The organism is Curtobacterium sp. PhB115 (genome assembly GCF_003752025.1).
Taxonomy (GTDB): Bacteria; Actinomycetota; Actinomycetes; order Actinomycetales; family Microbacteriaceae; genus Curtobacterium.
The window spans coordinates 608,177-663,123 of record NZ_RJKR01000006.1 but is presented as its reverse complement, the minus strand read 5'-3'; the positions used below and the strand labels follow the sequence as shown (position 1 = coordinate 663,123).

Here is a 54,947-nt window from a genome sequence, read left to right as displayed (position 1 = left end):
CCGCGACGACGAGGCGGACGCGAGCTGAGCCTCCAGGCCGACGCGAACCAGCCACCCACGCTGCGGGTCAGCGCGCTCCTGCTGGTCCGTGACCGACGTGTCCTGATGGTGCGTGCGCGAGCACGCGACGTGCTCTACCTGCCCGGCGGCAAGGCGGAGCCGCACGAGACCGACGTCGAAGCGGTCATCCGCGAAGCGCACGAAGAGACCGGGTTGCTCCTGACCGCCGCCGACGTCGACGAGTTCGGCGTCGTCACCGAACCCGCCCACGGGCAGGCTCCGGGGACGATGGTCGCGATGACACTGTTCCTGGTCCGGCCAGGAGGCGCGTTGGACTCCGCCACGCCCGTCGCCTCCGCAGAGGTCGACGAGGTCGAGTGGGTCACCTCAGCAGACGCCGACCGGTTCCCGCCCGCGGGCGTGGAGACGCTCCGCCGCCTGGTGGCGGCGGAGCTCGTCGACTGACGCGTCAGGCCTGGTCGCGGTCGGTGTAGTGCCCGACCTCACCGTCCTGGGTGGGCTCGGCCTCGCCGGGGATGTCCGACTCGACGTACTCGCCGTCGGGTCCACCGGAGTCCGGGCGGGCCTCGCCGGGGATGTCGCTCGAGACGAACTCGCCCACCGGCTCGGCCGTCGCCACGTGCTCGTCGCCCGGGATGTCGCTGTCCGTGAAGGCTCCGGCGCGGGGCTCGACCCCGTCCGCCCGGCCCTCGTCGCCGCGTGCCTGTTCGTGCTTGCCCGTCATGTCCGACCTCCGCTGCTCGGGTTGCTTGCCGCTTGCTTGCCTCGGAGTGTGCTCGCGGTCCCTGGATGCCGACCGAACCACCTGAGCCGGGTGGTGGTTGCCTGTGCACCATGCACCGCAGCAGCCGATCCAGAATCCTGCTCGCCGTCACGGGGCTCGTCGCACTCGGGGCGTTGGCGGGCTGTGCGTCCAGCGGGGAACCCTCCGCCACCGAGACGGTGACCGCACCCGCGCCGGCACCGTCGTCGTCGTCTTCCGCGTCGTCGTCATCGTCGGCGGCCTCGGCGTCGCCGTCGTCGGGGTCGTCGTCGGGGTCCGGGTCGTCGTCCGGCTCAGGGTCGTCCGGCTCGGGGTCGGGGTCGACCGCCGTGGGCCGGTGTGCCGCGTCGTCGCTCGCCGCTGGTGAAGAACCCGGCAGCGGGGGCGCCGCCGGCAGCACGATCTTCCACATCACGCTGAAGAACACCGGCTCGAAGACGTGCACCCTGCAGGGGTGGCCCGGGGTGTCCTTCGTCGGGAACGGCAACGGGACCCAGATCGGTGCCGCGGCCACGCAGGAGAAGTCGTCGCCGCACCCGACCGTGACCCTCCGCCCCGGCCAGATCGCCGTCGCACCGCTCAAGGTCGTCCGCGCCGAGAACTACTCGAAGGCCGACTGCGACCCGGTGACCCCTGACGGGTACCGCATCTACCCGCCCGGATCGAAGCAGTCGCTCTTCATCAAGGACGAGGGCAACACGGCGTGCCGGTCGACCGACGCCGCACTGCTGTCCGTGCAGGCGCTCGTGCCGCAGGGACAGGCGACGTCGTAGCGGGTCGCCTTCGTCGGCGTCGCGGTGAGGCGGGTCAGGACTCGGGGTCGTCCATGAACTCGCGGACCTCCTGGGCGCACCGGCAGGCGTCGGCGAACCGTGCCGCCCAGGTGAGTGCCTCGTCGCGGCTCTGCACGTCGACGATCGAGAACCCGCCGATGAACGTGTCCTTGCCGGGGCGGACCGCCGGGTCGTGGACGGTGCCGTCACGGTCGACGACGGCGCCGCCGGCCGCCTCGAGCAAGCCACCGCCGAACACCCACACCCCGTCGGCCTGCGCCTGTCGGACCACGGCCTGGGAAGCCTCGGTGACGGCGGGCAGCTCGGCCATCGGGAAGACCATCGTGCCTTCGTCGAACGAGATCAGGTAGCGCGTCATCGCTCGATCCAACACCGCCTCGTAGTCTGTGGACCGCCATGGACACCGTCAGCACCGCCGACCTCGTGCACGCCGCCGAGCGCCTCCTCGACCGACCGCTCCGGCTCGTCCGTCCACTCACGGGCGGACAGCACGCGCGAACCGTCCTGGTGTCCGACGGGGACCGGCAGCTCGTCCTCCGCCGGTTCCCACCGGACGACGACGCCGTCTCGCGAGAGCTCGCGGTCCTGCCCCGGCTCGACCCGCTCGGCCCGATCGCGCCGCGGCTCGTCGCCGACGGTGAGACCCCGGCTGGTCCCCTGATCGTCACCACCGCGCTGCCGGGTGGCCCGCCGGCACCGGACCTCGACCCGATCGTGCTCGCCGAGCAGATGGGACCGGCCCTCGCCTCGATCCACCGGCTCGACCCGACCGGACTGCCGGACGAGGACCGCGCACCGACCTCGGACGTCGGCGACCTGGCTGCCGCAGCGCAGAGCGCATGGCAGGGGGCCGACCTGGCGCGCGTCCTGACCCACGGGGACTTCTGGAGCGGCAACACCGTCTGGCAGGGCGATCGGCTGGCGGGGGTCGTCGACTGGTCCGGTGCGATGTCGGCTCCTCGCGGTGTCGACGTCGCGTGGTGCCGGCAGGACCTCGTGCTGCTCGGGTCGGTCACGGCCGCCGAACGGTTCACCTCCGCGTACGAGCGAGCCGCCGGAGTCCGTCTGCCCGACGTCCGCGCCTGGGACCTCGTCGCGGCGGCACGTGCGGACCCGTACGTCGAGACCTGGGCGCCGAACTACGACGGCATCGGGCGGCCGGACGTCACGAGCGTCGTGATCCGGCAGCGGTTCGATGCGTGGGTGCAGAGGCTGCTCGGCTAGAGCGCACGGTCGGCCGGTCGGCCGGTCGGTCGGTCGGTCGGTCGGTCGGCTCGGCGCGCCGCTCGCGCCGCTCGGTCAGCGGCGGGCCGGGACGTGCACGGCCTCGAGCACCTCGGTGCCCATCGTCCGCAGCGCCTCGACGACCGCGAGCCGGTGCTGCAAACCAGCGTCGTCGAACGTGACGGTCACGGCGTAGCTCACCGACGACCCCGGACCGCGCAGGATCCCGGCCTCGGCGCGGACCCCCGTGGCGGACCCCGTGACGGCGACGACCTGCAACCCGTGGTCGAGCGCGCGGTGGGCCAGCGGGTCGAGCCCGAACGAGCCAGCGACGAGGGTCAGGTCACTCGCCAGCGACAGCCACCCGAGCACCCGGTTCGACACGGCCTCGTCGACGACCTCGCCCAGGGCCAGGCCACGCATCACCCACGCGAGTTCCCCGGTGGGCGCAACGGAAGCGTCGGGGGCGTCGTCCGGACCACGGCGGTCCCGGACCCGGTCGATCAGTGCGGTGCGTTCGATGCCGAGTGACTCGGCGCGCCCGCGGACGGCGTCGATGCCGACGGTCGAGAGCAGTGCGTTCATCGCCCAGGCGTCCCCCGTGGCACCGACGAGCGTCGCCAGGTCGGGCACCTGCATCGTGGGCTCCTGCAGGAACTGCCACAGCCCGGCGCCGGTCGCGGTGTCCCGTGCCATCCGCTGGAGCCGGTCGCCGTGCAGCCTGCCGTCCTCCAGGCGGGCCGCGACCTCGATCAGCAGGAGCACCCGGCCGAGACTCGCGACGGGCTGCACGAGGGTGTCGTCGACCGCGAGCAGCGATCGCCCGGTCGAGGTGTCGATCACCGACGCGCTGACCCCGGCACCGTCGACGGCGAGCGAGCCGAGCGCCTCGATCGTCGCGCCGAACCGGTCGTCCGCGCCGCCGCGGTGGCGTCCGCGGGTGCGACCGCCTCCACTCGCTCGGTCGTCCGGTCGTCGACGGCGCGACGACCGAGCCGCGTCCGGCTCAGCCATCACCAGATCGCGACGCGCTCGGCGGGGTCGAGGTACATCGCGTCCTGCTCGGTCACGCCGAAGGTGTCGTAGTAGCCGTCGATGTTGCGGACGACCTGGTTGCACCGGAACTCGGTCGGCGAGTGCGGGTCGATGCTCAGCAGACGTGCGGCCTCTTCCGGACGGATCGCCATGCGCCAGGCCTGGGCCCAGCTCAGGAAGAAGCGCTCGGCGCCGGTGAGTCCGTCGACGACCGGGGGCTCCTGGCCGTCGAGCGACAGCAGGTACGCCTTCCACGCGATCGACAGGCCACCGAGGTCACCGATGTTCTCGCCGATGGTCAGCGCGCCGTTCACGTGGCCGTCGGGGACCTCGGTGGGGACGAGCGCGTCGTACTGGGCGATGAGGGCCTTCGTGCGCTCCTCGAACGCGGTGCGGTCGGCCTCGGTCCACCAGTTCTCGAGCCGACCGTCGCCGTCGTACTGCGAGCCCTGGTCGTCGAAGCCGTGGCCGATCTCGTGGCCGATGACCGCGCCGATCGCACCGTAGTTGGCTGCGGCGTCACGGTCGGCGTCGAAGAACGGGAACTGCAGGATGGCCGCGGGGAACACGATCTCGTTGAAGCCCGGGTTGTAGTACGCGTTGATCGTCTGCGGCGTCATGAACCACTCGTCGCGGTCGATCGGCTTGCCGATCTTGCCGAGCTCCCGGTCGACCTGGAACGAGGCGACGGCGCGGACGTTCGCGATGAGGTCGTCGGCCGCGATCGGGAGCGCCGAGTAGTCGCGCCACTTCACCGGGTAGCCGATCTTCGGCGTGAACTTGTCGAGCTTGTCGAGCGCACGGGCACGGGTCTCGTCGGTCATCCAGTCGAGCGCGGTGATGCTCTGCCGGTACGCCTCGACCAGGTTGGCGACGAGGTCGTCCATCGTCGCCTTGGAGGTCTCGTCGAAGTGCTCCTGCACGTAGATGCGCCCGACGGCCTCGCCCATCGCGCCCTCGACCAGGGAGACGCCGCGCTTCCACCGCTCGCGCTGCTTGGGCGCTCCGGTCAGTGCCGTGCCGTAGAAGGAGAAGTTCGTGGCCGAGAACGCGCTCGTCAGGTAGGCGGCGGAACCACGGATGACCTGCCAGCGCAGCCAGTCCTTCCAGACCTCGAGCGGCTGGTCGCGGAGGAGCTCCGCCAGGCCCGTGATGAACGAGGGCTCGCGGACCACGACGGTCTCGAACGCTCCGGCCGGGGCGTCGATGGCCTGCCACCACGTCTGCAGGTCGATGCCCTCGGCGAGCGCCGCGACCTCGGCCCACGGCAGCTTGTTGTAGGTCTTCTGGCTGTCACGGGTGGTGACGTTGTCCCAGTGCTTCGACGCGATCGCGGTCTCGAGCGCGATGACGTGCTCGGTGCGGTCCCCGCCGTCCTCGAACCCGGCCAGCGGGAACATCGCGGCGACGAACTCGCGGTACTTCGTCCGGATGTCGGCGAAGCGCTCCTCGCGGTAGTACGACTCGTCGGGGAGTCCCAGTCCGGACTGCTCGAGGAACACCACGTACGACTCGGGGTCGCCCGGGTCGTTGTCGACGAAGAGCTGGATGAAGCTCGGCAGCCCGAGGCGCTCGAAGCGTCCGACGGCGGCGATGACCTCGGGGACGGACTCGATGGCGGTGATCTCGGCGAGCAGCGGCTCGATCGGCGCGGTGGCGAGTTCCTCGAGCCGGGCCTCGTCGGTGAAGGCGGTGAAGAGGTCACCGACCTTGCGGGCCTCGGTGCCGGGCTCGGCGAGCTGGGAGCGCTCGATGATGTCGCGCACGGCGACCTCGGCCGCCTCGGCCAGCACGGTGAAGGAGCCGTACCGCGCCTTGTCGTCGGGGATCGGCGTCGCGTCGATCCACGTGCCGTTCACGTGCCGGTACAGGTCGTCCTGCGGGCGCACAGTGGGGTCGAGTTCGTCAGTGTGGATGCCGGAGGGACGTGCGACGTCGGTCATGCGGTCCACGATAGCCACCGCCACCCTGATCCAGCGTGTCAGTGGCGGCGGGCACCACGACGGCGGAGAAACTGGGCGACCGAGAGACCGGCGGCACCCACGGCGACCAGCGCGCCGGCCACCGAGACGGGGACGCTGGGGTCGGTGCCGGTGTACGCCAGGCGGTTCGTCGAACCCTCGGTGACCCGCCCGGCAGCGGCGCCCTGCGCGGTCGGGTGGACGCCGGTCGACACCCCGGTGCCGGCCCCGGAGCCGCCGCCGTCGCCGCCGCTGCCGGATCCCCCGCCATCGCCGGGGTGCGGCCCAGGCCCGACGGGCTGCTTCGGCAGGACGAGGCGGAGCGCTCCCTGTTCGACACCGTCGACGCGCTGGCGTGCCACCACGACGTCGTCGGGGAGCACGGCACGCGGAAGCGTCAGCTCCCACGTCCGGCCGATGGACGTCTGGACCGGCGTGCCGTCGGAGTCCGCGATCGGCTTGCCGTCCTCGGTCTCGAGGGAGACCACCCCGCCGACCTCGCCGCCCCCGGAGAGCCGGACGTGTCCGTCCGGGAGTTCCTCGACCGTGCCGGTGAGGGCGATCGGCACGGTGATGCGGGCCTCCGTCGTGCCCAGGGAGGTCGAGCCGTCGTACGTGTCCACCGTGACCGTCCAGAAGCGAGCGCCCGCGGGGATCGGGAGCTCGGCGGACCACGTCGTGTCCGCGGCCGCGGTCGCCGTGACGGGTCTGCCGTCGGCACCGAGCACCGGACCGTCGTCATCCGAGAACCGGAGCGTCGTGCCCGCCGGGGCCTTCCCCGCCAACGACACCCGCTCGGTCTCGCGGGACGCGGTCGTCGAGGTGACGACCGCCGCCCCGGAGAGCGCGTAGACCTCGTCCACGCCGCCGTTGTGCGTGCCGTCGAAGTACTGCCAGGCCTCGACGTGGTGCGACCCGAACGCGAGGTCGCGGAGGGTGAACGACCAGGACCCGTCGGCGTCGACGTCGGTCTCACCGAGCACCGTCCCGTTGTCCTTGATGACGAAGTGCGCCCCGGGGTACCCGGCACCGTCGAGGTCGATCGTGCGGGCGATGCCGTCGACCGTCGCGAGCATCCCCGGTGGCAGGAGGTCCAGCAGCTCCACCGGGAGGTCGATGACCTGTCCGGTCACCTGCGAGGTGACACGCAGGACCCGCTCGCCGCGGCCGACCCGTACCGCGGCCGTCCAGGTCCCCTCGGAGTCGGCTTCGGTCCAGACCTGTTCGACGCCGTCCCCCGCGATGCCGATGCTGCCGCCGACCGGCCCGGTGCCGCGCACGGTGACGATCCCCCGGCCGTGGTCGATCGAACGGACGTCCGCGGTGAAGTCACTGGTCGGAGTGGTGCGGGGAGCGGACGACGAAGCGGCGGACGCGGTGCCCGGCGAGGCGGCGGCGGCCGATGCCACCGCGACGGGCGACATGGCGACCGCGACGACGGCTGCTGCCGAGAGCGCACGACGTGCGGTGGTGACGCGGCGGGATGGCTGGTGCATGGGTCTCCTCCGGTGGAACTCCACACACCATATACCGGTTGTCCACAGGAGCGCGAGTGGCGCCGTCACGGGGTCCACGGTGCCGGTACGGTCGTCGCATGGGACTTCCGTGGACGCTGCACGGGGACGGCCGCACCGTCTCCTCGACGACGATCGTGGCACCGGACGAACGGCTCACCTGGGGGCGGACGATCGGCCTCGGCGTGCAGCACGTGGTCGCGATGTTCGGCGCCACGTTCCTCGTGCCGCTCCTGACCGGCTTCCCGCCGTCGACGACCCTGCTCTTCAGCGGCATCGGCACGATCCTGTTCCTGCTCATCACGGGCAACCGCCTGCCCAGCTACCTCGGCTCGTCGTTCGCGTTCATCGCCCCCATCGGAGCCGCGACGAAGATCGGCGGCATCCCGCTCGCCCTGTCCGGCATCATCGTGGTCGGCGCGCTCCTGGCGATCGTCGGACTCGTCGTGCACCTGGCGGGCGCCCGGTGGATCGACCGGCTGATGCCACCGGTGGTGTCCGGCGCGATCGTGGCGCTGATCGGGTTCAACCTGGCGCCGGCTGCCCGCGACAACTTCACGGCGGCGCCGGTCGTCGCGGTGATCACCCTCGCGGCGATCATCCTGGTCACCGTCCTGTTCAAGGGACTGATCGGTCGGTTGTCGATCGTCATCGGCGTCCTGATCGGGTACGTCGCGGCGCTCATCGGCGGGCAGATCGACTTCTCGAAGGTGCACGATGCGGCCTGGGTCGGTCTGCCGGAGTTCACCGCACCCGCCTTCGACCCGGGACAGCTCGCGATCTACCTGGCGTTCGTCCCGGTCGTCCTGGCGCTCATCGCCGAGAACGTCGGACACGTCAAGGGCGTCGGCCAGCTCACCGGCCGTGACCTCACGCCGCTCACCGGCCGGGCGCTCTTCGCCGACGGCATCTCCACCGTCCTGGCAGGTGTCGGCGGGGGTTCCGCGACCACGACGTACGGCGAGAACATCGGCGTGATGGCCGCCACCCGCGTCTTCTCCACCGCGGCGTACTGGGTCGCCGCGATCGCAGCCGTCCTGCTCGGCCTGTCGCCGAAGATCGGCGCCGTCATCTCCTCGGTGCCGGCCGGCGTGCTCGGCGGCGCGACCACCGCCCTCTACGGCCTGATCGGGGTCATCGGCATCCGGATCTGGGTCGAGAACCGGGTGGACTTCTCGAAGCCGAAGAACCAGCTGACCGCCGGCATCGCACTCATCATCGGCATCGCGGACTTCACCTTCTCGTTCGGGCAGGCGAGCTTCGGCGGCATCATCGTCGGCACCGTCGCAGCGATCGTCGTCTACCACGTGATGGACGTCATCGGGCGGGCGCGCGGCACCGACGAAGCGACCCCCGTGGCCTCCGATAAGGCGCACGCCGCCGCCGGTGGCGTCCCCGCGGAGCCACGCGCGGACTGACGCGGGTGGTCGGCCGGACGCGGCCAGCGGCTCGACGACGTGGGACCACCGGACTGGAGGCGCGGGGCGACGCCGCCACGGGCCTCCAGTCCGTCCTGTCGTCACCTCGACCGCCCGACCGGACCCCGTCAGGTCCGCATCGCCGCCAGAATGGGCCGGTGCCCCGACCGACGCCAGCTGCCGTGACCGCCGAGCGGCGCGCCGTCGACCGCGACATCGTCCGGCTCGCCGTCCCAGCACTCGGCGCACTCGTCGTCGAACCGCTGTTCCTGCTCACCGACACCGCGCTCGTCGGCCACCTCGGGGCGACACCCCTCGCTGCCGTCGGACTCGCGAGCGCCGTGCTGCAGACCGTGACCGGGCTCCTCGTCTTCCTGGCGTACTCGACGACGCCCGCCGTCGCCCGCGCACTCGGCGGCGGCGACCGTCGGGGCGCCGTGCACGCCGGCATCGACGGGATGTGGCTCGCACTCGTACTGGGTGTGGTCCTCGCCCTCGTCGGCTGGCCCCTCGCCGCGCCACTCGTGTCGCTGTTCGGAGCCTCGGCCGAGGTGTCCGCAGCGGCCACCGCGTACCTGACCATCTCGCTGATCGGGCTGCCCGGGATCCTCGTCGTGACCGCCTCGACCGGGCTGCTTCGTGGGTTGCAGGACACGAAGACGCCGCTGGTCGTCGCGACCGTCGGGTTCGTCGCGAACGGTCTGCTCAACGCCGCCCTGATCTACGGCGCCGGGTGGGGTGTCGAGGGGTCCGCCGCCGGCACCGTGATCGTGCAGTGGGCGATGGCGATCGTCTACGTGCGGATCGCGGTCCGGGCTGCGCGCGACTCTGGCGCGCCGCTGCGGCCCGGTGCGTCCGGCGTGGTCCGGGCCCTGCGGTCCGGGGCGTGGCTGTTCCTGCGGACCGCGTCGTTGCGCATCGCGATGCTCGCGACCGTCGGGGCCGCTGCGGGGCTCGGCACGACCGGACTCGCGACGACGCAGGTCGGGCTGACGGTGTTCTCCACCCTGGCGTTCGCGTTGGACGCCCTGGCGATCGCCGGGCAGGCCCTGGTCGGGCACGGGCTCGGGGCGCGGGACCCGGCCCGGGTACGGCTGGTGACGCGGCGGCTCGTGCTGCTCGGGATCATCGGTGGGGCGCTGCTCGGCGTGGTGACCCTGGCTGTCAATGGCGTGCTCGGGCCGGTGTTCTCCGACTCGTCCGCCGTGCGCTCGGCGCTGCCCGGCGTGCTGGTGCTCATCGCCGTCGGGATGCCCGTCGCCGGGTACGTCTTCGTGCTCGACGGGGTGCTGATCGGGGCCGGCGATGCGCGGTACCTGGCGATCGCTGGCGGCGTGAACCTGGTCGTGTACCTGCCGCTGCTGTGGTGGGCGGGTGGGACGCTCGCGGGGCTGTGGGCGGCGTTCACCCTCGGGTACATCGGGGTGCGCGCGGTGACGCTCGGGGTGCGGGCGCACCGGCGTGGATGGGTGGAACAGGCGTTGGCGCGGTGAGCGCCTCTTCTGTTCGGCCTGCTTCTGGTGTGTCGTCTTCCGTGGCGTCGTCGGCGGTGCTCGCCACGGTCGGGATCGGGGTGCAGGGCGTCGCGAAGTTGCTCGTGACCGTCGTCGTCGGGCGGGTGTTCGGCACCGAGACCCTCGGGCAGACCACGGCGCTGCTGTCCCTGTCGGTGTTCGTCGCCCTGCTCTGGCCGAACGCCGCGGGCAACACGGCCTCGCGGTACCTGGCGATCGCGCTGCGGGGTCGGCAGCCGGACGCCGCGGTGAACCAGGTGCTCGGCCTGTCGATGCTGGTGTCGACCGTCGTGCTCGCCGCGGTCACCGTGCCGGTCGCACTCGCCTGGGGCAACGGGCCCGGGATGGTGCTCGGCGGTGTCGGAGTCGTCGTCGGGTACGGGCTCTACTGCTACGCCCGGGGAGCGCAGCTCGGCTACGGCCGGGCGCCGCGGGTCGCGCTCTGGGACTCGGTGACGAGCGTGCTGGCGCTCGGGTTGCTCGTCGTGGCGTGCGTCGCGCGGCTCGAGGCGTTCGTGCTGCTGCCGCTGGCCATCGGGTACACGGTGTTCGCGATCGCGTGCTGGCCGCGGGGGAACGGTTTCGGGTCTGCTGCTCGCGATCCCGCCGCCGGGGTGCTCGGGTTCGCGACGTGGAACGTCCTGGCGGTGGTGACCTCGAACGGGTTGCTGCAGTTGACGATGATCTCGGCGCAGGTGACGTCGTCCGCGCACGAGGCCGGCGTCTACGCTGCCGCGTTCACCCTGGCGACGCCGGCGTCGATGCTCGGGCAGGCATTGGGGCAGGTGCTCGTGCCGGCGTTCGCGCACCGGACCGACGGTGGGTCGTTGCGGTCGCGCGGGGCGATGGTGCTCGTCGTCGGGTTCGCTGCGGCCTCCGCCGTGGTGTTCGGCCTCGTCGCGTTGCTCGCCGGGTGGTTCCTGCCGATCGTCTACCCCACCGAGGGCGCTGCTGCAGTCGCTGACCTGCGGTACCTGATGGTCGGGGTGTGGGTGTTCACGGTCGGGCTCGTGCCTGCGGCGCTGCTGCTCGCATCGGGGCGGTCACGGCAGGTGGCGTTGGCCTCGGTCGCCGGGTTCGTCGTCGGTGCTGGGCTCATGGCGGTGCTCGGGCCGGTGGCCGGCGTCGCGGGTGGGACGACGGGGTTCTTGGTGGGGAGTGCTGTCAACCTCGTGGCGGTGGTGGGGCTCGGGGTGCGGCGGCGCTGATTCCTCCGCACGTGGTGGGCGTCCGTGGAACGCCTCGTTTGACGTCCCGTCATTCGGAATCGTTTCGGACCACCTATCCGAGAACGCCCCCATCAGGAAGCACGGGGCTCGAGGGAGGAGCTGGACCGCTGCGCACGAAGTCGCGGTCGTCGACCGGCTATCGGACGCGTTCCGTGGCGGACGAACCATTACGACGCGCGACAGCTAGGTTGCTGGTATGAGTCGACCGAATGCGCTATGGCTGGTGTTCCTGTTGCTCGGGCTCGTGTTCGGGGCAGTCTCAGTCGTGCTCCTCGCGAGCAGCACCCCTGGCGTGTTCGGGTGGATCACTCTCGGCTGCGCCCTGGTCATCCTGGTGAGCGCCGCAGTCGGGTACCGACGTTCTCGCCTTCGACCCTGATCGTTAGCCGATCGGCTATTGGGATTCTTCCGCTTGCGGGTTCCGCCTCGGGCCCATCTGGGTCACGACGCCGAGGAACTCGGTGGGTTCGTCGTCGTCCACGAATTCGATCGCGACACGAGGGTGCACGGGGACGCTTCCGAAGGTGCCCACATCAGTCCTGAACCAGACAACCGGCACAGGATGCAGGCCTTCGCGCACCGCCTCGATCGCGGCGGCCACGAGGTCAGGCCACGCTGCTTCTTGACTCGGCGAGACACCGAGGGAGGCCCCTCCCCTGATCCGTAAGACTCGCATCGCTCGATCTTCCTCTAACGAGCACGCTCGTTACCAAGGTCAAGCGCCCGTCTCCATGGAGGATCGGCAAGCGAGAATCAGTCCGCCGTCGCTCTCGTTCGCTCGGTTCCCCCTGGCGCACTCTCGGTCGAGCAGCTGGCGAATGTAGCACCTGCGTTGCGTGGAGTTCACACCCACAGTGGGCCGTCGTTCTGCTCGTCCTTCACACCGTGGAGTGTCCGGTCGAGCTGTGCGCGTGACTCAACGCGCCCCGGGCGCGCTGTGTTGGTGATCATCCTCGTGGGAGTCCTGCAACGTAGGCGGTCAGGACGGCGACGGGGTCAAGCGGTGCGACCGCGGCCGTGCGGTACAGCAGCAACGCGTCGATGAGGCCGACGAGATCCGCCGCAGCGTGCTCAGGGGCGGCAACTCGGAGCGCGCCCAGGAGCGATCGAGCTGCTTCGTTCAACCGGGCACGCACCGGGTCGGCCCCGGTGAGCGGAGCGCGGAGTTCCTCGTCGTCCCGGAGCTCGAGCAGCAGCGCGAGGCGAGCCGCCTGCGCTTCGGCTCGTGCTGCGAGCTGTTCGAGGAACGCGGCCGCGATGTGCACGACAGCAGCGTCGTCGAGGTCGTCGGGGATCTGCAGCGCGCCGAGCTCGGCGGAGAGTTGCGCTGTGACACGGGCGACCACGAGCGCTGTGAGCTCACGGCGCGTGCGGGCGTAGTACGACGTCGACCCCGCGGCCAGCCCGGCCTCGGCGTCGACCGCGCGATGCGTGAGCGCACGGGTCCCTCCGCGCGCTGTGAGTCTGATTCCCGCATCTGCGAGCAGTTCCCGCCGATCCATGTCTGTCCCTTCGGCCTCTACTATCGTAGTGTTCTCTACGAACGTAGAGGATGGGTGGGCTCATGCGGGTAGTAGTTGTCGGCGGCGGGATCTCCGGTGTCGCGATCAGCCGGGCGGTGGAAGCGCGAGGATGTTCGGTCACGCGGCTGTCACGGTCGACGGGTTTTGACGTGTTGCGCGACGACGCGACCACTGCGCTTGCCGGCGCGGACGTGATCGTCGAGGCGACTGGACGGTTCACGACGAGCCGGAAAGCGGCGACGCAGTTCTTCACGGGCTCGACCCGTGCGATCGGCAGGGCGGCCGGTGCGGTCGGAGCGCACCACGTGCTGCTCTCCATCGTCAACTGCATGCGTCCCGAGGTGCAGGGGTACGGCTACTTCGCTGGTAAGACCGCCCAGGAAGCAGTCGCGCGTTCAGTCAGCCCGCACCTCACGATCGTGCGCTCCACGCAGTGGTTCGAGTTCGCACGACAGAACCTCGATCGGATGCGCTTCGGACCCGTCGCGCTGGTCCCGGGGATGACAATCGCCCCGGTCGCACTCGATGCCGTGGCAACGGTCATCGCCGACGTCGCCGTCGGCGAACGCTCCGCGCGAGAGATCGAGGTCGCGGGACCCGACACCACGACATTGTGGACCATGACGAAGGCGCTTCCGGGCCCCGGCGTGACCCCGGTGCCCCTGCCGATCCCGGGCCGGATGGGGCGGGCGTTCCGCGGTGGCACCCTCCTGCCTGCACGCGAAACCGAGGTCGTCGGCCCACGCTTCCAAGACTGGATCACCGGGAAGTGAATCTCGACGACGGACCGTCCGGTGAAGCATCCTTCTGCGGACATGGCCGTCGGGCGACTCGACGAAGGATCAGGTGAAGATGCCCTGATGCGCGAGCCCCAAGAGCATCGCACCACCCGCAATCACTCCCCCTACCGTGGCGAGCACATTCGAGAGCCGATTCGTTGGCTCTGTTGAGCCTTGAAGCTTCCGATAGAAGGCGTATCCGATGGCTGCCATCAGGAACGCGGCTCCGATCGCGAAGACGACGACCACCTGAACGGGAACCATCATGAGGACTACTTACGCCGTCGCCGGATCGACAGTGCAGCGCCCACGATCAGGATCACGACCACCGCAGCAATCCAGATCTGCGGCGGCAGACCATTCGATGCGCCCGGCGGGTTCACGACGGCCAGCGCGGGTTCCATGTTCCCAGCCTAGAGAACGCCCGATGTCTCGGTAGTCGATCGGCTACCGGATGCTGTGTGCGAGGGTCGAAAGTCTGGGCACGTCACATGGCGTCGCGGTACTCGCGGGTCAGACGGGCCGGCCAATCGGTGTAGTTGACAAGAGCATCGTCACCGTGTGTGAGTTGGTCGATAGAGCCGACCAGGGCGAAGTGTCGGAGGTCGTTGGCGGCGATTACTTCTCTCAGAGACCGGACGTAGTCGCCGGCGTTGATCGTTTCGTACGGACGGACGGCATCGTTGATACCGACTTCGAACGGACCGTAGCTCGGCTCGACGGGCGCTCCGAGCCCTAGCACGTTGTGTCGGTGCCCAAGCAGCTGCAGGGCAGCACGCAGCGCAGCCGTTGCAGCTGGATCCGTCGCGGCCAGAGCTTGTCTCAACAGCGGGCCGAGTTCCGCCGCAACGTTGAGTTCACGGAACGCGGCGCCGAACCACTTTTCGTAGGGCCAGTAGCGTCGCTCTTGCAGGAATGCCAGCTCCATGATCAAGCGGCACAGTCGGGCGGTCAGCAGACGCTCGCCGAGCACATCTCCAGTTTCAATGCACCGTCCGCGCATCGACTCGGCTTTTCCGATGAGATGCCATCCTGAGCACATCGTCCATGCCCACACGTCATCGGGGTACCAGCTCAATCGTGCGCGGATCCGGGTCAGCTCACCAGCCTCATCGTGGAAGACCTCGCCTGCGGTCACTTGGAGAAGCCGTTGCTGCGACAAGCCGAGCCACGTCGCTGCGTCCATCGCGTCACGAGGATCGATCCCGAGCGCCGCTACGGTCCAGTCGGAAAGCGTCGTCACCTCAACGTGGTGCGCGACCGTTCCGGTTGCAAGTGAGAACCAGGCCGTGTCCAATCCGTTGAAGCGCGGCGGAAGCTCCCGCATCCGCTCACGCACCCCATCGATGTGTTCAGAAGCGACGAAGATCTGGACGCGCGGACCCCACTCGTGGTCTCTTGACCGCTCCGTGTCGAAGCCCAACACTTCGGAGCCTTCCCCAAGCAGACAAGCCGCGTGGGGAGCTCGCACCAACGGGGCCACCGCGTCGGTGTAGAACGCTCTTGCCAGGGCCAGGCCCGACACGGGACTATCGCGCATACGACCAGAGACTAGTGCGGCGGTCGCAATCTGGCGACCACACCGATCGCTGCTCGTCCGCAAGTCGATGGGCTACCGGACTGTGCTGCTACGGTCACCGCTCGTTGGCGGCTCGGCGGATCCAGGTGCGGAACTCGACGGCGAAGTGCTCGAGGTGCTGCTCGATCACCGCCGGGGCGCAGGTCGCCGGCAGGGTGACGGACAGACGTGCGGTGAAGCCGTCCTGCTCCTCGTCGAAGGAGTTCGCGATCGAGCCGATCACCGTCCCGTCCGCCAACAGCATGTGCGACCGGCGACCGGCAGGCGCTTCTGCGGCGGGCAGCTCCTGCTCGACGACGGCACTGTCGTCCCAGGGGCGCATGAAGAACGAGCAGACGTACTCGTCGAGGGTCTCGACGATGTTCACGTTGCGCCCCGGCTCGGCGTGGATCCCGTAGTGCTCCGGGTGTCCGGCGAGCATGACGTCCTCGCGGGCGAACGCGGCGCCGAGCCACGCACCGAACTGCGCGGCACTGATTCCCCGTGCACGGAGCGTGGTCGTGCCGGTTGCCTGCTCGCCGCCGGAGCGTCCGAGGTGGGCGCGGAGGAACGCGTCACCCGCAGCGATCTCGTCCTCGAGCAGCTCGAGCAGCTGGACCCGGCCGAGCTTCCGTTTCAGGAGCGCGAGCGCCCGGCGGGCGGAGAACAGCTCGAACCCGTCGATGGTCGAGTCGGTGTCCTCGCCGGCCAGGCGGACGGTCGCGCCGGTCACCGTGCGGCCCGGACGGGGAGCTGGAGGTACGAGGCCTGGTCGCCGCCGGTGTGCACGACGTGCCGCCCGGTGTTCGCGCCGACGTACTCGCGGATCGCCGGCATGAGCGTGCCGAGCAGGTTGCGGGAGCTCACGATGAACCGCAGCTGCTCGCCCGAGTGGAAGCGCAGGCCGACCGGGAACAGGTCGATCTCGATCTCGGCGACCTGCCCCGCAGCGAGCTTCTCGACGCGGTCGAACGAGTGCGCGGGGACGTCGTCGGTCGACAGCGCCTCGTCGAGGTGCCGGGCGGACACGCGGAGGCGTCCGTCGGAGCCCTTGTAGCGCAGGATCGTCGCGCCGTGGTCGGTGAGGTCGTGCGCCATCGCCGACTGGTTCGGCACGGTGAACGCCTGCAGCGGCGTTCCCCAGCGGTCGAGCTTCTGGACGAGGACGAACAGGTCCATGTCGTCGGCGCCCCGGGCCTCGACGAACAGGTGCGCCTTCGGGTACCCGACCAGGACGGTCTCCTCGTCGAAGCGGGTCAGGAACGAGACGGCGTCCGGGTTCGCGTCGACGGCGTAGGACGCTTCTGCAGGTGCCTCGGGCGCGGCCGTGGTCAGCGTTCGCGTCCGGGCGTCGAGGTAGTACTTCGTCGAAGCGGCGTCCTGCGGCGGGAACGACTCAGCCGGCACGGCGACCTCGTCTCCGCCCTGCAGGTCGAGGACCGAGTACCGGACGGTCGGAGTGGTCTCCCACCCGTTGTCGGCGCCCTTGAGGAAGTGGTCGAAGAACCGGCGGAGGTCCTCGACGTTCGCCGGGTCGTAGTAGTCCGGCCACTCCTGGGTGTTGTGGATCCGGAGCCACTTCTCGTCGCTGGCGATCCGACGCCAGGCGCGGAAGGTCCCGGCGGTGTGCAGGGTGTTCGAGTAGCTCGCGACGACGTACGCCGGCACCTCGATCTGCGAGAAGTCAGGGATCTTCTGCTCCCACAGGTCGGTCATCAGCGGGTGGGCGTCGACCTCGGCGAGGATGTCCTCCTTCTGGCCCTTCCCGAAGAAGCTGCCGTCCTGCAGCTGCTGCGCGAACCCGGTGTCGGGCATGCCGCCGCGCTTCACGAGGTCGCGGTAGACGTCGCTGACGCCCTCCCACGGGTTGATCGCGACGAGGTGCGGGGGCTGCTCGGCGGCGGTGAACCACTGCGACACGGCGAGGTAGCTCGTGCCGCTCATGCCGACCTTGCCGTCGCACCACTCTTGCTCGGCCAGCCACTCGATGACGTCGTACGCGTCGCGGCCCTCCTGCCGGTCCCAGAGCACGCTGTCGCCCTCGGAGTCGACCACGCCGCGGATGTCGACGTTGCAGATCGCGTAGCCGTGCTCGACCCAGTACGCCGGGTCCGGTGCCTCGAACTTCTCGAGTCCGGACACCGTGCTGTTCGGCAGCCCGACGAGCCCGAACACCCCCATCACGCTGAGCGACGTGCCCTGCGCCTTGCCGTACGGGCTCCATGCCACGATCACCGGCACCGGCTCGGTACCGACCGGGCGGAACACGTCGACGTGGATGGTCGTGCCGTCGCGCAGCTGCATCGCGACGTCCTTGTCGAACACCGTGTCGACGGGCAGCGGCTTGAACTGCGGCGCGATCCGGAACCCGGCCTCGAGGGTTCGGGTGCCGGGCTCGAAGGGGGTGAGCACACCCGTGCGCGGCGCGGGCAGCGGGGTGGAGGGGACGGTCATCCTCTGGTCGGTCATCGTGTTCTCCTTCGTGCGGGAGTCCTCCGTGGGCTCGTCGTCGAGGCGAGCGTACGTCCGATCCGGCAATAACTCAACGTGTGTTGAGAAACCCGTCAGCGGAGTAGATTGCGGGCATGGACGGAACGACGGAAGCAGCGACGACCTCCCGCGTGGGTCGCCGTCCCGGGGCGGCCAGCACCCGCACGACGGTCCTCGCGGCGGCGAGTGCGCGGTTCGCCAGCGACGGTTTCGCCGGCACGACGATCCGAGCCGTGGCGGCGGACGCCGGCGTCGACCCTTCGCAGGTGATGCAGTTCTTCGGGTCGAAGGCCGACCTGTTCGCAGCGGTGATGGCCGTGTCCCCGTCCGCGCTCCGGCGCTTCGACACGGCCTTCGAGGGTCCGGACGAGCATCTCGGCGAGCGTGTCGTCCGGGCGTTCCTACAGGCCTGGGAAGGCGCCCCGGAGGAGTCGGAACCGCTGATGGCGATGCTCCGAGGTGCGATGGTCAACGAGGACGCGACGGCGCAGCTGCGGGACTTCATCCAGGCCCGCCTCGTACACGGAGCCTCCGGCGCCGATCACGAGGACCGTGCGCTCCGGGCTGGGCTCGCCGCGGCCATGCTCGTCGGGATCATCACGAGCCGGCAGGTCTTCGGGGTCCCTGCCGTGCTCGCAGCCGACCACGACACCGTCGTCGCGATCGCCGGACCCGCGATCCAGAGCGTCCTCGCCGGAGTCAGTCGAGCAGACGCCGAGCGTTCCGGGTCGTGAGTTCCCGCCAACTCGTCGCGTCGTGCGGCGGCTCGGCATCGTCGAGCGCGGCGATCTGCGCGTCCACGCCCTGCGTCGGCGTCCAGCACGAGTCGCTGCCGTAGAGCAGCCGGTCCGTCCCGGCGACCTCGGCGAGGACTGGCACGTCGAGTGGGAACGGCGTGCCTGCCGTGTCGAACCAGAGCCGCCGCATCGCGTCCTTCCAGGGCATCGTGCCGGCGGTGGCGCCGAACAACTGCTGGAACAGGGCGATCCGGTCGGAGAGGACCGGCAGGGTCGCGCCCGAGTGCGGCACGATGACGCGCAGGTCCGGGTACCGGTCGAGGACGCCGGCGAACACCAGGTCGACGATGCTCCTGGTGCTGTCGAACATGAACTCCAGCATCGGGCGAGGACGCCCGAGGGCGGTGTGCTCCCACCCGACGGGCGAGGTCGGGTGCACGAAGACGGCCGCGCCGCGGGCGTCGAGCTCGGCCCAGAGCGGCTCCAACGCGGGATCTCCCAGGTACTGGCCGTGCGCGTTGGACTCGAGGACGACGCCGACCGCACCCGGTCCCTGCAACGTGCGCCGGGCCTCCAGGACCGCACTGTCGACATCCGGCACCGGGAGGGACGCGAAGTACGAGAACCGGTCCGGGTGCGCGGCCGCGATCGCGGCGGCTTCGTCGTTGAGTGTCCGCGCGAGCTCCGCGGCTCGGTCGTCGTCCCCGAAGTGCACTCCGGGCGACGAGATGGACAAGACCGCTCGGGCGATCCCGCGGCGGTCCATGTCACCGAGCTGGCCGGCGAGCGACCAGCTCGGCCAGGCGGGCATGCCGTCCGGCTGTTCGTACCCGGCTGCTCGGGCCGCTGCGACGTAGTCCGCGGTGACGAAGTGTGCGTGGACGTCGATCAGTTCGGACATCGATGGCTCCTCGTTGCGTGTAGTGAACGATTCTGTATCGTAGACCGCATGACCACGACCATTCGCAACGTCCGCACCAGCTCCGGCGGGGTGACCACAACCGAGGCTGTCGACGTCGAGTTCGACGAACACATCACCACGGTCCGTCCCGCGGGGACCGTCGCTCCAGCCGGCGGTCCGGTCGTCGACGGAACGGGGCAGTTCCTCGTCCCGGGCCTGATCGACACGCACGTCCACCTGGGCTCCCCGGCGGCGCTGTCGTCCGCAGTCCGAGCCGGCGTCACGACGATGGTCGACCTCGGGACACACCCGGACTCCCTCGTCGACGAGCAGCGACGAGCACCGGGGGCACCGGGGCTCCTCAGCGCGGGCTCGGCCGCCTCGGCGCCGGGCAGCACCCAGATCGCTCGGATGGGCTTCCCGGACGCGAGCGGCGTGAGCAGCGCAGCCGATGCCGAGCGGTACCTGGACTGGCGGGCCGCGAACGGGTCGGACCTGGTGAAGATCATCATCGAGGACCCCGACGCCACCGACGTCCCCGCGCTCGACGTCGCAACGATCACGGCCCTGGTCGACGGTGCACGCCGCCGGGGGCTCCGGACCGTGGCCCACGTCGTGACCGCCGCGTCGTTCGTCCGCGGGCTCGACACCGGGGTCGACATCCTCACGCACGCACCGCTCGACCGGCCGCTGCCGGGCGAGACCGTCCGTCGGATGGTCGACCAGGGCACCATCGCGTCACCGACCCTCGTCATGATGCGCGCGATGGCCCGCGCGCGGCTCGGGGACCGTGCCGACGCCGCATTCGAGAACGCCGTCGAGAGTGTGCGCCGGATGCACACCGCCGGTGTGCCAGTCGTCGCCGGCACGGACGCGAACGAGACCCCGTTCGCGCCGGTTCGCCACGGCGAGGCCCTCCACGAGGAGATGCTCCTCTTGCGGGACACCGGGATGACGAACGGCGCGGTACTGACCGCTGCCACGGACGGGGCAGCGGCGGCATTCGGTCTGCACGACCGCGGGCGTGTGGAAGTGGGGCTGCGTGCGGACCTCCTGCTCACGACCGGCGATCCCCTCGTCGACCCAGCCGTCCTCGCTCAGCCGGGCGCTGTGTGGGTCGGTGGGACACTCATCTCGTGAACGCTCCCGTCCGGCGGCGCGGTGCTGACCTCGAGCACGCGATCTTCGCCGCCACACTCGAACAGCTGGCTGACCACGGCATGGCGGGCCTCACCTTCGAGAACGTCGCCGCGGCAGCCGGTGCGGGCAAGGCCTCGCTCTACCGGCGCTGGACCGATCCGGAGCAGCTCGTCCTCGCTGCCCTCGCCTGGACCGAAGACACCGCGGAGCGGAGCGATCACCCCGGGGGGACCCGACTCCAGCCGGTCGGTGACCTCCGCGACGAACTCATCGCGTTCCTGTCCGATCTCGCGGACGGGCTCACCACCCCCGTCGGACGGGTCCTCGCACCGCTTCTCTTGGAGCGAGAGCGACGACCCGAGATGTGGCAGCGCATCGTCGCACTGCTCATCGAGCCGCGCCAACGCCTCGTGACCGAAGCATTCGGACGCGCCGCGGCCCGTGGCGAGATCCCCTCGAGCGCTGTCAGCCCATCACGCGTCAGCGCTGGCGCCGCACTCGTGCTCGCCCGTCACCTCACCACTGGCCCGCTGTCCCGCGACGACATCGTCGAGGTCGTCGATGACGTCGTACTTCCCGCCCTGTCGCGGTGATCGTCGCGAAGTTGCGCTGACCGACTCGTAGGGGTGTGGCGGAATCCGGGGGTGGGATCAGCGCACAGCCGGCGGCGGCCCCGTCGTGTCCCCCACCCGCAACTCCGAGCTGAACGACGCCGGCTGCGGCTCCGCCCCCTCGAGCATCGCCAGGGCGGCACGAGCGGCGGCCTGGCCTTTCTGCACGAACGGCTGCACGAGCGTGGTGAGGTGCCGGATCGGGGTTCGGTGCAGCAGGCTGTCGTCCACCGTGATGCCGTCGAACCCGACGACACTGACGTCCTCCGGTACCCGGAGTCCAGCGTCGAGCGCAGCCGAGATCACCCCGACGGCGATCAGGTCACTCTGGGCGATGACCGCGGTGGGCCGGGGCCCGTCCGGGGCGAAGAGTGCGACGCCGGCCAGCCGCCCCTCTTCCACCGAGCTCCCGGCGGTCTCGACAGCGACCGCGGACGGGTAGACCTCGCGCACACCGCGCAGGCGCTCCAGCGTGGTGAAGGCGATCCCCGAGGCGTAGCGGGCTTCGTCGATCGGCCCGCGCCGGCGCTCCGCGTCGAGCGGCAGCGTCACGACCGTGACGGACGAGTGACCGAGGTCCTGCAGGTACGAGGCAGCCCGCCGCGAGGCATCGCGGTTGTCGAGCTGCACGGGGACAGCACCTTCGATCTCGTCGGCCTCGATCGCGACGACGGGGATCTGCCGACGCCGCAGCACCGCGACGGCCGGGTCGATCCGGACGTTGCACCCGACGAGGACGACGGCGTCCATCGGGGCATCGACGAGGGGCCCGGCACCCTGCTCGTCGTCGAGCGGACTGCGGACCAGCAGCAGAGAAGCACCGGCAGCACCGGCGACCTCGGCGATGCCGTCGAGCGTCAGGACGTTGACCGGGTCGCGGAACGCGTCGCTCAGTCGCTCGTCCATCACGACGCCGATGACGCCGGAGCGCCCTCGGCGGAGCGAGCGGGCGCGAGGATCAGGGCCGCCGTACCCGAGCTCGGCGGCGGCGGCCAGCACGCGGGCCTTGGCGTCCTCGGACACCGGGCCGCTGCCGCTGAACGCGAGTGACGCGGTCGACGGCGCGACACCGGCAGCGCGTGCGACCGCGACGAGCGTCGGGCGCGATCGCCGAGCGTCGCCGCCGCGGGGAGGCGACGCGCCGGGGGTTGTTGCCGGTTCGTCCATCGCCCGTTAGCGTAGCCGGAACAAGCGGTCGAATCGATTCGACCGAACGCACGACACGCAACCGGGCGCAGCACGACCGGCGCCGCCACACCACCAGCACCGCAGCACGATGGGACCCCCATGACGACGACGTCCACCCGCACCCGACCGACCACCCGGGCGTGGATCATCGCGGTGTTCGTCGTGTTCACCCTGTCCGGCCTCGACATCGCGACGTGGCTCGGCCGGATCCCGAGCGTCCGCGACTCCCTCGGAGCGAGCACCTTCGAGATGGGCCTGCTCGTGCTCGGCATGGCCGTCGGCTCCATCGGTGGCCTGACCTTCGCCGGCCACATCGTCGCCAAGCTCGGCGCGCGACGCGGAGTCCAGGTCGCCGCTGCCTGCCTGGCCGTCGGCATGGTCTTCGCCGGCATCGCGGTCACGCTCGACTGGGGCTTCGCCGCCATCTGGATCGCGCTCATCGCGTTCGGCTTCGGCAACGGCCTGTGCGACGTGTCGATGAACGTCTCGGGCGCTGCCGCCGAGAAGGCCGGCGGGCGCACGATCATGCCGCTCTTCCACGCCGCGTTCAGCCTCGGCACCCTCGCGGGTGCCGGACTCGGGGCGCTGGCCGAGAAGCTCGAGATCCCGGTCTCGTGGCACTTCATCGTGCTCGTCGTGATCACGAGCGCTGCCATGCTCGTCGCCGTCGCGAAGTTCCAGGACGAGCACCACTTCGAGCAGCCGGTCTCCACGGACACCAGCCCGGTCGCGACGCCGCTCACGCGCTGGCAGGTCTGGGCGCAGCCCTCCACGATCCTCATCGGCGTGATCGTGCTCGGCATGGCTCTGGCCGAGGGCTCTGCGAACGACTGGCTGCCGCTCGCGATGATCGACGGGCACGGACTCGACAACGCCGCCGGTGCCGCCGTGCTCACGGTGTTCCTCGCCGCGATGACCGTCGGCCGCGTCGCCGGCAGCCCCCTCATCGACAAGTTCGGGCGCGTCCCGATCCTGCGCATCAGCGCCGCCGTCGCGGTGGTCGGCCTCGGCATGCTCATCTTCATCGACAACGTGCCGCTCGCGATCGTCGGCGTCGTGCTCTGGGGCCTCGGTGCCAGCCTCGGCTTCCCGATGGGCATGTCGGCCGCTGCGGACGACCCCCGCACCGCTGCCGCGAAGGTCAGCGCCGTCGCGACCATCGGGTACGTGGCGTTCCTGGCCGGGCCGCCGCTCATCGGGTTCCTCGGCGAGCACGTCGGACTGCTCGGTGCGCTCCTGGTCGTCTTCGTGTTCATCATCGCGGCGGGACTGGCGTCGGGTGCTGCCCGCGAGACCGGCGCCGCCGCCAGGCCGACCCGCAAGGGCGGCGACGGACACGGCGGAGGCGAGCCGCGCCTCCAGGCCGACAGCGCCGACAGCGCCGACAGCGCTGGCAACCCAGCCGACGCCGCCAACGCAGACAGCGCAACCAGCGCAGCCAGCGCGACGAGCGCGCCGTCCGGGCGGCGACCCGACGCCCGTTAGGCTTCCCGGGTGCGTCTCGTCATCGCCCGCTGCTCCGTCGACTACGCCGGACGCCTCTCAGCCCACCTGCCGCTCGCGACCCGTCTGCTCATGCTCAAGGCGGACGGCTCGCTGCTCGTGCACTCCGACGGCGGCAGCTACAAGCCGCTGAACTGGATGAGCCCGCCGTGCTCGATCGAGATCACCGAGCCGGACGACGAGCAGTCGAGCGCCGGCATCACGCAGGTGTGGACGGTCACGCAGAAGAAGACGCAGGACAAGCTCATCGTCTCCCTGTACGAGGTCGTGGCGGACGAGACCCATGACCTCGGCGTCGACCCCGGTCTGGTGAAGGACGGGGTCGAAGCCCACTTGCAGCAGCTCCTCGCGGAGCAGATCGAGCTGCTCGGCGACGGTCACACCCTGGTCCGCCGTGAGTACATGACCGCCATCGGCCCGGTCGACATCCTGGCGCGTGACGACGCCGGAGCGAGTGTCGCGGTCGAGATGAAGCGCAACGCCAACATCGACGCCGTCGAGCAGCTCACCCGCTACCTCGAGCTCATGAACCGCGATCCGCACCTTCGGCCGGTGCAGGGTGTGCTGGCGGCGCAGACGGTGGCACCGCAGGCGCGCACCCTCGCCGAGGACCGCGGGATCCGCGTCCTCGTGCTCGACTACGACGCGATGCGCGGCATCGAGGGCGGGCACACCCGCCTGTTCTGAGCGCGGTTGCATCACGCGTCTCCCGCAGGCCCAGCCTGGAGGCCCGCCACGCGTCCGCCCCGTCACCCACGTCACCGGGGTGGTCGCGTCGACCGCCCCCGGTAGGGTGGGCAGGACATGACCAGCCCGTTCTCCGCCATCCTGTTCGATCTCGACGGCACCATCAGCGACTCCGCGCCGGGCATCCTCGAGAGCCTGACGCACACCTTCCGCACCGTCGGGGTCCCGGTGCCGGACCACGACACCCTGATGTCGTTCGTCGGGCCGCCGATCCTGGACACGTTCCGGATCGCGATGGGCATGGACGAGGCGCAGGCCGAGCACACCCTCGCCGTGTACCGCGAGCACTACTTCTCGCACGGAGCCCTCGACTCGACGATGTTCCCGGGCATCGACGTCGTGCTCCGCACCCTGCACCAGGCCGGCCTGCCGATCTCCACGGCGACGAGCAAGCCGGAGACTCCGGCGACCTACATCCTCGAGCACTACGGGCTCACCGGGGACATCGACATCATCACCGGTGCCAGCGACGACGAGGTGCGGTCGAGCAAGGCCGACGTCGTCGAGGAAGCACTGCGCCGCCTCGACGCCCGAGGCTTCGACATCAGCCGCCCCGTGCTGATCGGCGACCGCGTGCACGACGTCGAGGGCGCGACGGTGCACGGCGTGCCGGTGGTCTTCGCCGAGTGGGGCTACGGCTCCCCCGCCGAGGCCGAGGGCACCATCGCGAGCGCGGCCACCCCGCTCGACCTGCTCCCGATCCTGCTGCCGTGACGGACGCGACCGGCGGCTCTGGCGGCTCTGTCGGGTCCGGCGGCGGCGGCGCGGCGCGGCAGGGGCTGCGCGCTGCCGCGTGGGTGCTGCCCGCCGCCATCGTCCTCATCGCACTGAACTTCCGCGGCCCGATCGTCGCGACGGCCCCGGTCATCGGGGACATCCGGGGCGACCTCGGCCTGACCGCGACGATCGCCGGACTGCTGACGACGATCCCCGTGCTCTGCTTCGCCCTCGCGACGCCGTTCGCCAGCTGGGTGATCGCGAAGGCCGACCCCGAGCGAGCCGTGTCCCTGTCGCTCGTCATCGTGCTCGCCGGCACCGTGGTGCGCTCGATGCCGTCGTCCGCCGCGCTGCTCATCGGCACCGCCGTGATCGGCATCGGGATCACGATCGGCAACGTGGTGATCCCCGTCGTCATCCGGCGGGACACCTCGCCGGAGCGCGTCGGCCTGGTCACCGGCGTCTACACGTCGGCGCTCAACGTCGGGTCGATGATCACCTCGCTCGCGACCGCTCCGATCGCGGCACTGTGGGGCTGGCCGGTGGCGATCGCGATCTGGGCGGTGTTCGCGGTCATCGCCGGGTTCGCGTGGACGTACGCCGTCGGTGCGCGGGCTGCGTGGCGCCGACCCGGTGCGGGGGCCGAGCCGCTCCCGGTCACCGGGCCCATCGACCAGGTGCTCGACACCGGTGCGCTCCGGACGATCCGCGCCGAGCGGGCAGCCGCGGCCGCTGCGGCCACCGCCGCCGAGCCGGTCCGGCCGGCGAAGCGACTCATCACGTGGGGTCTCACGCTGGCGTTCGGCGGCCAGGCCTTCTCGTACTACGCCCTCACCGCGTGGATCCCGACGCTGCTGCACGACGAGATCGGGTTCTCGAAGGCGTCCTCCGGGGCGAGCTCGTCGGTGTTCCAGATCCTGGCCGTGGTCGGTGCGCTCGGCGTCCCGCTGCTGGCGGCGAAGTGGCGGCCGCGCGCGATCATCGCGCTCGTCGCGTTCCTCTGGCTGGCGATGCCGCTCGGGTTGCTGTTCGCCCCGCAGCTCTGGTTGCTGTGGTCGGTGCTCGGCGGCGCGGCCCAGGGAGGCGGCATCACGGTGATCTTCATCGTGATCGTCCGGATCGTCTCGAGCGACGCCGATGCCCGCCGCATGTCCGCGTTCGTGCAGGGCGGCGGGTACCTGATCGGGTCGGCCGGGCCGCTCGTCGCCGGTGCGCTGCACGGTGCGACCGGAGGGTGGACGGCACCGTTGCTCGTCGTGCTCGTGTCGGTGCTGACGCTCGGGGTCGTCGGGACGACCGCCGCGCGGCGCGTGTCCTGAGCGGGCGGGGTCGGGCGGGTCGCGCGCTGCGTCGCGCTGCACTGCGCTGCGCTGCGCTTGGTGAGCAGAAATGGTCGGGTCGCCGCACCCGACCCGACCTTTTCTGCTCACGAAGTCCCGCGAACGACCCGGCGCGCGCCCCCGCGAACGACCCCGCGCGACCCGGCGCCCGCGCCCGCGCTACCGCGCCCCGAGCACCTCGCGCAGGGACATCGGCGCCCGCCCGGTGACCCGCTCGACGTCACCCGAGACGTGCGCCAGCGCACCCTCGGCGATCGCCGTGTACGTGCTCACCCAGGCGTCTGCCTGCCACGGCTCGGGGTTCCACCGCGCCCGTGAGGCGTACGCCTCGTCCAGGGTCTCCGGGTGGTACGACACCGGGCGGCCACGGACCTCGGACACGATCGCAGCCGCCTCGGCGAGCGTGATCGCCACCGGTCCGGTCAGCTCGTACGTGCGGTCGAGGTGTGCCTCGGGGTGCTCGAGCACCGTCGTCGCCACCCGTGCCACGTCTGCCCGGGCCACCGCCGCCATCGCCCCGTCGCCGGCCGGACCGCGGATGACGCCGTCCTCGCCCACCAGGTCCTCGACGAAGTCCAGGTAGAAGCTGTCGCGCAGGAACGTGTGGCCCATGTCGGTCGCGCGGATCGCCTGCTCGGTCGCCCAGTGGTCTCGCCCGAGCGTGAAGGTGGCGTCCTCCGCCGCACCGAGGAACGACGTGTAGACGACGTGCCGCACCCCGGCAGTCGCTGCGGCGCCGACGAACGCCCGGTGCTGGTCGAGGCGGTCCTCGGCCTCGGCCGCGGACACCATGAGGAGCAGGTCGACGCCCTCGAGCGCCGCGCGGCTCGCGTCGACGTCGTCGAACGTTGCCACGGCGACCTCGGCGCCCGGCAGCTCCGGTGCACGTGCGGCGTCGCGGACGATCATCCGGAACGGCACGCCGTCCGCGGCGAGCGCGCGTGCGACGGCACCCCCGATGTTCCCGGTCGCGCCGGTGATGGCGATGGTCATGGTCGCTCCTTCGGTCGTGTCACGTCGGTCTGCTGGTCACGTCCGTACGGTCCTGGAGGCACGCATCACCGTGGGCGCGACCCTCGCCGCGTTCACGCCGTCGACCTCCACCGCCCACGCGCGCGCTGCGTCGTGGTCGCGTCCGTGGCGCATGTGCCGACCGACGAGTCGGTCCACCCGGACCCCGTCGTCGACCGCGCAGAACCAGGTCTCGGTGAACAGTGCGCCGAGCGATGCCCACGGTTCGGTGTCGTCGAGGAGGTAGTTGCCCTCGGACACCACGAGCCGGACGGTGGGCGGCACGGCGATGCTGCCGGCGACCGGTTCGTCGATCCGGCGGTCGAAGTCCGGCGCCCAGACGGTGCCGCGGGCGTCGACGAGCCGGCGCACGAGCGCGACGTAGCCGTCGGCGTCGAAGGTGTCGACGGCGCCCTTGCGGTCGTGGCGGCCGAGGGCGTCGAGTGCGGCGTTCGACAGGTGGAAACCGTCCATCGGCACCTGGACCGCCGTGCCGGCACCGAGTCGCTCGTCGACGGCGGCGACCACGCGGCGGGCCAGGGTCGACTTGCCGGCACCGGGAGCGCCCGCGATGCCGAGCACCGCCCGCGTTCCGATCGAGGCCAGCTCGACCGCACGCTCGACGGCCTCGTCGACGCTGCTGTCCGGGTGGCTCACGGCCCCATCCTGGCAGAGCGCGCCGACACCGGACCGGGGTGGTTCACTGGCGGCATGGTCGATGCGACGAAGGCGTTCAGCGGGTTCTCGGTGCGGGACGTCCCGGAGGCGAAGGCGTTCTACGAGGGGGTCCTCGGGCTCCCGGTCACCGAGGACCACGGCATGCTCTTCCTGCAGGTCGGCGAGGGCCCCGGCGTGCTGGTCTACCCGAAGGGTCCCGCGCACGAGCCGGCCGCGTTCACGGTCCTGAACTTCCCGGTGCCCGACGTCGACGCCGCGGTGGACGACCTCGCCGCGAAGGGTGTCTCGTTCCTGCACTACGAGGGCATGACCGACGAGAAGGGCGTGAACCGCAAGGGCGGTCCGCTCATCGCGTGGTTCACCGACCCGTCCGGCAACGTGCTGAGCGTCCTCGAGCAGTAGCGGCTCAGCGGGAGAGCGCGCCCGCCCACGCGAGCGCGATCGGCACCAGCAGGCCGTGGCGGTGGTGCGGGAGCTCGGCGATCGGCAGCCAGCGCGACTCGTCGGTCGAGCCGTCGATCTCGTCCCGCAGTGCCCCGCCGACGACGGTCGCCCGGAACACCACCTGCACGGCCTTCATCGGTCGGCCGTTGGCGTGGATGCGGCGCTCGGCGGGCACGACGTGGTGCCGGACCCCGAGCAGGGCACCGACCTCGGCCTCGTACCCGGTCTCCTCGCGGACCTCGCGGACGACGGCCTGCTCGACGGTCTCGTCGAACTCGACACCGCCACCCGGCAGCGTCCACGTGCCGGCGTCGGGGAACCGGAGCTTCGCCAGGAGCACCCGGTCACCGTCCGTGATCACGCCGTAGGCGGCGAGCCGGGTGTCGTAGTCGGTGTACTCCATCAGCCGACCATGCCAGGTGCCCGAGCGGACGGACGCGAGCCGCGCCGTGACCCGCACGGGAGTCAGCGGGACGGTGTGGCCCGTCAGCAGTTCAGACGGAGGCCCCGACGGCGGCCCAACCGGCCCGCATCCGCGCGATCGCACGGTCGAACCCACCGAGGGCGTCGGTGTCCGAACGGAGCATGGCCTGCACCTGGAGTCCCTCCCAGAGCCCGACGAGCTGCTCCGCGGCGTGCCGGGGCGAGGCGCCTCGGGGTTCCCGACCGGCGACGACGTCCCGGACGAGCGCGAGCGTGATGTCCTCGAACGAGTGCGTGTACTGCGCGCGGAACCAGCCGGCGGCCGGGTGGCCCGGGTTCGACGCGGCGCTGAGCAGGGCGACACGGAGCCGGACGAGCGCGGGCTCGTCGAGTCCGGCCTCGAGGCGAGCTCGGAGGTACGCGACCGCCCCCTCGCGCTCGGCGACGACCCAGAGCGCGCGACGGCTGCCGTTGTTCCAGCGGTCCATCACGGCGACGACGAGCAGTTCCCACATCGGGTAGGCGCGGTGCACCTCGTCCACGGTGACACCGGCGTGCTCGGCGACCTCGTCGGGCCCGACGCTGTGGAAGTCGGCCACCTGGTACGCGCGGATCGCACCGGACACGATGCGTGCGCGGAGATCGGCGTCGGACGTGGACATGCAGTCGATTGTCCGGGCCGGACGGCCCCCACGCGACCCGCCAGTTCAGGGGTCGCCCGTCCGGTGGGCGGGTCGTGCCGGTCGAACGTCGGTGCCGGTCAGACGTCAGTGCCGGTCAGACGTCAGTGCCGGTCGAACGTCAGTGTCTCGTCGTCCGGAGCCCGCACCACACCGGTGCGCGCGAACTCCGCCCAGATCGCGCGGAAGGCCCGGCCGCGGCGCTCGACCTCCGGCCAGTCGCGCTCGGGGACGAACCGGGTCCCCGCCCAGGCCTCGCGGCCGCCGAGCAGCAGGGGCAGGTCGCTCATGTGCACGGCTCCGGTCGGCGCGGTCGTCACGCCACGGACGAGTCGGTACGACGTGGCTCGTCCGCCGGCCCGACGGTGCCGGGCGGTGAAGCGCCGGACGTCACGGCCGTAGATGACGTCGGAGAGCGGACGGACCACCCACCACCGGAGCGCCGGGCGCAGGACCCGCGAGCGCGCGACCCGCGACAGGCCGGGGATCAGGGGCACGTACATCCCGGTCTCGTCGGTGCCGGAGCCGATCAGGACGTCGATGTCGGGGGCGACCCGGCTCCAGGCCGCGTCGAGGTCACGCTCGGCGGGCAACGGCGCGAATCCGTACTGCGTCCCGAACGGCATCCCGCCGGCCAGGCCGAAGGGTGCGGCCGCGCGGGTCCCGAGGGCCTGTCGCTCGAGCAGGTCGTCGAGCGGGGTGTCCGCGTGCACGGCCCCGACGGCGCGGATCATCGCCCGGTTCATCCGGGAGCGCCCGCGCGAGAGCCCGAGCGGCGCGCTCTGGATGATCGCCCGCCGGAACAACCCAGCCGCCCCCTCGCTGATCATCAGGTGGGCAGCGGCGTCACCGCCGGCGGACTGGCCGAACACGGTGACGAGGTCGGGATCGCCGCCGAACGCGCGGATGTTCGCGCGCACCCAGCGGAGCGCCTCCACCAGGTCGAGCAGTCCGAGGTTCGCCGGGATCGTCGCACCGTCGCCCAGGAACCCGAGGATCCCGAGTCGGAAGGTCACCGACACCACGATGACGCGCTGCTCGGTCACCAGGTCGCGGGCGTCGTAGATCGGCAGGTCTCCCCCGCCGATCACGTACGAGCCGCCGTGGATCCAGACCATGACGGGCAGCTGCTCGTCGGGCCGGACGTCGGCCGGCAGCGTGATCGAGAGCCGCTGGCAGTGCTCGTCGACGTCGATGTCCTCGACCGGGCGCAGGAGCTGGTCGACGAACTGGGCGTGCGGCTGGGGTGCGACGGGCGCCGGGGTCGACGCGTGCAGGTCGGTCGTGAAGGGCGGCATCGGCTCCGGCGGCGCGAAGCGGTCGGCACGTGCGTACGGGATCCCGTAGGCGCGCACCACGTCGCCGTCGACGGTCCCGACGATGCGTCCGACAGGAGTGTCGAAGGGGGCAGGCGTGGCGTCGAGCATGTCCCTCACGCTATCCGCGCTCGACCGGACGCAACGACCCGGACGCGGCGAACGCGGCCACGAAGAGCACCGCGATCAGCCAGAGTGCACTGAGCGCGCCCACCTGCTCGGCGATCGCACCGATCACGGGCGGACCGGCGAAGTTCGCGAAGTACCCGATCGAGGCGACGACGCTCACCCGTGCGGCCGGGTTCGGGCCACTCTGCGCCGCCGCCGACATGCCGAGCGGGAAGCCCATCGAGACGCCGACCGCCCAGAGCACGACGCCGATGAGCGTGAGCCACCACGACGAACCGACGATGAACAGGACGGCTCCGACGATGCCGAGCGCGGTCGTCCAGCGGATCGTGCTGACCCGTCCGAGCCGGTCGACGACGGGTCCGGCGAAGACCCGGGTGGCGGCCTCGGAGACGGCGAACACGGTGAAGAACAACGCACCGACCGTCGCGGTCTGCCCGTGGCCGTCGGTGGCGGCGAGCGCGAGCCAGTTGTTCGCCGAGCCCTCTCCGAGCTCGACCCCGAGCATCACGACGCCGATGAGCAGCAGCCGCACGTCCGTCCAGCCGCGCGCCCACTGCCGCAGGCGCTGGCGGGGCGTGAGCGACGTGTCCTGCGCCTCGGCGCGGGTGCCGTCCGGGACGGCGCGCATCGCGACGACGCCGACCACGAGGATGACGACGGCTTCTCCGATCAGCTGGGCTGAGGGGGTGATGCCCAGCCATGCGCAGAGGGCGGCGATCCCGGCACCGAGTGCCGCGCCTCCCGACCAGGCGGCGTGCATCAACGGGAGCAGCGTGCGACCGGCGAGCACCTCGATCGCCGTGCCCTCGACGTTCGCCATCACGTCGAGGCAACCGATACCGGCTCCGGCGACGACGAAGCCGACGCTCGCGAGCGGCACGGAGTGCAGCGCGGCGGCGATGCCGATGACGGCCAGGGATGCCGGCACCAGGACCGCGACGGCGGTCAACGCGCGGCGTCCGCCGAGGCGACGGAGCAGCGGAGCGGCGCTGAGCAGCCCGCCGATCGAGCCGACGGTGACGCCGCCGAGCATGAGTCCGATCGTGCCCACGTCGACGCCGAGTTCGACGCGGAGCTCCGGGAGCCGGGGACCCCAGCCAGCGAGGCTGACCCCGCCGATGGCGAACGCGATGATGATCGCGGTCCGCCACCGGACGAGCTGACTGCGGTCGACGTCGACCCCGGGGGTGTGCATCCGGCTATCGAACCCGCTTGATGGGGATCACCACAAGTGCGCCGACGATAGCGATGGCTCCGGCCGCCCAGCACATGAGCGTGTAGTTGTCCGCGGCGTCGCCCGATCCGATCTTCAGGAAGAAGAGCGCGACGGCCGGCGCGAGCGACTGCGGCGGCGCGTTCGCGATGTTGATCACACCGAGGTCCTTGCCGGGCCGGTCCGCGTTCGGCAGCACGTCGACGACCAGCGCGGTGTCGATCGCCGAGTAGATCCCGTACGCGAAGCCCATGATGACCTCGGCCACGTAGAAGCCGTTGACCGTGTCGGCGTGTGCGAGGACCACGAGCCCGACCGCGAAGAGCGCCGTCGAGCCGCCGACGAACACCTTGCGGCGACCGATCCTGTCCGAGGCCCAGCCGGAGAGCGCCGCGCTGACCAGGAGCGCGATCGTGTAGAGCAGCACACCGAACGCGACGGCCGCGGTGGCATCCTTCGCGTCCTCGATCCCGAGGTGCTTCTCCATGTAGAGCAGCCGGTAGGTGGTGAACATGAACGTCGCGAAGATGATGAGGAAGCGCGACCACCAGGCGAACGCGAAGTCCGGGTTCTTGACCGGGTTCGTCCAGAACGACGAGATGAGGTTCAGGAACGTGAACTTCTTGAGGGTGTAGGTCGGCAGGTCGTCGCGGGCGACGAGGGCGTAGACGACGACCAGGATGATCGCGAGGATGCCGGGCGCGATGAACAGCACGGGCAGGTTCGCGACGAAGAACACCGACAAGTAGGTGCCGGCGAGCACGGCGATGTTCTGCGCGAGCGCGATGATGCTCGACGAGCGGCCGCGCTGGAGCTGCGGGACGTTGTCGGCGAAGCTGGCGAGCAGGGTCGCGAGCGTGGCGTTCGCGGCGAGCTGGGCGAGGAGCCAGGCGAGCGTCAGGTTGAGGACGTCCGGCGAGTACGCGATCCAGGCCAGCGCGATGGCGAAGACCACGACGCCGCCGAGGAGCCACGGGCGGCGACGGCCCCAGCGCGTGCGGGTGCGGTCCGAGAGGGCGCCCGCGAGCGGGTTCATGATGAGCGCACCGAACGCGCCGATCGGCAGCACGGAGCCGATGACGTTCGCGGCGTCGTCGCCCACCAGGGCCTGCGCCTTGAGCTGCATGCTCACGTAGACGGGCGCCATGAGTGCGACGAAGAGGCCGAACTGCCCGAGGAACAGGGCGATCTGGTAGCCGACGCCCACCTTCACCGTGCTGACGGGCTGGGTGATGCCCTCTTCCGGGTTGAGCAGTGCGGGACTGCCGGGTTCGGGTGTGCTCATGACGCCTCCTTGAGTCGATGCTGTGCCGTTCAAAACCTTGTACAGCACGGTTTTGACTCGCTGAGCATACATCGACAGGTGTCGTTCATTCATGACGTGCGCCATTCGTGACGCGCGCAACGCGGGGGAGCAAAAACTACACACCGGGTGGTTTTTGGGGTAGCGTCGTACCCGATCTCGCCGCGGAGCATCGCTCCTCGACGGACCGCGACACCCAGACAGGATCGAAGGAGCCTCTGCAATGCCCACCACTTCTGTGCAGCTGTACTCGCTGCGCGACGCCATCGCCGAAGACCTCGACAAGGCCATCGCCCGTGTCGCCGAGATCGGTTACGAGAACGTCGAGCCCTACGCGTTCGTCGAGCGCGCCACGGACCTCGAGCGTGCCTTCGCCGCAACCGGCCTGAAGGCCCCGTCGGGTCACGTCGCCGTGATCGACGCCGAGGACACCGCGCCGATCTGGGACGCCGCCGAGCGCCTCGGGATCACCACCGTCATCGACCCCTTCATCCCGACGGACCGCTGGCAGACCGCCGACGACGTCGCGAAGATCGCCGAGCGCGTCAACGCCCTGACCGCCGAGGCATCCGCCCGCGGCCTGAAGTTCGGCTACCACAACCACCAGTGGGAGTTCACGAACAAGGTCGACGGCCGCACCGTCTACGACCTCTTCGTGTCGCAGCTCTCGCCGGAGACCGTCCTCGAGGTCGACACCTTCTGGGCGACCGTCGGTGGCGCCGACGCCCCGGCCGTGCTGAAGGCCCTCGGCGACCGCGTCGTCGCGATCCACGTCAAGGACGGCAAGGTCGACGGTGACATCCGCACCGCGCTGCCCTCGTCCGAGAGCGCGCTCATCGTCCCCGAGGCACTCCAGCGTGCGTTCGAGAACCAGACCCCGGCCGGCCAGGGCGACGTCGACGTGGCGGGCATCCTCGCCGCGGCGCCGCAGGCCATCCGCGTCGTCGAGTTCGACGCGTACAAGGGCGACGTCTTCGAGGGCATCACCGAGTCGCTCGCATGGCTGAAGGACAACGACAAGTGAGCCGCATCGGCGTCGGCATCATCGGTGCGGGGAACATCTCGGACCAGTACCTGACCAACCTCACCCAGTTCGCGGACGTCGAGGTCCTGATGGTCGCCGACCTCATCCTCGAGCGCGCCGCGTCCCAGGCCGAGAAGTACGGCGTCCCGGCGTCCGGCACGGTCGAGGAGCTCCTGGCCCGTGACGACATCCAGATCGTGGTGAACATCACGATCCCCGCCGAGCACGCCAAGGTCGGGCAGCAGATCATCGCTGCCGGCAAGCACACCTGGAGCGAGAAGCCCGTCGCGACGAACGCCTCGGACGCGCAGGAGCTGCTCGCAGCCGCTGCCGCCGCCGGTGTCCGCTACGCCTGCGCCCCCGACACCGTCCTCGGTGCCGGCATCCAGACCGCCATCCGCGCCATCGCCCGCGGCGACATCGGCACGCCGCTCACCGCGACGACGATGTTCCACGTGCCCGGACCGGACCAGTGGCACCCGGACCCCGAGTTCCTGTACGCCCAGGGCGCCGGTCCGCTGTTCGACATCGGCCCGTACTACGTCACGACCCTGCTGCACGCGTTCGGTTCCGCCTCGCGCGTGCAGGCCGTGTCGTCGAAGTCCCGCGAGACCCGCGTGATCGGCTCCGGCCCCCGCGCCGGCACCGAGTTCGCCGTCGAGGTGCCCACGCACCACGCCGCGCTCATCTCGTTCGAGGGCGGCCAGTCGGCCCAGACGACCCTGTCGTTCCAGCACGCGCTGCCCCGCAACGGCTTCGTCGAGATCAACGGCTCCGAGGGCACCATCGTGCTGCCGGACCCGAACGTCTTCGACGGCGACAGCACGCTGTGGACGCTCGGCAAGGACGAGCCGACCACGCTCGAGCACAAGGGCTCCACCTGGGGCCGTGGCACGGGTGTCGTCGAGATGGCCCGCGCCATCGCCGAGGGCCGCCCCGAGCGCGCCTCCGGCGCCGTCGCGTCGCACGCGCTCGACGTCATGCTCGGCATCCGCGACGCAGCCGAGTCGGGTCAGGCCGTCGAGATCGCCTCGCGCATCACGAAGCCCGAGCCGCTGCCCGAGGACTTCGACCCCGCGGCCGCGGTCCTCGCCGCTGGCGTGAACGCCTAGTCAGCACGCACCACGAAGGGGCCGGTTCCGTCAGGAACCGGCCCCTTCTGCACGCCCAGCGCACGCATCGTCGGACTGGAGGCACGCCTCGCGTCCGGCCGTCGGCTCACGTCGTGATCAGCAGTGCGTACTCATCGTGATGGTCGAGTACGTGTCAGTCACGTACTCGCGACCGCCCTCCGTGTACCGGATCGAGATCGTTCCGAGTGACCCACCCCGCTCACTCGTCCGACGGACGCCCACCACCAAGCCGACCGCCTTGCCCGAGGGAACCGTTGCTCCGACCGCCTCGCGCTTGCCCGGCCACTTCCCCGGGAGCGGCCACTCCGAGGTGGCGACGCCGCCACCAGGGCGATCCACCAGGATCGCCCCGATGATCCGGAGCCCATCAGACTTGCTGGGCTCAACCGCATCGATGGTGATGGGCGCTCCCGAAGCACGCTCGAGGTCGATCCCCACACCGAACTGACGGAGCACGACGTCCCCGCAGTAGGCCAATCCCTTGTCATCGAACTGCAGTGAGCCACTCGAGGCCGAGGTGCACCCCACGAGACACGCTACGAGAGCGAGCCCGACGGTGCACGCGAGCGGCCTACCTCGTGACGGCGCGTTCCGGTGCCGCACCCCAGTTGCCCTTCGTGCCACAGATCTGTTTCGTCTTCCCAGACTTGTTGAGGTACGACATCGATGCCGACTTGGTCCAGCCGGTCTTGGCCGTGAGCGTCACGCCGAGCGGGCCGAGGAAGTTGACCGCCTGCTCCCACGTGTTCGACGACGTGGTGTCAGTGGTGATCGTCGTGTTGTTGGCAAACGGAGTGCATCGGGTGGCAGCGGGGACGGGAGCAGCTGCAACGCAGACTTCCCCGCCGCCGACGCCGCGGCTGGGCTGAACGTCACCGACGCGAGCACCAGTCCAACGCCGGCGGCCATGGCCAGGTACTTCTTCATGTGTTCCCCTCTTTGGAGTGGTCCTCAGCGACCACGCCTGAAAGACTACATAGAAACTTCACCGTACACGTTCCGAACGTGCCAATGCAGATCAGATGACCCTCGCCATGACACCCTCGAAAGCTCCGATCGGCCCCGTGCTCGACCGCGCGACCGGCGCGCGACGAGCCGAGGTGGACGAGCTGCTCGCACTCCACCGCGACGTCAGCGGCACCGACCCGGTCGTCTGGGCGGGTCGCATCCTCGGCTTCGGTCATTACACCTACCGCTACGACTCCGGCCACTCCGGAATCGCACCGATGCTGGCCTTCGCTCCCGGGCCGAAGCACCACACGATCTACCAGACGGCAGGCTTCGCCGAGCGGTGGCCCGACCTGCTCGCCCGGCTCGGCCCGCACCGGTCGAGCACGGCGTGCCTCTCCGTGACCCGGTTGACGGGCGTCGACCGCGACGTGCTCCGGGAGCTGCTCACCAGGACACTGGACGACGCCCGGGCCCCGCAGGGCTGACCGGGCTCAGTGCTCGGGGGCCGCGGGGACGAGCTGTTCGAGCATCCGGAGCACCCGCTCGCCGTCGACGGCGTCGGGGTCGAGGAGCCACTGGATCTGCAGGCCGTCGGACGCGGCGATGCTCAGGGACGCGAGGTCGACGGGGTCCAGGTCGTCGCGGATGCGTCCGGCCGCCTGGTCCGCGGCGATGAGCACCGCGAGCCCGGAACGCAGCCGCGCGAACCGCTCGCGCATGAACTCGCGGGTGGCCGGGTGCCCTTCCTGCACGGCGTCGGCGGACAGCGTCGTGTAGAGCTGCACGAGTCCCGGGACCGCGCGGTTTCGGGAGGCGCTCTCGCGCATGTCACCGATCGCGGACTTCAGCCGGTCCGGTGCTCCCTGTTCGCGGACCTCGTGCTCGCGGTACACGGCGAGCAGCAGTTCGTCACGGCTCGGGAAGTAGTGCCGCAGTGCCGCGTGGGTGATGCCGAGGGCCTCGGCGACGGAGCGCAACGAGGACGCGTCGACACCCTGTTCCGCGACCATGCGGATCATCTCGTCGAGGATCTGCGCTCGCCGCTCGGTGCCCTTGCGGTACCCGCCGCGGCGCGGCTGTGCCGCGTCGTCGTCGGCGGGCGGGTGCGTCATGCACCCAACTTACCGCTGGAAGGTTTTCCTGCCACTGCCGGACTGGAGGCACGGTGCGGGCCCGACCCGCGCCTCCTGTCCGCCGTCTGGTCGCGTCAGTCGTGGTCGTCGACGGTGTACTCGTCGACGGGTGCCGGTGTGCCGGCGGCGAGGGCGTCGACGATCTTCGTCAGGGACGCAGCGAGCACGGCGTTGTCGGCGTCGGAGAGGTGGTCGAGGACCTCGACCACGGCTTCGTGGAAGCCGGCGTACGACGCGTCGATCTGCTCGGCGGCCCGGTCGGTCGGCTCGAGCACCTGTGCACGGCGGTCGCTCGGGTGGGCGGTGCGGACGAGGAGCTCCTTGCCGACGAGCGCGTCGACGATCTTCGTGACGGAGGCGTTGGAGACCGCGAGCATGACCGCGAGGTCCTTGGGGCCCATGATCCGGCCGTCCCGGTGCGCCTGGAGCATGTAGCGGACCGCGAGGAACTCGTTCTTCGTCAGGTCGCTCTCGATGCGCGCCGACTCGATCTTCTGCTCTTCGGCGTGCTGCAGGCGCAGGAGCGCGTCGACTGCGGTCTTCGCGGCCTCGGAGCGGGGCTCGTGGGCGTAGAGGTGGACGTGCTCTCGACGGACGACGGTCAACGGCATGCGATCATGCGCTCCTTGCTACGCGGCAGCGGTGGTGAAGAAGTCCGAGTAGGACGGCTCGGCGTGGCTGGTGGCCAGCAGCGACGGGTCTGCGATGCGGCGCTCGACGTAGGCGTCGATCACGGCGGGATCGGTCAGGCCGACGCGCGTGTGCCCACCGCCGAAGCGTGTGACCTTCGGCATCCCGGAGTACGTGCTGTGCATGACCTTCCCCGCCCTTCTGGTGTCCCGTGTGGACGAGGGAACTCTTTCACAAAGTGAACGGTCTACGCAATGAACAATCTACGGTGTGTACGTTTCGCGCACTGAACCGTTCGGACGGTGGCGGATCTGCGACGGCGTCAGCGGTTGCGGAGGAGCGCCGCGGCCCCGGTGCGGAACCACTGCCCGGCCGCCGGACCGCCGTTGCACGTGCCGTCGCTCTCCCCCGGCGGCTTCACCCAGAGCAGGGCATCGAGTCCGGTGTCCGCGACCGCGACCTTCGGGTCCGCGCCGAGCCCCGCACCCGTCGGGTTGCACCACTCGCCGGTGGCCCCTCTCCCGTTCCGGGACACATCGATCACGTAGTTGCCGCCGGTGAGCGTGCGGAGCCGTTCGCCGTAGGTGCGTTCGCCCGAGGTCAGCTGGTAGTTCGAGACGTTGAGCGAGAAGCCGCGGGCATCCTGCACGCCCGCACGTTCCAGCCGTGCAGCCATGGTCGTGGCGTCGATCCAGGCTTCGTGTCCGGCGTCGATGTACACCGTGGCGCCGGCCCCGGACAGCTGCTGCACCGCACTGCGGATGAGTCCGTACCGGGTGTTCGCGACGACGCCCGGGCACGACGTCGCCTGTGCCAGGGCGTCCGGCTCCACGATCACCACGGCGCGGTGGCCCCGCAGGGTGTCGGCGAGCACACGGTTCCACGTGCCGTACGCGCCGGCGGTGAGCCCGCCCGCCGAGTAGCTGCCGCAGTCACGCCCCGGGATCGCGTAGGTCACGAACACCGGCGTCCTGCCCTGTGCCCTGGCCGCGGTGAGGTGGCGCGTCACCGTCGTGCGGAGCGCCGAGGTCGACAGCCCGTCGCCGAGCCACACGCTCGAGGGCTGCGCAGCGATCGTGCGGGCGACCGCTGCGTTCTTCGTGTCCCCCTTCGCGGCGAGCGCCGACGCCTGTCGGGCCGCGGTGGTGTCCGTCGGGCGGTAGATGCCGCCGGGGAAGACGCCGCTGCCCTGCGCCGCGGCTGGTGGGGCGGCGACGAGCGGTGCGGCCCCGAGCGCCAGGGCGGCCCCGACGGAGAGTGCGGCGAGCGTGCGGAGGTGCTGCATGGTGCGACCTCGGTTCCTGATCCGGTTCGGGGAGCGTGGTGAGTGCTCCCTCCGAGGGTCCGTCGTGCTCCCCGGACCGTGTCACGGTTTCCCAGGCACCGCGGAGGTTCAGACCATCGCCACGGACATCACCGCGACGGCCAGCCCCATCGCGAGCGTCTCGACGATCGGCAGCGCCCTGGCCCGGCGCCGGATGCCGTCCCGCACCATGTGCGCGGTGAGGAGCAGGTACCCGATCGTCAGGCCACCGAGGACGACCTGCCACGTGACCGCCACGACGCCGACGTGCTGGTGCATGCCCGTCATGCCGGGGTCGTGCGTCATGCCGACCCCCATCGCGCCCATCACGAGGAGGCCGAGCGCCGCGTGCGGTCGCCCGAACCGGCCGTGCGCCGAGGCGACGCGCCCCGCCGGAGCCGACCCGCGCCTCCAGGCCGACGCAGCAGGACCAGCAAGACCAGCAAGACCAGCAAGACCAGCCGAACCAGCAGGACCAGCAGGCCCAGCCGGACCAGCAGGACCAGCCGCACCGCCCTGCACCCGGTGCACCGCCGCCACCACCACGGCGAGCAGCGCGAGCACCACGAACCACAGGACTCCCGGCAGCACGCGGGGTCCGAAGGCCCCGTCGACCATCGCGGCGACCATCACGACGGCCGCCACCACGTCGACCGCACGGCCGGGGCGCCACGCCCCGACCGTGCAGCAGGCTCCGGCGGACGCCGGCACGATGGCGGCGAGCCCGAGCAGGTCCGTCACGACTCGTGGTGGGAGCAGTGCGACGCCGCCGACGCCCCGATGGCGGCCGGCACGTTGAGCGCCGGGTTCCGCGGGAAGAACCCGTACGGCTTCAGCGTGAACTTGGCGTAGTCGACCGGCATGACGGGCCAGTCCTCGGGCCGCGGGAAGTGCGTCGGGCCGAACGTGTGCCACAGCACGATGTCCTCGCCGTCGAGCGACCGGTCGCCCTGCACGTAGCGGGCCACCCCGTCGCCGCCGGGGTTCTGGTGCACGAAGTCGCCGGCCGCGAAGCGCTCCGCGGGGTCGTACTGCGTGACGTAGAGGTGCTTCCGCGCGAACTCGGCACGCGACGCCACCGAGGACGAGTCGTCGGCGAGCAGCACCGGGGCGTCCTGCGGGTACAGCACGTAGCCGGTGGGGCGGTCCAGGTGGTTGCGTTCCTCGGTGTTCGAGATGAACCACGTGCGGGCCTTCGACGCGTCGGCGAGACGGCCGGACGATGCCTCCGACGCGATCCTGGTCACCGACTTCGTGAACGCGTTGCCGTGCTCGTTGCCCGGTCCGACGGGCACGCGGACGGCGTCCACCTCGTCGACGGCGTTCGACAGCCCGTCGACCATCATGTCGAGCCGCGCCGAGAACAGGTGCTGGTGGTACGGCGCGCCGAGGCCGGGCGCCACCTCGGACGCGTACGGGTAGTCGTCGCCGGACTCCGACCGCCCCGGGTACGACGACGTGAACAGCACGCCGGTGAGCTTCGCCTCGCACTCGATCGTGCCGTCGAGGTACAGGTACCAGTAGAAGCCGTAGTCGTAGTTGCCGACGGTGGTGAAGAAGGAGATGACCAGGCGCCGCGAGCGTCGGACCTCCTGCGATCCGGTGTAGATGTCGCCGTGCTTCCAGAGGGTGCCGAAGTCCTCCTCGTGCATGCAGATGCCGTTGCGGATGGTCTGCGGGTTGCCGAGTTCGTCGGACAGGACGGCGTCGAAGTACTGGATCTCGCCGACGCAGTCGCAGCCGAGCTCGAGCGAGTTCGTGAACCGACCGAACAGGTACTCGCCGGTGTCGAAGTAGTTCTGCCAGAACCGGACCGGGGACGGGTCGCCGTACGGCACGAGCATCTCGTCGATCGACGCGCGGTAGACGATCGGGCGCAGCCGGTCGCCGTCCTGCCACGACAGCTGGCGGAGCACGAGCCCCTCGCGGGCGTCGAAGCCGACCTGGAACCGCCAGTTCGCCCACTCGACGAACTCGCCGTCGACGGTGAACGACGGGCCCTCGGGCTGCGTGATCACGATCGGCTTGAGGTCGAGCGGCTCGCCCTGCATCGCCGGGTCGTCGAAGTTGCCGGAGGTCGTCGGCACGGGCATGTCCTCCACGTCCACGATCCGGGTGACCGCTCGGTTCGCGGCGTCGACGTAGACCGACAGGCCGTCGACGGGGTGCGCCCAGACGTGGTCGGCGGGGTGGTCCTGCTTGAACGCGAGGACGCGCAGGATCCGGCGGCCCTCTTCCTCCGGGTAGTCGTAGTACCCGGCGGACAGCGGCACGCACTTGACCTCGTCGACGGTCAGTCCGCGCTTCGCCAGGGCGGCGACCCAGCGCTCGTCCGAGTTCGCGATCTCGCCGACGGCGTCGAACTCCTCGATCAGGACGGGCAGCTGGCCGCGGGAGCCGTCGAGCACGTCGGTGCGCAGGACCGTGCCCGTGGTGATCGAGACCACGCTGTCGGTCGAGCGTCCGGTCGCCATGTCGAGGAGCATCACGCGCGCCGCACGCTCCGGCAGCGGTGCCTCGCCGGCCTGCCAGGCGAGGACGTCCTGCTTGTGCGGCTCCTCGAGGCCGACGTACGCGAAGCGCGTGGTGTCGGTCCAGTCCGGCTGTGCCGTCACGAGGTCGCGGACGGCGGTGAACTCGTCGGGGGTCAGGCTGGCGAGCGGGTGCGTGGTCGTGGTGGTCGCGGTGGTCGGTTCGGTGATGGTCATGTGCGTGGTGCTCCTTGCGCGTTGCGTCGTGCGTGGGGTCGGGTCGTGTCGGCCTGGAGGCGCGGGTCGGCTCGGTCGGGTCAGCTCTCGGTGGCGAGACGGTCGAGCATCTGCTCGTAGCGGCTCCGGCTGCGGCGTCGCAGCACCACCGCCTGCACCACGCCGACGGCGGGGACGACCACGACGAGGCCGGTCAGCACGATGCTCACGACCCCGAAGACGCTCGCCCCGGAGCCGTCGACATCGCCGACGAGCGTCGGGAAGTTCACCCAGATCAGCACCGCGGACGCGATCAACCCGAGGAACCCGAGCATCGGGGCGACGACGGTGTTCCAGATCCGCCGGTCGGCGCCGTTGCGGCGGAAGTACACGATGACGGCGAGGCTCGTCGCGGCCATCAGGATCGCGACGCCCAGGGTGGCGACGCCGGCGAACCAGCTGAACACCTGCAGCACCGGGTCGAGCCCGAGCACGGCGAACAGCACCATCAGGACGGCGGCCGTGACGGTCTGCACGACGCTCGAGGTGTGCGGGGAGGCGTGCTTGCGGTGCACGTCGCCGAGCCTCGCGGGCAGGAGCGACGCGTTCGCCATCGAGTGCTGGTACCGCGTGATCACGTTGTGGAACGACAGGACACAGGCGAACATGCTCGTCAGGAGCAGCACGTTCAGGACGGCCTCGCCCGCGCTGCCGATGTACTGCGCGGCGGTGGTGAGGATGAGCGAACCCGGGTCCTTCGCGGCCTCGGCCAGCACCCCGTCCGGACCCCACGCCATCACGAGCCCCCACGACGCGAGCGTGTAGAAGACGCCGATGCCGATCACGGCCGTGTACGTGGCACGCGGGATCGTCCGCTCCGGGTCCTTCGCCTCGTCGCGGAAGATCGCGGTGGCCTCGAAGCCGATGAACGCCGCGATCGCGAACATCAGGCCGACGCCGGGCGAACCGGACATGATCTGGGTCGGCTCGAACGGTGCGAGCGACAGCCCGTCGGCGCCGCCGCGGAACACGATCGCCGCGACGAGGACCAGCACGATGCCGACCTCACCGACGAGCAGGACCCCGAGGACCTTGCTGGACAGGTCGATGTGCCGGTAGCCGAGCACCCCGACCAGGGCCACGACGACCAGGGACCAGACGTACCAGGGGATGTCCGGTCCGCCGAGGCCCGTGACGGTCACCCCGAGCAGGTACCCGATGTAGCCCTGCACGCTGACCTGGATCGTCGTGTAGGTCAGGAGCGCCAGGGTCGCAGCGCCCGCGCCGGCCGGACGTCCGAGTCCGTGCCCGACGAACGTGAAGAACGCGCCGGGCCGTGGCACGTGCCGGGTCATCGCGGCGAGGCCGACCGAGAAGAGCAGCAGCACGACGGCCGACGCGGCGTACAGCGACGGGAACCCGACGCCGTTGCCGAGGAGCATGCCGAGCGGTGCGGCGCCGCCGACGACGGTGAGCGGGGCGGCGGCCGCGACGACCATGAACACGATCGCGGTGACGCCGAGCGAGCCGCGCATGGTGCGCTGCGGCGCGGGTGCGGCTCCGAGTGACGCGGGGTCCTTCGTGATGCTGGACATCGTGGCCTTCCGGTTCGGGTGGTGGTGCTGGGTGTGACCACCGTCCCGTGCCGCCGTTGCGCCCCCGTTCCGCCGGCGTGAAACCCCGTCGCACCCGAATGGGACGCCCGCCCGCGGGTGTCTCATTTGCGTGAGACCCCCGCGAAACACGGGCGAGACGTCGGGGCAACGCCGCGGCCGTACGGTTGCCGCATGTCCGCGCTCGACCGTGCCATCGCCGACCCGCCCCGGGTGCCCGGCATCGGCACGCGCTCCCCCGTCGACGGTCTGTCCCGCCGGAGCGTCGGGCCGCTCGACGTCCTCGCCCAGTCCGTGTCCGCGGTGGCACCCTCCGCCGCCGCGACGACGATCCCGGTGCTCGTGGCGACCGTCGCCGGGCAGGGGGCGACGTGGTCGCTCCTCGCCGCGATGGCGCTGTCGTTCCTGGTGGGGCGCACCGTCAACCAGTTCGTCCGCCGGGTCGCGGGCACCGGTTCCCTCTACACGTACGTCTCGCTCGGGCTCGGTCCGGTCGCCGGGGTCGTCGCCGGCACGGCCCTGCTGCTCGGCTACGGCTTCATCGCGATGTTCTCGTTGACCGGCAGCGGCTACTACCTCGACTACCTGCTGTCCCGGTTCCTGCCGGCAGCCGGCGGTGACGCACTCCTGACGATCGTCGTGGTGGTGGCGATGGGAGCCGCGGTCTTCGCGGTGATCGCACTCGGCGTGCGCCTGTCGACCCGGTTGACGTTGCTCGTCGAGTCGCTGTCGGTCGCGGTCATCGTGGTCCTGATCGTCGCGCTCGTCGCGCGCCTGCACCCGGTCGACCTGTCCGCCGTCGCCCTCGGGCCGACGTCGCCCGCCCCGTTCGCGGTCGGGACCGCACTCGCGGTGACCGCGTTCGTCGGGTTCGAGAGCGCGTCGGTCCTCGGTGTGGAGGCGCGGCGCCCGTTCCAGGCGATCCCCCGCGCGATCTCGTGGACCGTCCTGGTCGCCGGGGCGCTCTACCTGGTCAGCGCTGCGGCCCAGCAGGCGGGGTTCGCCGCGATGGGCGCCGACCTCGCAACGAGCGCCTCCCCCGTCAACGAGCTCGCCACGGACTTCGGCCTGCAGTGGATCGGGTGGGTGCTCGACCTCGGGATCGCGGCGTCCTTCGCGGCGTGCGCGATCGCCTCGACGACGGCGCTCGTCCGGGTCCTGTTCGCGATGGGACGCGAGGGTGTGCTGCCGCGCGCGCTCGGTCGCGCGTCGCCGCGGTTCCGGACGCCGTTCGTCGCCGGCGCGGTCGCGTGCGCGGTGCTCACGGTGCTGCCGGTCCTCGGCCTGGCGAGCGGGATCCCGACGTGGACGCTGATGGAGACCGAGCTCGTCGTCGCGGCACTCGGGTACATCGCCGCCTACGCGCTGACCTGTTTCGCGGCACCGGTGTTCCTCCGTCGCATCGGGGAGGTGACCGCTGGCGTCGCGATCGTCGCCGTCTCGACCGGGGTCCTGCTCACCGCCGTCCTGCTGACCTACCTCGGGGTCGAGGCCGCATCCCCGCGGTGGCCCGCCGTGGCCCTCACCGTCGGGGCCGTCGGCGCCGTCGTGGTCACGTTCCTGGTGGCCACACGTCGGCGACCCTGGCGACGGGGTCGGAGCCGCGCCGTGTACGACGTGCCCGTCGAGGCGGACCTGCTCGGTGCCTCCAGGCCGTCCGCCGGGACCGGCCACGAGGCGGAGGTGCGGTGAGCGAACCCGGACTCCGCGCACGGCAGCCGAAGGCGATCCAGAACGCCCTCGCGGTGCTGGAGGCCGCCGCGCACGCGGGCCCGGGTGTCACCGCCCAGCAGATCTCCGACGCCCTCGGGATGCCCAGGGCAACGACGTACCGGCTGATCACCCTGCTGGTCGAGGACGAGTACCTCGTTCGCCTGCCCGACCTGCGCGGGTTCGCGCTCGGCCACAAGGTCGCGGAGCTCGCCGGCGTCGGGACCGCACCGTCGCTCACGCCGCTCCCCCGTGCCGTGCGCTCCGTGCTCGCCGAGGTGCGGTCCGCCGTGCGGGCCGGGGTGCACCTGGCCCGGTACGACGCCGACGGCCTGCGTGACATCGACGTCGACCCGGACTTCCCACTGCTCGACGAAGCGGCGCTCCGAGCAGCACCCGGGTCGAGCGCGATGGGCCGGCTGCACGCGACCGGTGGTGCCTCCGCACTGCAGGTCGGGGCGTTCGCCCGCGGGTTCGGGTGCCTGGCGCTGCCCGTCCTCGGCGAGCGCGGGGAACTCGTCGCCGGGCTGACCCTGTCGGCGCCGGCCACTCGGGTGGAGTCGCCGGGCGACGCGCTCGGGCACCTGCGGGCCGCCGTCGCCCGGCTGGAACCGCTGCTCGGTTGAGCGCCTAGCGTGGCGGTGTGGACCTCGAACTGAACAACCGTGTCGCGCTCGTCGTCGGAGGGAAGGGGTACATCGGTGCAGCCGTCGCCGATCGACTCCGGGCCGAGGGAGCAACCGTCGTCGTCGCGTCCCGCAGCGCCGACGACACCGACGGCAGCGTGTCCATCGACACGTCCTCGCAGGAGTCCGTGGACGCCGGCGTCGCGCAGGTCATCGAGCGCCACGGACGGATCGACGCGCTCGTCGTGACCGCCGCCCCGAGCGCCGGCACGCTCGACCCGGCGAAGAAGTCCGACCCGACGCAGATCCTCGACGCGATCGACGGCAAGGCCCTCGGGTTCCTCCGGGTCGCGAACGCCGTCCTCCCCGTGCAACGCGCGGCGGGCTTCGGCCGCGTGGTGGTCGTGAGCGGGCAGAACGCCTACTTCACGGGCAACATCACGGCCTCGCTCCGGAACACGGCGGTGAGCGTCATCGCGAAGAACCTCGCCGACGACGCCGCGGGGACCGGGGTCACGGTGAACGTCGTGAACCCGGGCACGGTGACGGACACTCCGTCCGCCGACGTCCAGCGCGGCTCCGGCGGGGACTCGACCCCGCAGCAGATCGCCGACCTGATCGCGTTCCTGTCGTCCCCGCTGTCGGCGGTGTCCGGCGAGTCGATCTCGATCGCGCACCGTGTGCTGGGGTCCGTCGTCGTCTGACCCCGGCTTCACCCGGCAGGACGAAGCGCTTCGGTCTGCCGCCCGATGCCGTTCGGCGGCGTATTCCACATGCTGGTCACATGAAGAAACCACTGCTCTGGCTGGCCGGCACACTCCTGATCTGCGCCACCGCGGTCGTCGCCGCGGGCTGTGCAGTCGTCCCCGCGGCGAACGGCACGTCCAGCGCGCTCGGTCGCGCGAGCACCACCGTCATCACGGGGGCGCACACCGATGTCGGCGGCCACCGGATCAGCGAGGGGGACGGCTGGATCCCGCGGAGCGCTCCCGTGGGTTCGCTCGGGGACCGCGCAGCTGTCGCGAACCTCGACCCCGATCTGCGTCGCGCACTCGCCGACGCCACCGCAGCTGCGGCTGACTCCGGTGTCGAGGTGCGGGTGAACTCCGGTTGGCGGACGAAGGGTTACCAGCGGGCGCTCCTGGACGAGGCCGTCCGGGAACGTGGTTCGCTCGCGCAGGCACGGCGGTGGGTGAACACCCCCGAGCGGTCGTCGCACGTGCGGGGCGAGGCCGTCGACATCGGGTCGTGGGACGCAATGGACTGGATGAGCGAACACGGCAGCGACTTCGGCCTGTGCCAGACGTACGAGAACGAGGCGTGGCACTACGAACGCGCCACCACCCCCGGCGGCACCTGCCCCGAGATGCTCGTCGACGGCAGTGCCGGATGACCCGGCATCACCGACGGCCCCGGCAGCGCCGGATGACCCGTGCGATGATCGAGCCGTGACGGAGCGGCAGACGTTCATCCGGCCACTCGCCACCCGGTCGATCACCGTCGACGTGGCCTGGGCCGTCGTCGCAGCGCTCGTCTTCCTCGCGCCGATCGAGCTCGAGCTCGAACACGCCAGCTTCCTCGCCGTCGTCGCCGCCACCGGGGCGATCGCCCTCCGCCGGATCTCACCTTCGGGTGCGATGCTCCTCACGGTCGCGCTCGGCCTCGTCCAGGCCCTCGGCGGCGAGCGCCCTTCCCTCGTCGACATCGCGATGTTCGTCGTGATCGGCACGGTCGCGATCGTCGGCACGACCACCGAGGTCCTGCTCGCCGGCGTCCTCGCGCTCGTCGCCGGGATCAGCGCCACCTACTACCTCGCCTCGACCGGCTTCCGGTTCGCGGTCCTGCTCAACGGTCCGCCCGACCAGGCGCTGCTGACCCTGGCCGCGCCGGTGACCGCGCTCCTGGCGGTGTGGGCCGGCGGTGTCGCCGTGCGGGCCTTCCGCTCCCGGAACCGCGAGTCCGTCCGCCGCGCCGAGGCCGAAGCGGCGACCACCCGCGCCGAGGCCGTCGCCACCCGCGCGGTCGACGAGGCCGAGGCCGAACGCATCCGCGCTGCCGTCGCCCGTGACGTCCACGACGTCGTCGGGCACTCCCTCGCGGTGATCATCGCGCAGGCGGACTCGGTCCCGTTCCTCGACGACGAGGCCCGCATCCGCGAGGTCAGCGCCACCATCGCCAGCACCGCCCGGAGCTCACTGCTCGAGGTGCGCCAGGTCCTCGGCCACATCGACGGCTCGGCCGCTGCCACCGACCCGGGGACCCTGGCCGAGATCGTGCAGGGCATCCGCGACGCCGGGGTCGATGTCGGTCACACCGTCCGCGGCGTCCCGGTGGCGCTCGGCTCCGACTCGGGCACGGCTGCCCGCCGGGTGCTGCAGGAGATGCTCACCAACGCCCTCCGCCACGGCGCGCCAGGCCGTCCGGTCGCGGTGCACGAGACCTGGCGGAGTGCCGATCTCGTGCTCGAGGTCGAGAACCTCGTCGGCGACGGCTCGACCGGCGGTTCGGGTCGCGGCCTCGACGGCATGCAGTCCCGGCTCACCACACTCGGCGGCTCGTTCGACGCCGCCGTCCTGGACGACGTGTTCACCGCACGCGCCCGCATCCCGTTCGACGCACCAGGGGGACCACGCAGATGACCGGACCGATCACGATCCTGCTCACCGACGACCAGGCGCTGTTCCGAGCCGGGCTCCGCGTGGTGCTCGACGCCCAGGACGACATGGAGGTCGTGGGCGAGGCCTCGGACGGTGCCGAAGCACTGGCGCTGATCCCGGAACTCCGCCCGGACGTGATGCTGCTCGACATGCGGATGGCGGGGATGGACGGCGTCGAGACCGTCCGGCAGCTGTTCTCCGGCGCGGTGGACGGGCCGCTCCCCCGCGTCGTGGTGCTCACGACCTTCGGGCTCGATCCGGCAGCGGCGACCGCGATCCGGTTGGGTGCCAGCGGGTTCCTGCTCAAGGACGCCACCCCGACGTTCCTGTTCGCGGCCGTGCGTGCCGTGCACGAGGGCAGCTCGGTGATCGCACCGAACGACCTGGCGCAGCTGTTCGGCGAGGACGTCGAGCGGGCGCCGGCCCCGCAGCCGTCGGAGTTCCAGACGCTGACCGAACGGGAGCGCGTCGTGTTCGGTTGGGCGTCGCGCGGCCTCTCGAACGCCGAGATCGCGACGAAGGAGTACGTCACCGAGTCGACCGTGAAGACCCAGATCTCGAGCATCCTGGGCAAGCTCGCGCTCCGCGATCGCGTGCAGCTGGTCGTCTACGCACACGACCACGGCTTGGCGGGCACCCGCGACCAGTCCTAGCGCGCAGCGACCTCGTCGAGGATCGCCTCGACCGCGGCGGGGTCGTGCGCGAACCGTCCGAGGAACAGCCCGCCGATCCGTCCACGCCCCCGGGTGAGCAGCCCCGGTCCGGCACTGCCCCCGTAGAGCACGGTGCTCCCACGTAGTTCGGGTCGCGTCTCCAGGTGCCGTTCGATCCCCTCGAGCACCGCCACGATGTGGTCGTCCGGAGCGGGCGCGGGGGCACCGATGGCCCAGACCGGCTCGTAGGCGACGGTGAGCGCACCCGCGAGACCGTCGGCGACGGCCGTCGAGACGGCTCGGTCGAGCTGCGCGGTCACCTCCGTGATCGCTTCCGTCCCACCCGGCCGGGAGGCGCGGGTCGCCTCCCCGACGCAGACCAGCGGACGCAGGCGGTTGCGGAAGGCGGCGTGCACCTTCCCCGCGACGGACGCATCGTCCTCGTGGAACAGGGAACGGCGCTCCGCGTGCCCGATCTCGACCAGGTCGACCCCGATCTCGCGGAGTTCGGCACCCGAGACCTCGCCGGTGTACGCGCCCTCGTCCGCCCATGCCAGGTCCTGTGCCGCGAGGAGGACCCCCGACCCGGCGAGGACCTGCCGCACGGGCACGAGCGCCGGGAACGTCGGCGCGACGAACAGCGAGGCCGCTCCCGAGCGCACCGCGGGGTGCCGCCGCGCGATGTCGGCGACGGCACCGGCCCACTCCAGGGTCCGGGCGTGCGTGAAGTACATCTTCAGCGACACCCCGATCGTGATCACGGTGCGAGGGTCTCCACGATGAGGGCGAACGACACCGCTCCCGGGTCCGCGGTGCCGACCGCGTGCTCGGCGTGGGTGCGCGCCCGGCCCATCTTCGGCACGAGCGACGCGGTGGCGTCGGCGGCGTCACGGGCAGCGCGGACCGCCTCCTGCCAGGCCTGGGCGAGCGGGGCGCCCTCGTCGGTCCTGGCCCGGAGCACCTCGTCGAACGGCACGAGCGCGTCGACCATGGTCTTGTCCCCGACGGTCGCACCGAAGGCGAGCACCGCCTCGGTCGCGGCAGCGACCCCCTGCGCGACGTCGGCACCCGTCGGACGCGAGTCGTCCCCGAGGACGCGACCCAGTGCCTCCAGGGCGGCTCCCCAGATCGCACCGGACGTGCCGCCGGCCTTGTCGGACCAGGCGTCTCCCGCGATCCGCAGCACGGAACCCGCTCCGGCGCCACGGGTGACGGCGTCCGCTGCCGCCGCGTCGGCGGCGTGCGATCCGCGCTGCATGCCGATGCCGTGGTCGCCGTCACCGGCCACTGCGTCGATGCGGCCGAGTTCGTCGGCGTGCTCGTCGAGGACGGCGCGGACGGCGGAGAACCCGGCGGCGATCCGTTCGCCGACCGCGCGGGACTCGTCGCTGGCTGCACCGACCTGGTCGGCTTCGGCGTCCGCCGCGATGGTCGACGGGTCGATGCGCTCCTGCGGGACCGCGCCGCCCTTGCGGTAGGCGGGGGTGTCCGCCGGGGCTGCCCAGAGTTCCTCGAGCTCGTCGTCGAGCCAGAACAGCGTCAGCGAGACGCCGGCCATGTCGAAGCTCGTGACGAGCTCGCCCACCTCCGGCTCCACGATGACGACCCCGGCGTCGGCGAGCAGGCGTTGCACCGAGCGGTAGACGACGAAGAGCTCTTCGTACTTGACGCTGCCCAAGCCGTTCAGGATCGGCACGACTCGTGCACCGTCGGGGGACGAAACCCCCTCTGGTAGTTCGTCGAGCAGCCGGGAGACGAGGAGTTCGGCGAGCCCGTCGGCCGTGGGCACGTCGGTTTCATCGATCCCGCGCTCCCCGTGGATGCCCATGCCGACCGCCATGCGGCCCTCGGGCACCTCGAACAACGGTTCCTCGGCCCCGGGCAGCGAGCAGCCGGAGAACGCGACGCCGAAGCTGCGCGTCCGGTCGTTCGCGCGCTCCGCGACGGCGGTGACGTCGTCGAGCGTGCGGCCCTGCTCGGCGGCGGCACCGGCGACCTTGAAGACGCAGAGGTCCCCCGCGATCCCACGACGCTTCGCAGCGTCGTCCGCCGGAGCGCTGGTGACGTCGTCGGTGACGCGGACCGTCCGGACCGGGATGCCGTCCGCCTCGAGCGTCCGCGATGCGGCGTCGAAGTTCAGGACGTCCCCGGCGTAGTTACCGTAGCTCAGCAGCACGCCGCCGCCGTGCTCGGCCGCGCGCGCGACACCGGCAACCTGCTGCGCGCTCGGACTGGCGAACAGGTTGCCCATCGCCGCGCCGGCGGCGAGCCCCGGCCCGACGAGTCCACCGAACGCCGGGTAGTGGCCGGAGCCACCGCCGATCACGACGGCGACGGTCCCGTCCGGGCTCGTGGTGGAGCGGGCGACGCCGCCGTGCACCTTCCGCACCCACCGCTCGTTGGCGACGACGAAGCCGTCGGTCGCCTCGTCGGCGAAGTCAGCGGGGTCGTTGAACAGTCTGGTCATGCGTTCGTCTCCTTCGACGTCGATGCCGTGCGCACGTGCGAGGTGTCCAGCAGATCGTCCGCCTTCGACCTGCGGAAGAACTTCGTGCAGAAGATCATCACCGCCGCGACGAAGGCCAGGACCCCGAGGGACACGATGCCGAACGCACCACTGTCGGTCGGCACCACCTCGTTGATCGCGGTGCGCATGATCGGTGCCACGAACCCGCCCAGGTTGCCGAGCGAGTTGATCAGGCCGATGCCCGCAGCCGCCGCGGCACCCGTCAGGAACGCCGTCGGGTACGCCCAGGTGATCGGGCCGACCGCCAGGAAGCTCGCGACTGCCAGCGTGATGAACACGATGCCGAGGATCGGCTGCCCGTTCGCGCCCGCCCACGCCGACCCGAGGATCGACAGACCGGTCGTCAGGTAGAAGAAGGTGCCCCAGCGGCGACGACGTCCGACGGAGTCCGCCTTCGAGCCGACCAGGTAGCAGGCGACGAGGCCGACGAGCCACGGGATGGCGGACACCAGGCCGACCTGCCACCCGACGTCCTGCCCGAGCAGCGACGAGACCTGCTGCGGCAGGTAGAACGTCGTGCCGTACACGGCGACCTGCAGGCAGAAGTAGATTATCGTGAAGTACCAGACGCGGCCGCTCGCCATCGCCCGCCAGATGCCGACGGGGCCGTCCTCGCTCCTGGCGGAGTCCTCCCGGGCCATCGCCGCGGTCAGCGACTTCTTCTCGCCCGGTTCGAGCCACTTCGCCTGCTGCGGACTGTTCGTCAGGAACACCAGGGCGGCGATGCCGGCGAGCACCGCGAGGATCCCCTCACCGGCGAACATGACCTGCCAGCCGTGGAACGGGGTCGCCTGGTCGCCGAAGCTCAACAGGCCACCGGACAGCGGCGCGCCGATCATCTGCGAGAACGGCTGCGCCAGGTAGAAGATCGCGAACATCCGCACGCGGACCTTGTTCGGGAACCACTCGGACAGGTACATGATCACGCCCGGGAACAGCCCCGCCTCGGTCACACCGAGGATGAACCGCAGGACGATGAACATGGTGTCGTTCGTCGTGAAGGCGAAGAGCGCGGCGACGATGCCCCACGTGATCGCGATGCGGGCGAGCCAGAACCGGGCACCGAAGCGCTTCAGCAGCAGGTTGGACGGGATCTCGAAGATCGCGTAGCCGATGAAGAAGATGCCGGCGCCGAGCGCGAACGCCGCGTCCGAGATGCCGCGGTCGACGCTGAGCGCCTCTTCCGCGAAGCCGACGTTGGTGCGGTCGAGGAACGCGACGAAGTACAGGATGACGAGCATCGGCATCAGGTGCTTCGTCGCCTTGCCGATGGCGGACTTCAGGCCGGGGTCGTTCGTCGACCCGAGCGCGGGGGCAGGGGGAAGTGACACGGGTTCGCTCCTTTGCGAGCACGGTGCGGTTTCGGGGTGTCCGGTGGCCGGGCCTGTTGGCCGTTCGGCTGTCGGCCGTTCGGCCTGTTGGCCGTTCGGTCGTCCGGACGGGAGGCACGGATCGCGTCGCGCGGACGGCGCGCGATCCGTGGCCGGGCGGCGCTAGTGCATGTACAGGCCGCCATCGACGTTCAGCGTCTGGCCGGTGACGAACCCGGCGTCCTCGCTGATCAGGTAGGCGATCGCAGCGGCGATGTCCCGCGGCGTGCCGATCCGGGGCAGCACGCCGTCCGCCGCCATCTCGATCTTGCGCTCCTCGGTCAGGGTGCCGCCCATGATGTCGGTGTCGATCGGGCCGGGGGCGATGGCGTTCACCGTGACGCCGCGCGGGCCGAGCTCGCGGGCCAGACCGCGGGTCAGCCCGATCACGCCGGCCTTCGCCACCGTGTACGGGGTCTTGCTGAACGTGCCGCCACCGCGCTGGGCGGAGACGGACGACAGGTTCACGATGCGCCCGTAGCCGTGCTCGACCATCGACTCCGCCGCCCGCAGGCTCGCGAAGTGCACGCCGTCGAGGTTGATCGACAGCACCCGGTGCCACTCCCCCTCGGGCAGGTCGAGGTAGGCGTGCGCGGACGAGACCCCGGCCAGGTTGACCAGGGCGGTGATGGGCTCGAGTTCGGCCTCGATCGTGTCGAAGGCGGCGCGGACGGCGGTCTCATCGGCGACGTTCGCGCCGACCCCGACGGCCCGGACGCCGTGCTGCTCGCGGATTTCGGTGGCGACCTGTTCGCTCGCGGCCTGGTCGAGGTCGATGATGCCGATGTCCCACCCGGCTTCGGCCAGGTGGTGGGCGGTGGCGCGTCCGATGCCGCGCGGCGAGGCCGCTCCGGTGAGGACGACGGTGCGGGGCTGTTCCGTCTGGGCTTTCTGGGTGCCCTGGGGGTTCTGGGTGCTCTGGGGGTTCTGCGTGCTCATTGCTCGTGCTCCGGGCTCAGTGGATCGGGGCGGGGCCGAGGTCGTCGAGCAGCTTCTGCATCGCGACGTAGGCGTTGTTGCGGT

At 71.1% G+C, this 54,947-nt stretch carries 59 protein-coding genes (2 of these 59 running past the window's edge); 25 read left to right on the top strand and 34 right to left on the bottom strand.

Annotation, left to right across the window (positions count from 1 at the left end; genetic code table 11):
- Window positions 1-28, top strand: the 3' end of a protein-coding gene (locus EDF19_RS08775) for a glutamyl-tRNA reductase (protein ID WP_123680668.1). 1,295 nt of this gene lie to the left of the window's left edge; 28 of the gene's 1,323 nt are visible here — the last part of the coding sequence; its start codon lies beyond the left edge, outside the window; the stop codon is at window positions 26-28.
- Complete coding sequence (locus tag EDF19_RS08770) at window positions 25-465, top strand: NUDIX domain-containing protein (RefSeq protein WP_260217065.1); 441 nt, start codon at window positions 25-27, stop codon at window positions 463-465. Before EDF19_RS08775 ends, EDF19_RS08770 begins: the two co-directional genes overlap by 4 nt.
- A gap of 4 nt (window positions 466-469) precedes the next feature.
- Here EDF19_RS08770 and EDF19_RS08765 read toward each other — a convergent pair whose 3' ends face one another.
- The gene (locus tag EDF19_RS08765; protein WP_123680496.1) at window positions 470-745 is read right to left on the bottom strand and encodes a hypothetical protein; all 276 of its coding nucleotides are present in this window, start codon (window positions 743-745) and stop codon (window positions 470-472) included.
- A 110-nt stretch (window positions 746-855) separates the two neighbouring features.
- Between EDF19_RS08765 and EDF19_RS08760 the strand changes: the two genes are divergently transcribed.
- Entirely contained in the window at window positions 856-1,557 is a 702-nt protein-coding gene (locus tag EDF19_RS08760) for a DUF4232 domain-containing protein (protein WP_123680495.1), read from the top strand.
- Window positions 1,558-1,591: 34 nt separating this feature from the next.
- On the opposite strand, the gene EDF19_RS08755 is transcribed toward EDF19_RS08760, so the two are convergent.
- On the bottom strand, window positions 1,592-1,936 hold the full coding sequence (locus EDF19_RS08755) for a YciI family protein (RefSeq protein ID WP_123680494.1): 345 nt from the start codon (window positions 1,934-1,936) through the stop codon (window positions 1,592-1,594).
- A 38-nt stretch (window positions 1,937-1,974) separates the two neighbouring features.
- Between EDF19_RS08755 and EDF19_RS08750 the strand changes: the two genes are divergently transcribed.
- Entirely contained in the window at window positions 1,975-2,802 is an 828-nt protein-coding gene (locus EDF19_RS08750; RefSeq protein ID WP_123680493.1) for a phosphotransferase family protein, read from the top strand.
- Between the two features lie 75 nt (window positions 2,803-2,877).
- On the opposite strand, the gene EDF19_RS08745 is transcribed toward EDF19_RS08750, so the two are convergent.
- Genes EDF19_RS08745 through EDF19_RS08735 form a run of 3 tightly spaced genes read right to left on the bottom strand, consistent with a single transcriptional unit; the run spans window position 2,878 to window position 7,294 of the window.
- The gene (locus EDF19_RS08745) at window positions 2,878-3,816 is read right to left on the bottom strand and encodes a serine hydrolase (RefSeq protein ID WP_123680492.1); all 939 of its coding nucleotides are present in this window, start codon (window positions 3,814-3,816) and stop codon (window positions 2,878-2,880) included.
- The gene (locus EDF19_RS08740) at window positions 3,816-5,780 is read right to left on the bottom strand and encodes a M13 family metallopeptidase (RefSeq protein WP_123680491.1); all 1,965 of its coding nucleotides are present in this window, start codon (window positions 5,778-5,780) and stop codon (window positions 3,816-3,818) included. The genes EDF19_RS08745 and EDF19_RS08740 overlap by 1 nt, the downstream gene beginning before the upstream one ends.
- Window positions 5,781-5,818: 38 nt before the next feature.
- Window positions 5,819-7,294: a hypothetical protein gene (locus EDF19_RS08735; protein ID WP_123680490.1), complete on the bottom strand. Its 1,476-nt coding sequence runs from the start codon at window positions 7,292-7,294 to the stop codon at window positions 5,819-5,821.
- A gap of 98 nt (window positions 7,295-7,392) precedes the next feature.
- On the opposite strand from EDF19_RS08735, the gene EDF19_RS08730 reads away from it, so the two are divergent.
- From EDF19_RS08730 to EDF19_RS08720, 3 genes are all read left to right on the top strand, one after another.
- Entirely contained in the window at window positions 7,393-8,730 is a 1,338-nt protein-coding gene (locus EDF19_RS08730; protein WP_123680489.1) for a uracil-xanthine permease family protein, read from the top strand.
- Between the two features lie 182 nt (window positions 8,731-8,912).
- Window positions 8,913-10,223: an MATE family efflux transporter gene (locus EDF19_RS08725; RefSeq protein WP_123680488.1), complete on the top strand. Its 1,311-nt coding sequence runs from the start codon at window positions 8,913-8,915 to the stop codon at window positions 10,221-10,223.
- A gap of 29 nt (window positions 10,224-10,252) precedes the next feature.
- Window positions 10,253-11,452: a lipopolysaccharide biosynthesis protein gene (locus EDF19_RS08720; protein ID WP_148071063.1), complete on the top strand. Its 1,200-nt coding sequence runs from the start codon at window positions 10,253-10,255 to the stop codon at window positions 11,450-11,452.
- 415 nt (window positions 11,453-11,867) lie between these two features.
- On the opposite strand, the gene EDF19_RS08715 is transcribed toward EDF19_RS08720, so the two are convergent.
- Window positions 11,868-12,074: a hypothetical protein gene (locus EDF19_RS08715; RefSeq protein WP_123680486.1), complete on the bottom strand. Its 207-nt coding sequence runs from the start codon at window positions 12,072-12,074 to the stop codon at window positions 11,868-11,870.
- A gap of 346 nt (window positions 12,075-12,420) precedes the next feature.
- Window positions 12,421-12,975 carry a TetR/AcrR family transcriptional regulator gene (locus tag EDF19_RS08710; protein ID WP_123680485.1) on the bottom strand — a complete coding sequence of 185 codons (555 nt, stop codon included), beginning with the start codon at window positions 12,973-12,975 and terminating at the stop codon, window positions 12,421-12,423.
- 170 nt (window positions 12,976-13,145) lie between these two features.
- On the opposite strand from EDF19_RS08710, the gene EDF19_RS08705 reads away from it, so the two are divergent.
- Window positions 13,146-13,769: an SDR family oxidoreductase gene (locus EDF19_RS08705; RefSeq protein WP_221180635.1), complete on the top strand. Its 624-nt coding sequence runs from the start codon at window positions 13,146-13,148 to the stop codon at window positions 13,767-13,769.
- Between the two features lie 69 nt (window positions 13,770-13,838).
- On the opposite strand, the gene EDF19_RS08700 is transcribed toward EDF19_RS08705, so the two are convergent.
- From EDF19_RS08700 to EDF19_RS08685, 5 genes are all read right to left on the bottom strand, one after another.
- Complete coding sequence (locus tag EDF19_RS08700; RefSeq protein WP_123680483.1) at window positions 13,839-14,042, bottom strand: hypothetical protein; 204 nt, start codon at window positions 14,040-14,042, stop codon at window positions 13,839-13,841.
- A gap of 5 nt (window positions 14,043-14,047) precedes the next feature.
- Window positions 14,048-14,179: a hypothetical protein gene (locus EDF19_RS19370; RefSeq protein WP_260217036.1), complete on the bottom strand. Its 132-nt coding sequence runs from the start codon at window positions 14,177-14,179 to the stop codon at window positions 14,048-14,050.
- Between the two features lie 83 nt (window positions 14,180-14,262).
- Entirely contained in the window at window positions 14,263-15,315 is a 1,053-nt protein-coding gene (locus tag EDF19_RS08695) for a DUF4037 domain-containing protein (protein WP_123680482.1), read from the bottom strand.
- Between the two features lie 94 nt (window positions 15,316-15,409).
- Complete coding sequence (locus EDF19_RS08690) at window positions 15,410-16,066, bottom strand: hypothetical protein (RefSeq protein WP_123680481.1); 657 nt, start codon at window positions 16,064-16,066, stop codon at window positions 15,410-15,412.
- The gene (locus tag EDF19_RS08685) at window positions 16,063-17,802 is read right to left on the bottom strand and encodes a CocE/NonD family hydrolase (protein ID WP_123680667.1); all 1,740 of its coding nucleotides are present in this window, start codon (window positions 17,800-17,802) and stop codon (window positions 16,063-16,065) included. Before EDF19_RS08685 ends, EDF19_RS08690 begins: the two co-directional genes overlap by 4 nt.
- Before the next feature lie 116 nt (window positions 17,803-17,918).
- On the opposite strand from EDF19_RS08685, the gene EDF19_RS08680 reads away from it, so the two are divergent.
- Entirely contained in the window at window positions 17,919-18,557 is a 639-nt protein-coding gene (locus tag EDF19_RS08680; RefSeq protein WP_123294477.1) for a TetR family transcriptional regulator, read from the top strand.
- On the opposite strand, the gene EDF19_RS08675 is transcribed toward EDF19_RS08680, so the two are convergent.
- Window positions 18,523-19,461 carry an amidohydrolase family protein gene (locus EDF19_RS08675; RefSeq protein WP_123680480.1) on the bottom strand — a complete coding sequence of 313 codons (939 nt, stop codon included), beginning with the start codon at window positions 19,459-19,461 and terminating at the stop codon, window positions 18,523-18,525. The two genes, EDF19_RS08680 and EDF19_RS08675, sit on opposite strands and share 35 nt — an antisense overlap.
- 48 nt (window positions 19,462-19,509) lie before the next feature.
- Between EDF19_RS08675 and EDF19_RS08670 the strand changes: the two genes are divergently transcribed.
- Together EDF19_RS08670 and EDF19_RS08665 are read left to right on the top strand one after the other, a co-directional pair.
- Entirely contained in the window at window positions 19,510-20,601 is a 1,092-nt protein-coding gene (locus EDF19_RS08670; protein WP_123680479.1) for an amidohydrolase family protein, read from the top strand.
- On the top strand, window positions 20,598-21,194 hold the full coding sequence (locus tag EDF19_RS08665; protein ID WP_123294474.1) for a TetR-like C-terminal domain-containing protein: 597 nt from the start codon (window positions 20,598-20,600) through the stop codon (window positions 21,192-21,194). Before EDF19_RS08670 ends, EDF19_RS08665 begins: the two co-directional genes overlap by 4 nt.
- Before the next feature lie 57 nt (window positions 21,195-21,251).
- Here EDF19_RS08665 and EDF19_RS08660 read toward each other — a convergent pair whose 3' ends face one another.
- Window positions 21,252-22,379 (bottom strand): LacI family DNA-binding transcriptional regulator, encoded by a 1,128-nt coding sequence (locus EDF19_RS08660; RefSeq protein ID WP_123680478.1) that lies wholly within the window; start codon window positions 22,377-22,379, stop codon window positions 21,252-21,254.
- A 120-nt stretch (window positions 22,380-22,499) separates the two neighbouring features.
- On the opposite strand from EDF19_RS08660, the gene EDF19_RS08655 reads away from it, so the two are divergent.
- The 4 genes from EDF19_RS08655 (at window position 22,500) to EDF19_RS08640 (ending at window position 26,686) form a co-directional block, all read left to right on the top strand.
- Window positions 22,500-23,885: an MFS transporter gene (locus tag EDF19_RS08655; protein ID WP_260217034.1), complete on the top strand. Its 1,386-nt coding sequence runs from the start codon at window positions 22,500-22,502 to the stop codon at window positions 23,883-23,885.
- Window positions 23,886-23,894: 9 nt separating this feature from the next.
- A complete protein-coding gene (gene nucS / locus EDF19_RS08650; RefSeq protein ID WP_123680477.1) occupies window positions 23,895-24,590 on the top strand; it encodes an endonuclease NucS in 696 nt (231 codons plus the stop codon).
- Between the two features lie 117 nt (window positions 24,591-24,707).
- Entirely contained in the window at window positions 24,708-25,364 is a 657-nt protein-coding gene (locus EDF19_RS08645; protein WP_123680476.1) for an HAD hydrolase-like protein, read from the top strand.
- A complete protein-coding gene (locus tag EDF19_RS08640; protein WP_260217033.1) occupies window positions 25,361-26,686 on the top strand; it encodes an MFS transporter in 1,326 nt (441 codons plus the stop codon). The genes EDF19_RS08645 and EDF19_RS08640 overlap by 4 nt, the downstream gene beginning before the upstream one ends.
- A 180-nt stretch (window positions 26,687-26,866) precedes the next feature.
- Here EDF19_RS08640 and EDF19_RS08635 read toward each other — a convergent pair whose 3' ends face one another.
- Window positions 26,867-27,700: an SDR family oxidoreductase gene (locus EDF19_RS08635; RefSeq protein WP_123680475.1), complete on the bottom strand. Its 834-nt coding sequence runs from the start codon at window positions 27,698-27,700 to the stop codon at window positions 26,867-26,869.
- A 36-nt stretch (window positions 27,701-27,736) separates the two neighbouring features.
- Window positions 27,737-28,375, bottom strand: a complete 639-nt coding sequence (locus EDF19_RS08630; RefSeq protein ID WP_123680474.1) for a nucleoside/nucleotide kinase family protein — start codon at window positions 28,373-28,375, stop codon at window positions 27,737-27,739.
- A gap of 54 nt (window positions 28,376-28,429) precedes the next feature.
- Here EDF19_RS08630 and EDF19_RS08625 point away from each other — a divergent pair, with 54 nt between their 5' ends.
- Window positions 28,430-28,798 carry a VOC family protein gene (locus EDF19_RS08625; RefSeq protein ID WP_123680665.1) on the top strand — a complete coding sequence of 123 codons (369 nt, stop codon included), beginning with the start codon at window positions 28,430-28,432 and terminating at the stop codon, window positions 28,796-28,798.
- Window positions 28,799-28,802: 4 nt separating this feature from the next.
- Here EDF19_RS08625 and EDF19_RS08620 read toward each other — a convergent pair whose 3' ends face one another.
- The 5 genes from EDF19_RS08620 to EDF19_RS08600 all read right to left on the bottom strand — a co-directional run bounded on the left by EDF19_RS08620 (window position 28,803) and on the right by EDF19_RS08600 (window position 33,889).
- Window positions 28,803-29,243: an NUDIX hydrolase gene (locus EDF19_RS08620; protein WP_123680473.1), complete on the bottom strand. Its 441-nt coding sequence runs from the start codon at window positions 29,241-29,243 to the stop codon at window positions 28,803-28,805.
- 91 nt (window positions 29,244-29,334) lie between these two features.
- The gene (locus tag EDF19_RS08615) at window positions 29,335-29,925 is read right to left on the bottom strand and encodes a TetR/AcrR family transcriptional regulator (protein WP_123680472.1); all 591 of its coding nucleotides are present in this window, start codon (window positions 29,923-29,925) and stop codon (window positions 29,335-29,337) included.
- A gap of 122 nt (window positions 29,926-30,047) precedes the next feature.
- Window positions 30,048-31,370 (bottom strand): carboxylesterase family protein, encoded by a 1,323-nt coding sequence (locus EDF19_RS08610; RefSeq protein ID WP_123680471.1) that lies wholly within the window; start codon window positions 31,368-31,370, stop codon window positions 30,048-30,050.
- Between the two features lie 10 nt (window positions 31,371-31,380).
- Window positions 31,381-32,586 carry an MFS transporter gene (locus EDF19_RS08605; RefSeq protein ID WP_123680470.1) on the bottom strand — a complete coding sequence of 402 codons (1,206 nt, stop codon included), beginning with the start codon at window positions 32,584-32,586 and terminating at the stop codon, window positions 31,381-31,383.
- A gap of 4 nt (window positions 32,587-32,590) precedes the next feature.
- A complete protein-coding gene (locus EDF19_RS08600) occupies window positions 32,591-33,889 on the bottom strand; it encodes an MFS transporter (RefSeq protein WP_123680469.1) in 1,299 nt (432 codons plus the stop codon).
- A 241-nt stretch (window positions 33,890-34,130) separates the two neighbouring features.
- On the opposite strand from EDF19_RS08600, the gene EDF19_RS08595 reads away from it, so the two are divergent.
- Entirely contained in the window at window positions 34,131-34,931 is an 801-nt protein-coding gene (locus tag EDF19_RS08595; protein ID WP_185022749.1) for a sugar phosphate isomerase/epimerase, read from the top strand.
- Window positions 34,907-36,043 (top strand): Gfo/Idh/MocA family protein, encoded by a 1,137-nt coding sequence (locus tag EDF19_RS08590; RefSeq protein WP_123680467.1) that lies wholly within the window; start codon window positions 34,907-34,909, stop codon window positions 36,041-36,043. Before EDF19_RS08595 ends, EDF19_RS08590 begins: the two co-directional genes overlap by 25 nt.
- Window positions 36,044-36,160: 117 nt before the next feature.
- Here EDF19_RS08590 and EDF19_RS08585 read toward each other — a convergent pair whose 3' ends face one another.
- Window positions 36,161-36,520: a hypothetical protein gene (locus tag EDF19_RS08585; RefSeq protein ID WP_148071062.1), complete on the bottom strand. Its 360-nt coding sequence runs from the start codon at window positions 36,518-36,520 to the stop codon at window positions 36,161-36,163.
- 566 nt (window positions 36,521-37,086) lie between these two features.
- On the opposite strand from EDF19_RS08585, the gene EDF19_RS08575 reads away from it, so the two are divergent.
- Entirely contained in the window at window positions 37,087-37,500 is a 414-nt protein-coding gene (locus EDF19_RS08575; RefSeq protein ID WP_123680464.1) for a DUF1801 domain-containing protein, read from the top strand.
- 6 nt (window positions 37,501-37,506) lie between these two features.
- Here EDF19_RS08575 and EDF19_RS08570 read toward each other — a convergent pair whose 3' ends face one another.
- The 7 genes from EDF19_RS08570 to EDF19_RS08540 form a co-directional block, all read right to left on the bottom strand.
- The gene (locus tag EDF19_RS08570) at window positions 37,507-38,127 is read right to left on the bottom strand and encodes a TetR/AcrR family transcriptional regulator (RefSeq protein ID WP_123680463.1); all 621 of its coding nucleotides are present in this window, start codon (window positions 38,125-38,127) and stop codon (window positions 37,507-37,509) included.
- A gap of 95 nt (window positions 38,128-38,222) precedes the next feature.
- On the bottom strand, window positions 38,223-38,759 hold the full coding sequence (locus EDF19_RS08565) for a MarR family winged helix-turn-helix transcriptional regulator (RefSeq protein WP_123680462.1): 537 nt from the start codon (window positions 38,757-38,759) through the stop codon (window positions 38,223-38,225).
- A gap of 18 nt (window positions 38,760-38,777) precedes the next feature.
- On the bottom strand, window positions 38,778-38,963 hold the full coding sequence (locus EDF19_RS08560) for a hypothetical protein (protein ID WP_123680461.1): 186 nt from the start codon (window positions 38,961-38,963) through the stop codon (window positions 38,778-38,780).
- Between the two features lie 137 nt (window positions 38,964-39,100).
- Window positions 39,101-40,063, bottom strand: coding sequence for a glycoside hydrolase family 6 protein (locus EDF19_RS08555; RefSeq protein ID WP_123680460.1), 963 nt, complete (start codon window positions 40,061-40,063; stop codon window positions 39,101-39,103).
- A 108-nt stretch (window positions 40,064-40,171) separates the two neighbouring features.
- A complete protein-coding gene (locus EDF19_RS08550; RefSeq protein ID WP_123680459.1) occupies window positions 40,172-40,822 on the bottom strand; it encodes a hypothetical protein in 651 nt (216 codons plus the stop codon).
- Window positions 40,819-42,789, bottom strand: a complete 1,971-nt coding sequence (locus EDF19_RS08545) for a primary-amine oxidase (protein ID WP_123680458.1) — start codon at window positions 42,787-42,789, stop codon at window positions 40,819-40,821. The genes EDF19_RS08550 and EDF19_RS08545 overlap by 4 nt, the downstream gene beginning before the upstream one ends.
- Window positions 42,790-42,869: 80 nt before the next feature.
- Window positions 42,870-44,363 (bottom strand): APC family permease, encoded by a 1,494-nt coding sequence (locus EDF19_RS08540; RefSeq protein ID WP_123680457.1) that lies wholly within the window; start codon window positions 44,361-44,363, stop codon window positions 42,870-42,872.
- A gap of 192 nt (window positions 44,364-44,555) precedes the next feature.
- Here EDF19_RS08540 and EDF19_RS08535 point away from each other — a divergent pair, with 192 nt between their 5' ends.
- The 6 genes from EDF19_RS08535 (at window position 44,556) to EDF19_RS08510 (ending at window position 50,027) form a co-directional block, all read left to right on the top strand.
- Window positions 44,556-46,073 carry an APC family permease gene (locus EDF19_RS08535; RefSeq protein ID WP_123680456.1) on the top strand — a complete coding sequence of 506 codons (1,518 nt, stop codon included), beginning with the start codon at window positions 44,556-44,558 and terminating at the stop codon, window positions 46,071-46,073.
- Entirely contained in the window at window positions 46,070-46,717 is a 648-nt protein-coding gene (locus EDF19_RS08530; RefSeq protein WP_260217028.1) for a helix-turn-helix domain-containing protein, read from the top strand. Before EDF19_RS08535 ends, EDF19_RS08530 begins: the two co-directional genes overlap by 4 nt.
- 17 nt (window positions 46,718-46,734) lie before the next feature.
- Complete coding sequence (locus tag EDF19_RS08525) at window positions 46,735-47,421, top strand: SDR family NAD(P)-dependent oxidoreductase (protein WP_123680455.1); 687 nt, start codon at window positions 46,735-46,737, stop codon at window positions 47,419-47,421.
- 80 nt (window positions 47,422-47,501) lie between these two features.
- The gene (locus EDF19_RS08520; protein ID WP_123680454.1) at window positions 47,502-48,110 is read left to right on the top strand and encodes a M15 family metallopeptidase; all 609 of its coding nucleotides are present in this window, start codon (window positions 47,502-47,504) and stop codon (window positions 48,108-48,110) included.
- Between the two features lie 55 nt (window positions 48,111-48,165).
- The gene (locus EDF19_RS08515) at window positions 48,166-49,356 is read left to right on the top strand and encodes a sensor histidine kinase (RefSeq protein ID WP_123680453.1); all 1,191 of its coding nucleotides are present in this window, start codon (window positions 48,166-48,168) and stop codon (window positions 49,354-49,356) included.
- A complete protein-coding gene (locus EDF19_RS08510; protein WP_123680452.1) occupies window positions 49,353-50,027 on the top strand; it encodes a response regulator transcription factor in 675 nt (224 codons plus the stop codon). The genes EDF19_RS08515 and EDF19_RS08510 overlap by 4 nt, the downstream gene beginning before the upstream one ends.
- Here EDF19_RS08510 and EDF19_RS08505 read toward each other — a convergent pair.
- From EDF19_RS08505 to EDF19_RS08485, 5 genes are all read right to left on the bottom strand, one after another.
- Window positions 50,024-50,788, bottom strand: a complete 765-nt coding sequence (locus EDF19_RS08505) for a triose-phosphate isomerase family protein (protein ID WP_123680451.1) — start codon at window positions 50,786-50,788, stop codon at window positions 50,024-50,026. The two genes, EDF19_RS08510 and EDF19_RS08505, sit on opposite strands and share 4 nt — an antisense overlap.
- On the bottom strand, window positions 50,785-52,494 hold the full coding sequence (locus tag EDF19_RS08500) for a dihydroxyacetone kinase family protein (RefSeq protein ID WP_123680450.1): 1,710 nt from the start codon (window positions 52,492-52,494) through the stop codon (window positions 50,785-50,787). The genes EDF19_RS08505 and EDF19_RS08500 overlap by 4 nt, the downstream gene beginning before the upstream one ends.
- On the bottom strand, window positions 52,491-53,885 hold the full coding sequence (locus tag EDF19_RS08495; protein WP_123680449.1) for an MFS transporter: 1,395 nt from the start codon (window positions 53,883-53,885) through the stop codon (window positions 52,491-52,493). The genes EDF19_RS08500 and EDF19_RS08495 overlap by 4 nt, the downstream gene beginning before the upstream one ends.
- A 162-nt stretch (window positions 53,886-54,047) precedes the next feature.
- Window positions 54,048-54,863, bottom strand: a complete 816-nt coding sequence (locus tag EDF19_RS08490) for an SDR family NAD(P)-dependent oxidoreductase (protein ID WP_123680448.1) — start codon at window positions 54,861-54,863, stop codon at window positions 54,048-54,050.
- 16 nt (window positions 54,864-54,879) lie between these two features.
- Window positions 54,880-54,947, bottom strand: the 3' portion of a protein-coding gene (locus EDF19_RS08485) for a 3-hydroxyacyl-CoA dehydrogenase family protein (RefSeq protein ID WP_123680447.1). The gene runs 886 nt beyond the window's last position; 68 of the gene's 954 nt are visible here — the last part of the coding sequence; its start codon lies off the right edge, out of view — the gene reads right to left on this strand; the stop codon is at window positions 54,880-54,882.

What these genes read in the sequence shown, in the direction of transcription:
- EDF19_RS08685 (WP_123680667.1), bottom strand. Translation starts at nt 17,802, where the DNA reads ATGACCGACCAGAGGATGACCGTCCCCTCCACCCCGCTGCCCGCGCCG.
- EDF19_RS08735 (WP_123680490.1), bottom strand. Translation starts at nt 7,294, where the DNA reads ATGCACCAGCCATCCCGCCGCGTCACCACCGCACGTCGTGCGCTCTCG.
- EDF19_RS08660 (WP_123680478.1), bottom strand. Translation starts at nt 22,379, where the DNA reads ATGGACGAACCGGCAACAACCCCCGGCGCGTCGCCTCCCCGCGGCGGC.
- EDF19_RS08750 (WP_123680493.1), top strand. Translation starts at nt 1,975, where the DNA reads ATGGACACCGTCAGCACCGCCGACCTCGTGCACGCCGCCGAGCGCCTC.
- EDF19_RS08510 (WP_123680452.1), top strand. Translation starts at nt 49,353, where the DNA reads ATGACCGGACCGATCACGATCCTGCTCACCGACGACCAGGCGCTGTTC.
- EDF19_RS08520 (WP_123680454.1), top strand. Translation starts at nt 47,502, where the DNA reads ATGAAGAAACCACTGCTCTGGCTGGCCGGCACACTCCTGATCTGCGCC.
- EDF19_RS08605 (WP_123680470.1), bottom strand. Translation starts at nt 32,586, where the DNA reads ATGCACACCCCCGGGGTCGACGTCGACCGCAGTCAGCTCGTCCGGTGG.
- EDF19_RS08745 (WP_123680492.1), bottom strand. Translation starts at nt 3,816, where the DNA reads ATGGCTGAGCCGGACGCGGCTCGGTCGTCGCGCCGTCGACGACCGGAC.
- EDF19_RS08540 (WP_123680457.1), bottom strand. Translation starts at nt 44,363, where the DNA reads ATGTCCAGCATCACGAAGGACCCCGCGTCACTCGGAGCCGCACCCGCG.
- EDF19_RS08645 (WP_123680476.1), top strand. Translation starts at nt 24,708, where the DNA reads ATGACCAGCCCGTTCTCCGCCATCCTGTTCGATCTCGACGGCACCATC.
- EDF19_RS08500 (WP_123680450.1), bottom strand. Translation starts at nt 52,494, where the DNA reads ATGACCAGACTGTTCAACGACCCCGCTGACTTCGCCGACGAGGCGACC.
- EDF19_RS08670 (WP_123680479.1), top strand. Translation starts at nt 19,510, where the DNA reads ATGACCACGACCATTCGCAACGTCCGCACCAGCTCCGGCGGGGTGACC.
- EDF19_RS08675 (WP_123680480.1), bottom strand. Translation starts at nt 19,461, where the DNA reads ATGTCCGAACTGATCGACGTCCACGCACACTTCGTCACCGCGGACTAC.
- EDF19_RS08625 (WP_123680665.1), top strand. Translation starts at nt 28,430, where the DNA reads ATGGTCGATGCGACGAAGGCGTTCAGCGGGTTCTCGGTGCGGGACGTC.
- EDF19_RS08695 (WP_123680482.1), bottom strand. Translation starts at nt 15,315, where the DNA reads ATGCGCGATAGTCCCGTGTCGGGCCTGGCCCTGGCAAGAGCGTTCTAC.
- EDF19_RS08710 (WP_123680485.1), bottom strand. Translation starts at nt 12,975, where the DNA reads ATGGATCGGCGGGAACTGCTCGCAGATGCGGGAATCAGACTCACAGCG.
- EDF19_RS08535 (WP_123680456.1), top strand. Translation starts at nt 44,556, where the DNA reads ATGTCCGCGCTCGACCGTGCCATCGCCGACCCGCCCCGGGTGCCCGGC.
- EDF19_RS08730 (WP_123680489.1), top strand. Translation starts at nt 7,393, where the DNA reads ATGGGACTTCCGTGGACGCTGCACGGGGACGGCCGCACCGTCTCCTCG.
- EDF19_RS08655 (WP_260217034.1), top strand. Translation starts at nt 22,500, where the DNA reads ATGACGACGACGTCCACCCGCACCCGACCGACCACCCGGGCGTGGATC.
- EDF19_RS08610 (WP_123680471.1), bottom strand. Translation starts at nt 31,370, where the DNA reads ATGCTCGACGCCACGCCTGCCCCCTTCGACACTCCTGTCGGACGCATC.
- EDF19_RS08560 (WP_123680461.1), bottom strand. Translation starts at nt 38,963, where the DNA reads ATGCACAGCACGTACTCCGGGATGCCGAAGGTCACACGCTTCGGCGGT.
- EDF19_RS08595 (WP_185022749.1), top strand. Translation starts at nt 34,131, where the DNA reads ATGCCCACCACTTCTGTGCAGCTGTACTCGCTGCGCGACGCCATCGCC.
- EDF19_RS08760 (WP_123680495.1), top strand. Translation starts at nt 856, where the DNA reads ATGCACCGCAGCAGCCGATCCAGAATCCTGCTCGCCGTCACGGGGCTC.
- EDF19_RS08635 (WP_123680475.1), bottom strand. Translation starts at nt 27,700, where the DNA reads ATGACCATCGCCATCACCGGCGCGACCGGGAACATCGGGGGTGCCGTC.
- EDF19_RS08575 (WP_123680464.1), top strand. Translation starts at nt 37,087, where the DNA reads ATGACCCTCGCCATGACACCCTCGAAAGCTCCGATCGGCCCCGTGCTC.
- EDF19_RS08740 (WP_123680491.1), bottom strand. Translation starts at nt 5,780, where the DNA reads ATGACCGACGTCGCACGTCCCTCCGGCATCCACACTGACGAACTCGAC.
- EDF19_RS08615 (WP_123680472.1), bottom strand. Translation starts at nt 29,925, where the DNA reads ATGTCCACGTCCGACGCCGATCTCCGCGCACGCATCGTGTCCGGTGCG.
- EDF19_RS08765 (WP_123680496.1), bottom strand. Translation starts at nt 745, where the DNA reads ATGACGGGCAAGCACGAACAGGCACGCGGCGACGAGGGCCGGGCGGAC.
- EDF19_RS08570 (WP_123680463.1), bottom strand. Translation starts at nt 38,127, where the DNA reads ATGACGCACCCGCCCGCCGACGACGACGCGGCACAGCCGCGCCGCGGC.
- EDF19_RS08545 (WP_123680458.1), bottom strand. Translation starts at nt 42,789, where the DNA reads ATGACCATCACCGAACCGACCACCGCGACCACCACGACCACGCACCCG.
- EDF19_RS08490 (WP_123680448.1), bottom strand. Translation starts at nt 54,863, where the DNA reads ATGAGCACGCAGAACCCCCAGAGCACCCAGAACCCCCAGGGCACCCAG.
- EDF19_RS19370 (WP_260217036.1), bottom strand. Translation starts at nt 14,179, where the DNA reads ATGGAACCCGCGCTGGCCGTCGTGAACCCGCCGGGCGCATCGAATGGT.
- EDF19_RS08620 (WP_123680473.1), bottom strand. Translation starts at nt 29,243, where the DNA reads ATGGAGTACACCGACTACGACACCCGGCTCGCCGCCTACGGCGTGATC.
- EDF19_RS08590 (WP_123680467.1), top strand. Translation starts at nt 34,907, where the DNA reads ATGGCTGAAGGACAACGACAAGTGAGCCGCATCGGCGTCGGCATCATC.
- EDF19_RS08600 (WP_123680469.1), bottom strand. Translation starts at nt 33,889, where the DNA reads ATGAGCACACCCGAACCCGGCAGTCCCGCACTGCTCAACCCGGAAGAG.
- EDF19_RS08565 (WP_123680462.1), bottom strand. Translation starts at nt 38,759, where the DNA reads ATGCCGTTGACCGTCGTCCGTCGAGAGCACGTCCACCTCTACGCCCAC.
- EDF19_RS08755 (WP_123680494.1), bottom strand. Translation starts at nt 1,936, where the DNA reads ATGACGCGCTACCTGATCTCGTTCGACGAAGGCACGATGGTCTTCCCG.
- EDF19_RS08680 (WP_123294477.1), top strand. Translation starts at nt 17,919, where the DNA reads ATGGACGGAACGACGGAAGCAGCGACGACCTCCCGCGTGGGTCGCCGT.
- EDF19_RS08700 (WP_123680483.1), bottom strand. Translation starts at nt 14,042, where the DNA reads ATGATGGTTCCCGTTCAGGTGGTCGTCGTCTTCGCGATCGGAGCCGCG.
- EDF19_RS08555 (WP_123680460.1), bottom strand. Translation starts at nt 40,063, where the DNA reads ATGCAGCACCTCCGCACGCTCGCCGCACTCTCCGTCGGGGCCGCCCTG.